The 51,712-nt window shown below is 74.1% G+C and carries 18 protein-coding genes; 13 read left to right on the plus strand and 5 right to left on the minus strand.

Annotated elements, in window-relative coordinates:
• The first annotated feature begins 1,177 nt into the window (after window positions 1-1,177).
• The 8 genes from I4Q55_RS39835 to I4Q55_RS39870 all read left to right on the plus strand — a co-directional run bounded on the left by I4Q55_RS39835 (window position 1,178) and on the right by I4Q55_RS39870 (window position 44,857).
• Entirely contained in the window at window positions 1,178-18,817 is a 17,640-nt protein-coding gene (locus I4Q55_RS39835; RefSeq protein WP_206795717.1) for a non-ribosomal peptide synthetase, read from the plus strand.
• A 25-nt stretch (window positions 18,818-18,842) separates the two neighbouring features.
• Window positions 18,843-19,043, plus strand: coding sequence for an MbtH family NRPS accessory protein (locus I4Q55_RS39840; RefSeq protein WP_013224966.1), 201 nt, complete (start codon window positions 18,843-18,845; stop codon window positions 19,041-19,043).
• 49 nt (window positions 19,044-19,092) lie between these two features.
• Window positions 19,093-20,511 carry a serine hydrolase gene (locus I4Q55_RS39845; RefSeq protein ID WP_206795718.1) on the plus strand — a complete coding sequence of 473 codons (1,419 nt, stop codon included), beginning with the start codon at window positions 19,093-19,095 and terminating at the stop codon, window positions 20,509-20,511.
• A gap of 44 nt (window positions 20,512-20,555) precedes the next feature.
• Complete coding sequence (locus tag I4Q55_RS39850) at window positions 20,556-40,301, plus strand: non-ribosomal peptide synthase/polyketide synthase (protein WP_206795720.1); 19,746 nt, start codon at window positions 20,556-20,558, stop codon at window positions 40,299-40,301.
• The gene (locus I4Q55_RS39855; protein WP_206795721.1) at window positions 40,298-41,551 is read left to right on the plus strand and encodes an MFS transporter; all 1,254 of its coding nucleotides are present in this window, start codon (window positions 40,298-40,300) and stop codon (window positions 41,549-41,551) included. Before I4Q55_RS39850 ends, I4Q55_RS39855 begins: the two co-directional genes overlap by 4 nt.
• Window positions 41,548-42,753, plus strand: coding sequence for a cytochrome P450 (locus I4Q55_RS39860; protein ID WP_206795722.1), 1,206 nt, complete (start codon window positions 41,548-41,550; stop codon window positions 42,751-42,753). The genes I4Q55_RS39855 and I4Q55_RS39860 overlap by 4 nt, the downstream gene beginning before the upstream one ends.
• A gap of 284 nt (window positions 42,754-43,037) precedes the next feature.
• The gene (locus I4Q55_RS39865; RefSeq protein WP_206795723.1) at window positions 43,038-43,904 is read left to right on the plus strand and encodes a hypothetical protein; all 867 of its coding nucleotides are present in this window, start codon (window positions 43,038-43,040) and stop codon (window positions 43,902-43,904) included.
• 170 nt (window positions 43,905-44,074) lie between these two features.
• Entirely contained in the window at window positions 44,075-44,857 is a 783-nt protein-coding gene (locus I4Q55_RS39870) for a sugar phosphate isomerase/epimerase (protein WP_206795724.1), read from the plus strand.
• Window positions 44,858-44,891: 34 nt separating this feature from the next.
• Here the strand turns inward: I4Q55_RS39870 and I4Q55_RS39875 are convergent, their stop codons facing one another.
• The gene (locus I4Q55_RS39875; protein WP_206795725.1) at window positions 44,892-45,551 is read right to left on the minus strand and encodes a lytic polysaccharide monooxygenase; all 660 of its coding nucleotides are present in this window, start codon (window positions 45,549-45,551) and stop codon (window positions 44,892-44,894) included.
• A 391-nt stretch (window positions 45,552-45,942) separates the two neighbouring features.
• Between I4Q55_RS39875 and I4Q55_RS39880 the strand changes: the two genes are divergently transcribed.
• Together I4Q55_RS39880 and I4Q55_RS39885 are read left to right on the plus strand one after the other, a co-directional pair.
• A complete protein-coding gene (locus I4Q55_RS39880; protein WP_206795726.1) occupies window positions 45,943-46,242 on the plus strand; it encodes a hypothetical protein in 300 nt (99 codons plus the stop codon).
• Window positions 46,243-46,484: 242 nt separating this feature from the next.
• The gene (locus tag I4Q55_RS39885) at window positions 46,485-46,658 is read left to right on the plus strand and encodes a hypothetical protein (RefSeq protein WP_206795727.1); all 174 of its coding nucleotides are present in this window, start codon (window positions 46,485-46,487) and stop codon (window positions 46,656-46,658) included.
• 7 nt (window positions 46,659-46,665) lie between these two features.
• On the opposite strand, the gene I4Q55_RS39890 is transcribed toward I4Q55_RS39885, so the two are convergent.
• The 4 genes from I4Q55_RS39890 to I4Q55_RS39905 are packed head-to-tail and all read right to left on the minus strand — an operon-like array spanning window position 46,666 to window position 49,488.
• Window positions 46,666-47,472, minus strand: a complete 807-nt coding sequence (locus I4Q55_RS39890; protein WP_206795728.1) for an MBL fold metallo-hydrolase — start codon at window positions 47,470-47,472, stop codon at window positions 46,666-46,668.
• A gap of 53 nt (window positions 47,473-47,525) precedes the next feature.
• Window positions 47,526-48,137: a DUF3618 domain-containing protein gene (locus I4Q55_RS39895; RefSeq protein WP_206795730.1), complete on the minus strand. Its 612-nt coding sequence runs from the start codon at window positions 48,135-48,137 to the stop codon at window positions 47,526-47,528.
• A complete protein-coding gene (locus tag I4Q55_RS39900; protein WP_206795731.1) occupies window positions 48,134-48,562 on the minus strand; it encodes a phage holin family protein in 429 nt (142 codons plus the stop codon). Before I4Q55_RS39900 ends, I4Q55_RS39895 begins: the two co-directional genes overlap by 4 nt.
• Window positions 48,562-49,488, minus strand: coding sequence for a hypothetical protein (locus I4Q55_RS39905; RefSeq protein ID WP_242547616.1), 927 nt, complete (start codon window positions 49,486-49,488; stop codon window positions 48,562-48,564). The genes I4Q55_RS39900 and I4Q55_RS39905 overlap by 1 nt, the downstream gene beginning before the upstream one ends.
• Before the next feature lie 224 nt (window positions 49,489-49,712).
• Between I4Q55_RS39905 and I4Q55_RS39910 the strand changes: the two genes are divergently transcribed.
• The 3 genes from I4Q55_RS39910 to I4Q55_RS39920 form a co-directional block, all read left to right on the plus strand.
• A complete protein-coding gene (locus I4Q55_RS39910) occupies window positions 49,713-50,093 on the plus strand; it encodes an STAS domain-containing protein (RefSeq protein ID WP_206795734.1) in 381 nt (126 codons plus the stop codon).
• Between the two features lie 30 nt (window positions 50,094-50,123).
• Entirely contained in the window at window positions 50,124-50,933 is an 810-nt protein-coding gene (locus I4Q55_RS39915; protein WP_206795736.1) for a nucleotidyltransferase family protein, read from the plus strand.
• Window positions 50,930-51,712, plus strand: a 783-nt coding sequence (locus I4Q55_RS39920; RefSeq protein WP_242547617.1) for a metallophosphoesterase, incomplete at its 3' end; no start/stop codon positions are given. The genes I4Q55_RS39915 and I4Q55_RS39920, both read left to right, overlap by 4 nt.

Here is a 51,712-nt window from a genome sequence, read left to right on the forward strand (position 1 = left end):
CGGCCGCCCTGCCGCGCCTGCCCGCCGCTGCCGCTCGCCACCCGGCCGCCCTGCTGCTCGCCGCCCCCGCCGCCCCGCCGCCCCGCCGGCTGCCGCTCCGTGGTTCCTCACCCCGCGGGGCAGGGCTTCGCCGAAGTCGATCGTCTGGGGGCCCTTCATGGGTGGCCGAGGGGGCGGCGGCGCTGTCACCAGCCATGCGGCTCGGAGGCGCGGCCGGGCGGGCGCCCTCCGGACGCACACCGGCACCGGTCGGCTCGAAGCCGGCATGTGCCCGCTCCCGAACGTCCCCCGCCCCAAGGTTCCCCACCTCGGCAGCCGGGACTGCTCGGCCCGCCGATGAACGCCCGTTCATTCACCGCGCGGTGAATGAACGGGCCCGACCGGCTGATCGCCGCCCGCCGGCCGGGCTCCTCGCATTCCGCTTCCCATTGCCCGGTTGCCGGTGGTGTCTCTTCGATCGATCATTTCACCTCGGCACCCCTGACTTCCGCGTTACCCGCCAATCGGGTGATGTGCCGATAGGTGAAGCGCGACTTGCGATACTTGCGTACTTCGGGTTCTGCTGATCGCTCGGCTGTGGTGTCACCCGAGTGGCGACGAGTCTTCCCAGGTGAGCGCTCTGACGTAAAGTCAAACCTCCCAATCGAGGTAACATTTTCCGGCAGAAGAGTGAACAATAATCGACGGTCTACTACTCGCTGTCTGGGCAAACCTGTGTGATTTTTGGACATTTTTGCCAATGCTCCGTTCGGCGGTACGAGCAGGGCGTTCTGTAGGTAGCGTGATGCCCGATCCGGCTGGTCTTGGGGGTTCTCGGCTACCGGATGACCGACCTGTTGCACGAAGAACGCCGGTTGTCGCGCGCGTTCGGCGGTCGTTGGGGCCTAATCGGCGCCGCGGGGGTGCCGTCGAAATCGGAACTGTTTCCGGGGGTTGCCGCGCGGCTGTCACGGTGGAAAGGATCAATGTGTCTCGCGCTCGTTCCTGCGGGTTCGCCCGGTCTGTGGCACGCTGGGGCGATTTGTTGAACGAGTGGCAAAAAGCCGGTGGGTGGAAAGCCCCGCTCCGGCCCGAACCTGCGCCGTTTCTCCTGAATTCCCTGGTCGCAGGCCTGTTCTCGCCCAGCGCCCGGACGGCCCCGCGCTGACTTCACCCCCGTGCTCGAAAGGTTCTCGCAATGCCGCGATACGACGTCTCGGTTCCCGCCGCCGACGACGAGCCGCGTACCCTCGCCGGGCTGTTCCAGGCGCAGGTCGCTCGCACCCCCGCCGCCCCGGCGCTGACCGGCGACGGTGGCACGCTGACCTACGCGGCGGTGAACGCGCGGGCGAACCGGCTCGCGCGGCTGCTGATCCGGCGCGGGGCCGGCCCCGAGGACGTCGTCGCGCTGGTCCTGCCGCGGTCGGCCGACCTCGTCGTCGCGCAGCTCGCGGCCGCCAAGGCCGGGGCCGCCTTCCTGCCCGTCGACCCCGACCAGCCCGCCGAACGCCTCGCCTTCGTGCTCGACGACGCGCGGCCCGTGCTGGTCGTGACCCGCGGGAAAACGCCCCAGACCACCCTCGACCTCGACGACGTGACCGACACAGACACAGACACCGACGCCGACCCCACCGATGCCGACCGCACCCGCCCCCTGCACCTCGACCACCCGGCGTACCTCATCTACACGTCCGGCTCGACCGGCGTCCCCAAGGGCGTCCTCGTCACCCACCGCGGCCTGGCCGGCTTCTTCGCCGCCATGCGCGAGCAGTACGACGTACGGCCCGGCGACCGCGTCCTCGAGTTCTCCTCGCCCAGCTTCGACGCGTCGATCCTCGAACTCGGCATGGCCCTGCCGCACGGGGCGGCGCTGGTCGTGCCCCCGCCCGGCCCGCTGCTGGGCGACCGGCTCGCCGACGTCCTGGCCGAACACCAGGTCACCCACGCGCTCATCCCGCCCGTCGCGCTGGCCACGCTGCCGGCAAAGCAGCTGCCCGGCTTCCGCACGGTGATCGTCGGCGGGGACGCCTGCCCGCCCGAACTGGTCCGGACCTGGGCCCCCGGCCGGCGGATGATCAACTCCTACGGCCCCACGGAGTTCACCGTCGTCGCGACCTGGAGCGATCCGCTGGTCCCCGGGGGCATCCCCCCGATCGGCCGCCCGCTGCCGGACGCCACCGCCTACGTCCTCGACGACGCGCTGCGCCCGGCCACCACCGGGGAGCTCTACGTCACCGGCCCCGGCCTGGCCCGCGGCTACCTCGACCGGCCCGGCCTGACCGCGAGCCGGTTCGTGGCCGACCCCTTCGGCGCGCCCGGCGCGCGGATGTACCGCACCGGCGACGTCGTGCGCCGAAGCGCCACCGGCGAGCTGGAGTTCGTCGGGCGGGCCGACCACCAGGTCAAGATCCGCGGCTTCCGGATCGAACCGGGCGAAATCGAAGCGCTGCTGCTCGGCCAGGACGGCGTCCGCGAAGCGGTCGTCGTGGCCCGTGAGGACCGCGTCAAGCGCCTGGTCGCCTACTTCGCCGGCGACGCCGACCCGGCCGGGCTGCGCGCCGCCGCGGCCGACCGGCTGCCGCCCTACATGGTCCCGGCCGCGTTCGTGGCCCTCGACGCGATGCCGCTGACCCACCACGGCAAGCTCGACCGCGACGCGCTGCCCGAACCCGACTGGCAGGCGCAGGTCCAGGCCGCCCACACCCCGCCCCGGACCCCGGCCGAGCACGCGCTCGCCGAAATCTGGGCCGACGTCCTCGGCGTGCCGGACGTCGGTGTCGACGCGGACTTCTTCGAGCTCGGCGGCGACTCCATCCTCGGGGCCCGCGCGCTCGCCCGGATCCGCGCCCGCTTCGGCGCCGACCTGTCCCCGCGGGTGGTGTTCGACGCGCGCACCATCGCCAAGCTCGCCCGGCTGCTGCCCGACGGCGGCACCCCGGCCGGCCGCATCGAGCCCGTGGTCCACGACGCCGTGGTGCCGCTCTCGCCCGTCCAGCGCCGGCTCTGGGTCCTCGACCGGCAGCACCCCGGCAGCACCGAGTACAACGCCGGCGTCGGCCTCACCCTCGACGGCCCGCTGGACCGCGACGCCCTGCGCGCCGCACTGGACGGGCTGGCCGCGCGGCACGAGTCGCTGCGGACGACGTTCCGGACCGTCGACGGCGAGGGCGTCCAGGTCGTCGCCGACGAGGGCACCATCCCGCTGCGGGAAGCCGACGCGGAGCCGGACCTCGACGCCCAGCTCGCCGCCGAACTCGACCGCCCCTTCGACCTGACGACCGGGCCGCTCACCCGGGCCACCCTGCTCCGCCGCGGCCCGGACGACCACCTGCTCCTGCTGTGCCAGCACCACATCATCACCGACGGCTGGTCGGTCGGCCTGCTCGTCGACGAGTTCGCCGCGCTCTACGCGGGGGAGAAGCCCCCGCCGCTCGAGATCGGCTACCGCGACTACGCGAAGTGGCACCGCGAGCGGCTGGCCGGGCTGCGCGAGCGGCAGCTGGCGTACTGGCGCACCCAGCTCGCCGGCCTCGAACCCCTCGACCTGCCCACCGACCGGCCCCGTCCGCCCGTCCGCGCCACCGAAGGCGCGATCCGCCGGTACGAGCTGCCCGCGGGCCTCGCCGAACTGGGCCACGACACCGGTGCGACCCTGTTCACGACGCTGACCGCGCTCGTCCAGGTGCTGCTGGCCCGCTACACCGGCCAAGACGACATCGCCGTCGGTACTGCGGTGTCCGGCCGCGACCACGACCAGCTCGAACGGCTCGCCGGGTTCTTCGTCAACACCCTCGTCCTGCGGTCCGCGGTCGACCCGGCGCAGCCGTTCGACAGTTTCCTCGACCGCGTGAAGGAGACGACGCTGGCGGCCTTCGCCGCGGCCGAAGTGCCCTTCGACCAGGTCGTCGACGACCTGCGGCCGGCCCGTGACCCGAGCCGGACCCCGCTGGTGCAGGTCCTGCTGGTGCTGCAGCAGGACCTCGTCCGGCCCCGGGAGGCGGGCGCCCTCCGCCTGGGCGAGCACGATCTGCCCCGCCCCCGGGCCCGGTTCGACCTGGTGCTGGAGTTCCAGCCGCAGGGCCGCGGCGTCGCGATCGAGTACGACACCGCGCTCTTCGACGCCGCCACGATCGACCGCTTCGCCGGGCACCTGCGGACGCTGGCCGGGGCCGTGGTCGCCGAGCCGCACCGGCCGGTGGCCGAACTGCCGATCATGGGCGACGCCGAGCTGGCCCACCTCGACGACCTCGCGAGCGGTCCCGTGCTCGCGGCGCCGGCAGCCACGCTGCCGCAGCTGTTCGAGGCCCAGGCCGCCCGCACCCCGGACGCGGTCGCCGTCGTCTGCGAGGACCGCCGCCTCACCTACCGCGAACTCGACGAGCAGGCCAACCGGCTGGCTCGCGTCCTCGCGGACCGCGGTGCCGGGCCCGAGCGGTTCGTCGCCGTCTCCCTGCCCCGTACGGAACGGATCCTCGTGGCGCTGCTCGGCGTCCTCAAGTCCGGCGCCGCCTACCTCCCGGTCGACCCCGCCTACCCGGCCGAGCGGAAGGAACTGATCCTCGCCGACGCCGCCCCGGCCCTGCTGCTCACCCCGGACGGCCGCGGCCCCGGAGCCGTCCCCGCGCTCGCTTTCGACGACCCCGCCCTGCTCGACGGCCGGGAGAGCGGGCCCCTCACCCGCGCGGCCAACCCGGACCACCCCGCCTACGTGATCCACACGTCCGGCTCGACCGGCCGCCCCAAGGGCGTCGTGGTCGCCCACCGCAGCGCCGCGAACCTGATGGCCTGGGCGGAAACCGACTTCCGGGACGTCTTCCGCCCCGGGGCCACTGTGGTCGCTTCGACGTCGCTCAACTTCGACGTCTCGGTCTTCGAGATCTTCGCGCCGCTGATGACCGGCGCCACCGTCGAGATCGTCCGGGACGTGCTCGCCCTCGGCGAGGGCGAGCACACCGGCCGGCCGGTCGGCCTGGTCAGCGGCGTGCCGTCGGCGTTCGCCCAGCTGCTGGCCCAGGGCGCGGTGTCGGTGCGGCCGTCCACTGTGGTCCTGGCCGGCGAGGCGCTGACGCTGCACGCACTGCACGACATCCGGAAAGCGTTGCCGGACAGCCGGATCGCGAACATCTACGGCCCGACCGAGTCCACTGTGTACGCCACCGCGTGGTACCACGACACCGACCGCACACCCCCGATCGGCCGCCCGATCGCCGGTGTTCGCGCCTACGTCCTGGACCGCGGAATGCGGCCCGTGCCCGTCGGCGTGCCCGGCGAGCTGCACCTCGGCGGCGCCGGGGTGGCCCGCGGCTACCTGAACCGGCCCGGGCTGACGGCGAGCCGGTTCGTGGCCGACCCCGCGGGCGCGCCCGGCGACCGGATGTACCGGACCGGTGACGTCGTCCGCTGGACCACCCGCGGCGAGCTGGAGTACCTCGGCCGCGCCGACGACCAGGTGAAGATCCGCGGCTTCCGGATCGAACCCGGCGAGGTCGAGGCCGCGTTGCGGAAGCACAGCGGCGTCACCGAGGCGGTGGTCGTCGCCCGCACCGACGGCGGGCACCAGCGGCTGGTCGCCTACGTCGTGCCCGAAGCCCCCGAAGTCCCCACAGACCTGCGGGACTTCCTCGGCGCCGCACTGCCCGCCCACCTCGTGCCCGCGGCATTCGTGCCGCTCGACCGGCTGCCGCTCAACGCAAACGGCAAGCTCGACCGGCGCGCCCTGCCCGCCCCGGACTGGACCGGCGGCACCACCCGCGTCGCGCCGCGCACCGAAACCGAACGGCTGCTCGCGGACATCTGGGCCGACGCCCTCGGCCTGCCCGAGGTCGGCGTCGAGGACAACTTCTTCGAGCTGGGCGGCGACTCGATCCTCGGCATCCGGCTGGTCTCCGAGGCGGCCAAGGCCGGCCTGCGGATCACCACCAGGGACGTCTTCCGGCACCAGACGATCGCCGCGCTCGCCGCGGCGGCCGGCACCGTCGCCCCGGCCACCGCGGAGGGGCGGCCGGCGGCGACGGGCGCGGTGATCGTCACCCCGATCCAGCACTGGTTCCTCGACACCGACCCCGCCGACCCGGACCACTTCGTCCAGCAGCTGAGCGTCCGCCTCGCCGAAGACGTCGACGAAGCCCGCCTGCGCGCGGCCGTGAACACGGTCGTCGCCCATCACGACGCCTTCCGGCTGCGCTTCCGCAGGACACCGGACGGCTGGATGCAGGAGCACGCCGAGCCCGCTGACACCGACGTCTTCGGCGCGGAGATCGACATCGAACACGGCCCCCTCGTCAGCGCGGAACTCACCGGCACGACGCTGCGCCTGGCCGTGCACCACCTCGTCGTGGACGGCGTCTCGTGGCGGATCCTCCTGGAGGACCTCGGCCACGCCTACCACGGCCGGGAACTGAGCGCCCGCACGACGTCCTTCCAGGAGTGGGCGGCCCGGCTCGCCGAGCACTCCTTCGCCGAAGACCTCCCGTACTGGCAGGCGGTCGAGGGCGCGCAAGTTCCGTTGGACACCGACGGCGCCGGCACGGTGGCGAGCACCCGCACGGTCACCACCCGGCTCGACGCCGAGCTGACCCGCGCGCTGCTGCAGGACGTCCCCGGCGTCTACCGCACCCAGGTCAACGACGTGCTGCTGACCGCGCTCGGCGGAGCCCTGCGCCGGTGGACCGGCGCCGACCGGGTGCTCGTCGACCTCGAGGGCCACGGCCGCGAGGACCTGTTCGACGACGTCGACCTCTCCCGCACGGTCGGCTGGTTCACGTCGCTGTTCCCCGTCGCGCTCGACGTCCCCGAGCGCGACCTCGCGACCCAGCTCAAGTCCGTCAAGGAGCAGCTGCGCGCGATCCCGGCCCGCGGCCTGTCCTACGGCGTGCTGCGGCACCTTGCCGGGACCGCGCCCGCGGTGACGCCCCGGCTCAGCTTCAACTACCTCGGCCGCTTCGAAGCCGAAGGCGAGCTGTACCGGGGCCTCGACCGGGAACTGGAACTCGAGCAGCACCCGGCCGACGTCCGCGCGCACGCCGTCGACGTCGTCGCCCGGGTCACCGACGGCCGCCTGGAGATCACCTGGTTCTACTCGGACCAGCTCCACGCGGAAGCCACGATCCGGACCGTCGCCGACGACCTCGTCCACGGCCTCGCCGGGATCGTCGCGCACTGCACCGGACCGGACGCCGGCGGCCGCACGCCGTCGGACTTCCCCCTCGCCGCCCTCGACCAGGCCGCGGTAGACCGGCTCGCCGGCGACGGCCGCGACGTCGAGGACATCTACCCGCTCACCCCGGCCCAGGCCGGCATGCTCTTCCACCGGCTCGCCGGCGGCGGCCGCCAGGCCTACCTCCAGCAGGTGACGTTCGTGATGAGCGACGTCCCCGACGCGAAAGCACTCGGCCGCGCGTGGCAGCGGGTCGTCGACCGGACCCCGGTCCTGCGCAGCCAGGTGGTCTGGGACGGCGTCGACGCGCCGGTGCAGGTGGTCCACCGGCAGGTCACCCTGCCGATCGAGTACCGCGACTGGACGACCGGACCGGAAGACCTCGACGCGGTGCTGACGGCCGACCGGGAAGCCGGCCTGGACCTCGGCGAGCTGCCGCTGATGCGGCTGCTGCTCGCGCGCGTCTCGGCGGCCGAGGTCCGCGTGGTCTGGACGTTCCACCACCTGCTGCTCGACGGCTGGAGCCTCTTCCAGGTGCTCTCCGACGTCGCGGCGGCGCACGCCGGGCGCCCGCTGCCCAGCCGCCGCCCGTTCCGCGACCACCTCCGCTGGCTGTCCGAACAGGACACCCCGGCCGCGGAACGGTATTGGCGGGAAAGGCTTTCCGGACGCCCGGAGCCGATGCGGCTGCACACCGACCGCCCTCGGTCCCCAGCCCACCCGGTCGAGTCGACGGCCGCGCTGCGGGTCGCGCTGCCCGCCGGGCCGCTGCGCAGCGCCGCGCAACGCCACGGGCTGACCCTCAACACGCTCGTCCAGGGCGCCTGGGCGGTGCTGCTGGCCCGCCACACCGGACGGCCGGAGGTCTGCTTCGGCACCACGGTCGCCGGGCGGCCCGCCGAACTGCCCGGTGCCGACGAGATCACCGGCATGTTCATCACCACGCTGCCGGTCGTCACCGACGTCGACGAGCGGGCGGCGGCGGTGGACTGGCTGCGCGGCCTCCAGGAAGCCCAGGCCGAGGCCCGGCGGTTCGACCACCTGTCCCTGGCGCGCCTCCAGAGCTGGGGCGGGGAGTTCGACACCCTCCTCGTCTTCGAGAACTATCCCGTCACCACGGAGCTGGGGCTGCACGACCTGCGGGGCGTGGAGGCGACCAACTACCCGCTGAGCGTCGTCGCCTACCCGGGCGAGGAGCGGCTGGAGTTCCTGTTCGGCTACGACCCCGCGTTGTTCGACGCCGAGACGGTCGCCGGCTTCGCCGGGCACCTGGAGACCCTGCTCACCGAGCTGGCGACCCGGCCGCACGAGCCGCTCGCCCGCCTGCGCATGCTCACCGACGCCGAGCAGCGGGACGTCCTGGACCAGGGGATCGGGCGCGCCCGGGACCACCGGGACACGACCGTGCCGGCCCTTTTCGCCGAGCAGGTCCGCCGCACGCCCGACGCGATCGCCGTCACCGGCGAAGTGACCCTGACCTACGCGGAATTGGACGCCCGCGCGAACCGGCTGGCCCACCGGCTGATCGCCCTCGGGGCGCAGCGGGACGGCCTGGTGGGGCTGCTGCTCGGCCGCTCGGCCGACGTCGTCGTCGCCGAGCTCGCGGTGCTCAAGGCCGGCGGCGCGTACCTGCCGCTGGACACGCGCGCGCCGCGGAGCCGGCTCAGGGCGCTGCTCGACGGCGTTCGGGTGCTGGTGACCGGCGACGCCGGCCGGCCGCTCGCCGAAGACGTCCACAGTGGACCCATCGTGTCGGTCGACGAGGTCGACGAGACCGGTGTCGCACCGGCCGAGCCGCCGCAGGTACCGATCCGGCCCGGGAACCTGGCCTACGTCATGTACACGTCGGGATCGACGGGGACGCCGAAGGGCGTGGCGATCAGCCACCGCGACATCGTCGGCCTCGCGCGGGAACGGGCCTTCGCCGGCCCCGGCCACCGGAGCGTGCTCATGCACGCCGCGCTGGCGTTCGACGCGTCGACGTACGAGCTGTGGGTGCCGCTGCTGAGCGGCGGCCGCGTGGTCGTCGCCCCGCCGGGTGACCTCGACGCCGACGTGCTGCGCCGGGTCGTCACCGAGCACGGGGTGACCGGGCTGTTCATCACCGCGGGACTGTTCCGCGTGCTGGCCCAGGAGGATCCCGGCTGCCTGCGCGGCGTCCGCGAGGTGTGGACCGGCGGCGAGGTGGTGCGCCCGGCCGCGGTGCACCAGGTGTCGGCCGCGTGCCCGGGCCTCACCGTGGTCGACGTCTACGGCCCCACCGAGACCACGACGTTCGCCACCCGCTTCCCGCTGCCGCCGGGCGAGCGGGTGCCGGACGTGCTGCCGATCGGCCGTCCGCTGGACGACATGGCGGCCTACGTCCTCGACCACGGGCTGCGGCCGGTGCCGCCGGGCGCGGTCGGCGAGCTGTACCTGGCCGGCACCGGGCTGGCCCGCGGCTACTTCCGGCAGCCGGGGCTGACGGCGGAACGGTTCCTCGCCAACCCCTTCGGGACGCCCGGCGGGCGGATGTACCGCACCGGCGACCTCGTCCGGTGGACGCGTGCCGGCGTGCTGGAGTTCGTCGGCCGCGCCGACGACCAGGTGAAGATCCGCGGCTTCCGCGTCGAGCTCGGCGAGATCGAGACCGCGCTGACCGCCCACCCCGAGGTGTCCGAAGCCGTCGTCGTCGCGGCCGAGCACGGCGGGTCCAAGCGGCTCGTCGCCTACGTCGTCGCGACCGGGACGCCGGACCTTCGCGAGTTCCTGCTGCGGACGCTGCCGGACTACCTCGTCCCCGCGGGGTTCGTGCCCCTCGAAGCGTTGCCGCTCAACCAGAACGGGAAGGTCGACCGCCGAGCCTTGCCCGCACCCGACTTCGTCTCCGGGCTCGGGTACCGGGAGCCGGCCACGGACGCCGAGCGGCTGCTCGCCGGCATCTGGGCCGAGGTGCTGCGGGTGGAGCGGGTCGGCGCCGACGACAACTTCTTCGAGCTCGGCGGCGACTCGATCCTCAGCATCCAGGTCGTTTCCCGGGCCCGCCGGGCCGGTCTCGACCTGATGCCCGGCCAGGTGTTCGACCACCCGACCGTCGCCGCGCTCGCCCGCGCCGCCACCCCGGCGGCCCCTGCCGTGGCCGACGCCGGCCCGGTGACCGGCGAGCTGCCGCTGACGCCGGTGCAGCACTGGTACCTCGACCCGCGGCCGGTCCACCCGGAGCAGTTCGTCCAGTCCGTTTCGGTGGACCTGCCGGACTCCGCCGGGCTGCCTCGCGCGCTGCGTGAACTCCAGCTGCACCACGACATCCTGCGGCTGCGGTTCACCGCCGACGGGCCGCGTCACGCGCCCGACGCGCAAGACGTCCTCGGCGCGACCATCGACCTCGAGCACGGGCCGCTGCTGAGCGCCGAGCTGTCCGGCACGACGCTGACGCTCACCGCGCACCACCTGGTCGTCGACGGCGTCTCGTGGCGGGTGCTCCTGGAGGACCTGGAAACCCTCCTGGCCGGTGGCGAGCTCCCGGCCAAGACGACGTCCTTCCGCGACTGGGCGCGCACCCTGGCCCGCCAGGCGGCCGACGGCTTCTTCGACGACGAACTCGCGCACTGGGCGGCGCTCGACGCCGACCCGGCCCTGCCGGTCGACGCGGCGGGTGAGAACACCTACGGCTCGGCGCGTTCGGTGGTCGTGCGGCTGCCCGCGGCGGCGACCCGGGCGGTGCTGCACGACGTGCCGGGCGCGTACCGGACGCAGGTCAACGACGTCCTGCTGACCGCGCTCGGCCGTGTCCTGCGGGACTGGACGGGCCGCGACCGCGTCCTGGTCGACCTCGAAGGCCACGGCCGGGAAGACCTGTTCGACGGCATCGACCTCTCCCGCACGGTCGGCTGGTTCACGTCGATCTTCCCGGTCGAGCTGACGTCGTCCGGCGAGGACTGGGGCGAAGCCCTGAAGGCCACGAAGGAGCAGCTCCGCGCGATTCCGCGCCGGGGCATCGGGTACGGCGCCCTGCGCTACCTCACCGGCACCGCGCCGCGCCTCGAACCGCGGATCAGCTTCAACTACCTGGGCCGCTTCGACCACGGCGGCGGCCTCGGTGGCGCGGCCCACCCCGAGCAGACGCGGGCGCACCAGCTCGACGTCGTCGGCGCGGTCGTCGGCGACGAGCTGGAACTCACCTGGCACTACTCCGGAAACGTGCACACCGAAGCCACCGTGCGCGGGCTGGCCGAGGCGCTCCTCGCGGCGCTCGGCGGGATCGTCGGGCACTGTGCCCGGCCGGACGCCGGCGGCCGCACGCCGTCGGACTTCCCCCTGGCCCGGCTCGACCAGGCGGGCGTGGACAGGCTGGTGGGCGACGGCCGCGACGTCGAGGACATCTACCCGCTCACCCCGATGCAGGCGGGCATGGTCTTCCACAGCCTCGTCGACGGCGCGGCCGGGACCTACCTCAACCAGGTGCGGCTGCGGCTGACCGGCATCGCCGACCCCGAGCGGTTCGCCCGGGCGTGGCAGCACGTCGTCGCGGACACGCCGGTGCTGCGCAGCCGGGTCGTCTGGGACGGCCTCGACGAGCCCGTGCAGGTCGTCGAACGGGCCGTCACGGTCCCCGTCGTCCACCTCGACTGGACCGCGCTGGACGACGCCGGACGCGCCCGCGAGCAGGAAAACTTCCTCCAGGCCGATCGCGCGCGGGGCTTCGACCTGACGGCCGCCCCGCTGCTGCGGCTGGCGTTCGCCCGGCTGCCCGGCGGCGACGTCCTGCTGATCTGGACGTTCCACCACGTCCTGCTCGACGGCTGGAGCGCCGCGCAGGTGTTCGGTGAGGTGTGCGCCCGGTACGCGGGCGCCGCCGTTCCGGGCCGGCGCCCGCCGTTCCGCGAATACCTGCGCTGGCTCGGCGAACAGGACACCGCGGCCGCCGAAACGCACTGGCGCGAACAGCTCGCCGGGCTGCGGACGCCGACGCCGCTGCCCTACGACCGCCGTCCGGTCGAAGCGCACCGCGCCCGCTCCGCCGCGTCGGTCCGGGTGTCGGCACCCGCCGCCGGGCTGCGGGAGCTGGCGCGCCGCGCCGGACTGACGCTCAACACGATCGTCCAGGGCGCGTGGGGACTCGTGCTGTCCCGCTCCAGCGGGGAATCCGACGTCGTCTTCGGCACCACCGTGTCGGGGCGGCCGGCCGAGCTGCCGGGTGTCGAGGCGATGGCCGGGCTGTTCATCAACACCCTGCCCGCGCCGATCACCGTCCACAACGGACTCACCGTGGTGGAGTGGCTGCGCGAGCTGCAGACGGCCCAGGCGCGCTCGCGCCGGTTCGACTTCGTGTCACTGGCCCAGCTGCAGACGTGGGCGGGCGGCAGCACGCTGTTCGACAGCATCCTCGTGTTCGAGAACTACCCGTTCGACCCCGCAGCGGTCGCCGCGCACGGGATCGGCCTGCACGAGGAAGGCGAGCTGCAGCCGACCAACTACCCGCTGAGCGTGGTCGTCACGCCGGGGGAGCGCCTCTCGGTGTCGTTCGACCACGACCCGGACCTGTTCGACCGGGCCACGATCGACCGGCTGGCCGGGCAGCTGCTCCTCGTCCTGGAGCGCATGGCCGCCGAGCCGGGCCGGCGGGTCGGCGAACTCGACCTGCTGACCGACGACGACCGCGAAAAGGTGCTGCGGACGTTCAACACGACCGCGCACCCGGTGGCCGAGGCCACCGTCGTGAGCCGGTTCGCCGGCCAGGTTCGCCGGACCCCGGACGCCCCGGCGGTCGACGACCTGACGTACGCGGAGCTGGCCGCCCGTGCCGACGGGCTCGCGTCCCGGCTGATCGAGCTGGGTGTCGGCGGGGAAGACCGGGTCGGGCTGCTGCTGGAGCGGTCGGCCGACCTCGTCGTGGCCGAACTGGCGGTGCTCAAGGCGGGTGCGGCGTACGTGCCGGTGGATCTGCGGGCGCCGGCGGCTCGGGTGCGTCTGGTGCTGGCGGAGGCGGGTGTCTCCGTGGTGATCGCCGACCGGTCCTGTTCGGACGTCCACGGCGGACTCTCGGTGCGGGTGGGCGAGACCGGCTCGGCCGACGTCGCGGATGTGGTGGTGCGGCCGGGAAACCTGGCGTATGTGATGTACACGTCCGGGTCGACGGGGACGCCGAAGGGCGTGGCGGTGACCCACCGCGACATCGTGGCCCTGGCTTCGGACCGCTCGTTCGCGGGCGACGCGCACCGGACCGTGCTGCTGCACTCGCCGCAGGCGTTCGACGCCTCGACCTACGAGGTGTGGGTGCCGTTGCTGAACGGCGGCCGGGTCGTCGTCGCGCCGCCGGGGGACGTGGACGCCGAGGTCTTGCGTGCTGTCGTCACCCAGGGCGTGCGTGCGCTGTGGCTCACCGCCGGGCTGTTCCGGCTGGTCGCGCAGGAGGATCCCGGGTGCCTGCGGGGCGTCGGTGAAGTCTGGACCGGCGGTGATGTCGTGCCCGCGGCGGCCGTTCGCCAGGTGCGGGACGCCTGTCCGGGCCTGACCGTCGTCGACGGCTACGGCCCCACCGAGACGACGACGTTCGCGAGCCGGTTCGTCCTGGCGCCCGAAGACGTGGTCCCGGACGCGATGCCGATCGGGCGGCCTCTGGACAACATGGCCGCCTACGTCCTGGACGAGGGGCTGCGGCCGGTGCCGCCGGGCGTGACGGGCGAGCTGTTCATCGCCGGTGCCGGGGTGTCCCGCGGCTACCTCGGCCGCCCCGGGCTGACCGCGGAACGCTTTGTCGCCAACCCCTTCGGGGTGCCGGGGGAGCGGATGTACCGCACCGGGGACGTCGTCCGGTGGACCGGCGACGGCGTGCTGGAGTTCGTCGGCCGCGCCGACGACCAGGTGAAGATCCGCGGCTTCCGGATCGAGCTGGGCGAGATCGAGACGGCCTTGGCCGCCCACCCGGACGTCACCGAGGCTGTCGTCGTCGCGCGGGACCGGCGGCTGGTCGCCTACGTCGTCACGACCGGGAAGCCGGACCTGCGCGGGTGGCTGCAGCGGGACCTGCCCGACTACATGGTGCCCTCGGCGTTCGTGACCCTCGACGCGCTTCCCTTGAGCGCCAACGGAAAGGTCGATCGCCGGGCGCTTCCGGAACCGGCCGCGGAACCGCTGGCCGGGTACGTGCCGCCGCGCACGGAGACCGAGCGCGTGCTCGCCGAAGTGTGGGCCGAAGTGCTCGGCGTGCCCGGCGTCGGTGTCGAGGACAACTTCTTCGAACTCGGCGGCGATTCGATCCTGAGCATCCAGGTCGTCTCCCGCGCCCGGCGCCACGGCCTCGCGCTCACCCCGCGGGACCTGTTCGCCCACCAGACCGTCGCCGCGCTGGCCGTCGCGGCGGGCTCGGCCGCGGTCACCGTGGCCGAGCAGGGGCCGGTCACCGGCGCTGCCGCGCTGACCCCGATCCAGCTCTGGTTCTTCGCCGGCCACCACGGCGATCCGAACGGGTTCACGCAGTCGGTGCGGATCGAGCGGCCCGAGCCGTTCGACGTCGAGACGCTGCGCGCGGCGCTGGCCACCCTGATGCGGCACCACGACGCCCTGCGGATGCGGTTCACCGTCGCCGGCCAGAAGAACGCCCCGCCCGAACCGGTCGAGCTCCTCGGCGCCGAGATCGACGTGACCCGCGGGCCGCTGCTCACCGCCGAACTCCTGGAGCCCGCGGTCCTGCGGCTGACGGTCAACCACCTCGTCGTCGACGGCGTCTCGTGGCGGATCCTCCTGGAGGACCTGGAAACCGCCTACTGCGGCGGGCCGCTGCCGCCGAAGACGACGGCGTTCCGCGACTGGGCCAACCGGCTCGCCGCGCACGCCGAGGCCGGCGGCTTCGACGACGAACTGCCGTACTGGCGCACCGCGCTCGCCGTCGACCCGGCCCTGCCGATCGACCACGCTCCGGCCGAGACGGGCACCGGCACGGTCACCACCCGCCTGGACGCCGAGCTGACCCGCGCGCTGCTGCAGGACGTCCCGGGTGTCTACCGGACGCAGGTCAACGACGTGCTGCTCGCCGCGCTGGGCCGGGTGCTGGCCCGCTGGACCGGCCGCGACGGCGTGCTGATCGACCTGGAGGGCCACGGCCGCGAGGACCTGTTCGACGACGTCGACCTGTCCCGCACGGTCGGCTGGTTCACCTCGCTGTACCCGGTCGCGCTGCGGATCGACGACGAGTGGGGTGCCCTGCTCAAGTCCGTGAAGGAGCAGCTGCGGGCCGTGCCGCGCCGCGGCGTCGGCTTCGGCGCGCTGCGGTACCTGACCGGGACCGCGCCCGCGTTGCGGCCCGAGATCAGCTTCAACTACCTGGGCCGGCTCGACGGCGCGGCGGGCAGCCTCGACTCCGCTGTCGGCGACGGCGCGGGCCGGGCGCACCTGCTCGACGTCGTCGGCCGCGTGGACCGGGAGTCCCTGGAACTGACCTGGTACTACTCCCGCGACACGCACACCGCCGCCACGGTCGAGAAGCTGGCCGCGGAGCTGGTGGCCGCCCTGGCCGAAGCCGTCGCGCACTGCGCCGGGCCCGGCGCGGGCGGCCGCACGCCGAACGACTTCCCGCTGTCCACATTGGACCAGCGGCAGGTGGACCGGATCGCCGGCGACGGCCGCGGCGTGGCCGACCTCCACCCGCTCACGCCGATGCAGGCCGGCATGGTCTTCCACGGGCTTTCCCAGGAATCCCAGGGCGTCTACTTCGAGCAGGTCACCGCCGTCCTCGACGGCGTGGCCGAGCCGCGGTTCCTCGCCGAGGCGTGGCAGCACGTCGTCGACCGGACGCCGGTGCTGCGGGGCAGCGTCGTCTGGGAGGACGTCCCCGAGCCACTCCTCGTCGTCCACCGCGAAGCCCGGGTGCCGGTCACCGAGCTGGACTGGCGGGACCGCGACCGCGAGGAAGCCCTGCGTGAGCTGCTCGCGCAGGACCGGGCCCGGCCGTTCGACCTGGCGACGGCCCCGCTGCTGCGGGTCGCCCTGGCCCGGCTGCCGGACGACGCCGTCCAGCTCGTCTGGACCTTCCACCACGTCCTGCTGGACGGCTGGAGCGTCTTCCAGGTGCTCTCCGACGTCTGCACGGCCTACGCGGCCCTGCGCGACGGCACGCCGCCCGCCCTGCCGCACCGCAGGCCGTTCGGGGACTACGTCACCTGGCTGAAGGACCAGACCGCCGACGGTGCCGAGGAGTACTGGCGGCGCGAACTCGCCGACGTCACCGAGCCGACACCGCTGCCGTACGACCGGATGCCGTCGTCCACGCACGAAACAAGCTCCTCGACGTGGGTCGGCCGCGACCTCGACGAGGCGGCGACCGCCCGGCTGGCGGCGTTCGCCCGGCGCGAGCGGCTCACCGTCAACGCCGTCGTGCAGGGTGCCTGGGCGCTCCTGCTGGCGCGGCACAGCGGCGAGGACGACGTCTGCTTCGGAGCCACCGTGTCCGGCCGCCCGGCCGGGCTGGCCGGCGTCGACGACATCACCGGCATCTTCATCAACACGCTGCCCGTGCGGGTCACCGCCGACCCGGCGGCCCCGGTCGCCGGCTGGCTGCGCGGCCTGCAGACCGCGCAGGCGGACTCGCGCCGGTTCGAGCACGTGCCGCTGACCGCGGTGCAGGCCTGGAGCGGTGTCGAGGGCGGCCGCAACCTGTTCGACAGCCTCGTGGTGTTCGAGAACTACCCGGTCACCGCGGACGATGTCGCCGCGCACGGCGTGCGGCTGCGCGAACTGCAGGCGATGGAGACGACCAACTACCCGCTCAGCGTCGTCGCCGCGCCCGGCCCGCGCCTGTCGCTCGGCCTCGGCTACGACAAGGCGCTGTTCGACGAGGCGACGATCGAGCGGCTGGCCCGGCAGCTCGAACACCTCCTGACCGCGATCGCCGAAGACCCGGCCCGGCCGCTACGGGACCTGGAGGTGGTCGACGCGGCCGAACGCGACCAGGTTCTCGTGGCGTTCAACGACACGCACCACGACGTCCCGCCGGTCACCCTCACCGAGCTGATCGAGGCCCAGGCGGCCCGCACACCCGACGCGCTCGCGGTGGTGTCGCGCGACGAACGGCTCACCTTCGCCGAACTCGACGCGCGCGCCGACCGGCTGGCCCGGCTGCTGGCCACCCGCGGGGCCGGACCGGAGCGGATCGTCGCGCTCGCTCTGCCGCGTTCGGTGGAGATCGTCGTCGCGCAGCTGGCCGTGCTGAAGACCGGCGCCGCCTACCTGCCGGTCGACCCGGACTACCCGCCCGAGCGGATCGCGTTCATGCTCGCCGACGCGAACCCGGTCGTCGTGGTGACCTTGCCGGGAACACCGGTGCCGGCGGAGAACGTGCTGGTCCTCGACGGCTCGGAAGCCCAAGGCTCGGCCGGCTCGCTCGCCCGGTCGGTACCGCTGACCGCACCCGCGTACGTCATCTACACCTCGGGCTCGACGGGCACGCCCAAGGGCGTCGTCGTCACCCACGCCGGCCTGGCGAGCTTCGCGAGCGCCGAGATCGCCCACTTCGACGTCCGGCCCGGCGACCGCGTGCTGCAGTTCTCCTCGCCGAGCTTCGACGCTTCGGTCCTGGAGCTGTGCATGGCGCTGCCCGCGGGGGCCGCGCTGGTCGTGCCGCCACCCGGGCCGCTGCTCGGCGACCACCTGGCCGCCGTGCTGCGCGAGGAAGGCGTCACCCACGCGCTGATCCCGCCGGTGGCCATGGCGAGCGTGCCGGACGTCGAGCTGCCCGCGTTCCGCACGCTGGTGGTCGGCGGCGAGGCGTGCCCGGCCGACCTGGTGGCCCGCTGGGCGCCGGGCCGCCGGATGATCAACGCCTACGGGCCCACCGAAACCACGGTGGTGGCGACCTGGAGCGACCCCCTGGAACCGGGCGCGGCCCCGCCGATCGGCCGGCCGATCCGCAACACCCGCGTCCGCGTCCTCGACAGCGCGCTGCGACCGGTGCCGATCGGCGTCGCGGGGGAGCTGTACGTCTCCGGGGCCGGGCTCGCCCGCGGCTACCTCGACCGGCCGGGGCTCACCGCGTCGCGGTTCCTCGCCGACCCGTTCGGGGCGCCGGGGGCGCGGATGTACCGCACCGGCGACCTGGTCCGGTGGCGCGCCGACGGCACCCTGGACTTCCTCGGCCGGGCCGACGACCAGGTCAAGATCCGCGGCTTCCGGATCGAGCCCGGCGAGATCGTCGCGGTGCTGCGCAGGCACCCGGGCGTCCGGGACGCGGCCGTCGTCGCGGACGGCCAGCGGCTGATCGCCTACGTCGTGGGCGACGCGGGTCCCGGGCTGCGGGAGCACGTGGCCGCGACCCTGCCGGCCCACTTCGTGCCCGCCGCGTTCGTCCCGCTCGACGCCCTTCCGCTGACGGCCAACGGAAAGCTGGACCGGCGGGCGCTGCCCGCGCCGGAAGCGCCGTCGGACGACGCGGGGTACGCGGCCCCGGAAACCGAGACCGAAGAGGTCCTCGCGGCCATCTGGGCCGAGGCACTGGACCTCGACCGGGTCGGCGTCGAGGACAACTTCTTCGCCCTCGGTGGCGATTCGCTGCGCAGCCTGCGGATCACGTCGATGACGAAGTCCGCCTTCGACGTCGAGATCACCCCCAAGGACGTGCTCACCGCGGGCACCGTGCTGGCACTGGCGGAGCTCGTCGAAGAACGGGTCCTGCAGGACCTCGAACGGCTCGCCGCCGGCCAAGACCACTGAAACCCTTAACAAGGAAGGAAATCCCATGCAGGACGACGCCGAGTTCCAGGTGCTGGTCAACGACGAGGGCCAGTACTCGCTGTGGCCGGTGGCGAACGAGGTACCGGCGGGCTGGCGCGCCGACGGCTTCCGCGGCGGCCGCCAGGAGTGCATGGACCACGTCGACGAGGTGTGGACCGACATGCGGCCGCTGAGCCTGCAGCGGCAGATGGCCGCCGACGGCTGAGCCGCCGCCGCTGCCCGCCCCCACCGAACCGACGCGGAAGGTCCCCCTCATGCCCTCTCCTTCGACGCTTTCCCGCACGACCCCCGGGGTTCCGGTCCGCGACCCGCGGGCGACGGCCGACGGGCGGCTGCAGCGGCTGCTCGCCGGCCTCGCCCACCAGCACGGCGTGCCGGCCGCCCAGCTGGTCGTCATCGACGGCGGCCGGGCGGTCTCCGCCGTGGCCGGCCCGGTCACCGCCGACACGAAGTTCCCGGTCGGCTCCATCACCAAGGCGTTCACCGCGGCACTGGCGATGCTGCTCGTCGCCGACGGCGACCTGGACCCGGACGACCCGCTCGGCGAGCACCTGGACGGCCTCGGCCCGCAGGTCGGCAGGCCGACCATCGGGCAGGTGCTGAGCCACACCGGCGGGCTGCCCGCCGCGCTCGGCGCCGCCGCCGACGGGGCCGGCTCGGCCCGCCGGTACCTGCGCGCCTGCCGCGACGCCGGGCTGGTCCAGCCACCCGGACAAGGCTTCTCCTACTCCAACGTCGGGTACGTGCTGGCCGGCTACGTGGTCGAGGCCGTCACCGGGATGAGCTGGTGGGAGGCGATGGACACGCTGCTGCTCGCGGAGCTCGGCATCGACGGCGCGTTCGTCGTCGAGCCGGGCGCGCGGCGCCGGACCGGAGCCCACGTCAGCGGGCACGCCGTGCACGCGGCGACCGGCCGGGCCCGGCCGGTCGCGCAGACCCTGACCCCGGCCGAAGCCGCGGCCGGCGCGCTCGCGTTGAGTGCCGAGGACCTCGCCGCCTTCGGCCGCGTGTGCTGCGGCGGCGACGGTCCGCTGCCGGCGGACCTGGTGGAGCTGATGCGCCGCCCGGTGCCCGGGGCGGAACCGTTCGGCCTGGCCGACACGTGGGGCCTCGGCCTGGCGGGCTACCGCGGCGCCGACGCGGACTGCCGTTCTCCGGGGGCTCCGGGTGGCGAAGCCCCCGGCCCGAGGCGGAGCCTCGGCTGTCACTGGACCGGCCACGACGGCACCGCGGACGGCACGTCGTGCCACCTGCGGATCGACGCCGCGCACGGCCGGGTCGTCGCGCTGACCACCAACGGCAGCACCGGCTCGGCACTGTGGACGGACCTGGTCGCGGCCCTGCGCCTCGAAGGCATCCCGGTCGGCGACTACGAGCTGCCCGGCGACCTCGGCCGCGCGGCCCGCCCGCCGGCGGACCTGAGCGGCCACTACACCAACGGCGACCTGGAGTACCAGGTGGACGTCCGCGCGGACGGCGGCGCGGTCCTCGTCGTCGACGGCGAGGTGTACCCGGAACTGGCGGTGTCGCGCGACGGGTCGTTCTCGGTCCGCGAGCCGGCGACGGGCCGCCGCATCATCGGCGGCCGTTTCCTGACGGACCCGGCCACCGGCACGGTCAGCGCGATGCAGGCCGGGGGCCGCGTCGCCCGGCGGCGCCGCCGCGCCTCCTGAGTACCCCGGTCCACCCCGACTTGTGTTGTGAGGAAACGGAAGCGATGACCACCTCGAGGAAGAGCCGCATCGACGCGTTGCCAGCGGAGCTGCGGGAGACGCTCAAGCGCCGGCTGGCCGGGCGGGCGGAGCGGTCCGACGTCATCGGCCGGGCGCCGCGGGAGCACGCCCTGCCGTTGTCGTTCGCCCAGCAGCGGCTGTGGTTCCTCGACGAGTTCCGGCCGGGGGACGCCGAGTACAACAGCGCCGTCGCACTGCGGCTGACCGGGCCGCTCGACGCGAGCGCGCTCACCGGTGCGCTGAACCAGCTGGTGGCGCGCCACGAATCCCTGCGCACGACGATCGACGACGCCGGCGGCACCCCGGTGCAGGTCGTCCACGAAGCTCCGGAAATCTCGGTGCGGACGGTCGACCTGACCACCGATCCCGCGCTGCGGCCGGCCGACCTCGACGAGGTCCTGGAGACCGAGTACGGCCGGGCGTTCGACCTCCGCCGCGGGCCACTGGTCCGCCTGCTGCTGGTGCGGGTCGCCGACGACCACCACGTGCTGCTGATCACCGCCCACCACATCGTCACCGACGGCGAGTCGATGGGCATCCTGGTCGGCGAACTGGGCGCGCTGTACGCGGCCGCCGTCCGCGGGGAGGCCGCGGAGCTGCCCGAACCGGCCGTCCAATACGCCGATTTCGCCGTGTGGCAGCGGAACCGGCTCGCCGGGCCCGCCCTCGACCGGCACCTCGCCTACTGGACGACGCAGCTCGCCGGCGTCGAACCGCTCGACCTGCCCACCGATCGCCCGCGACCCGCCGTGCGCACGACCGCCGGCGCCGTGCACCACTTCCGCGTCCCGGCCGACGTCGCCGCCGGGCTGGCCGAGCTGGCCCGCGTCCACGACACCACGCTGTACACCGTGCTGGTCGCGGCCTGCCAGGTGCTCTTCGCCCGCTACACCGGCCGCGCCGACATCGCCGTGGGCACCGTCGTCTCCGGGCGGAACCGGCCCGAGCTGCAGCGGACCGTCGGCTTCTTCGTCGACACCGTCGTCATCCGGTCCACTGTGGACCGCACGGCCCCGTTCGGGACGTTCCTCGACGCCGTCCGCACGACCGTGCTGGAGTCCTTCGAGCACGCCGAAGCCCCGTTCGAAAAGCTCGTCGAAGCGCTGCGCCTCGACCGCGACGCCAGCCGCAACCCGCTGTTCGACGCCATGGTCCTGGTGCACGGCAGCCAGGCCGGTCAGGCGGACTTCGCCGGCTTGGCGGCCGAACCGGTCGAGGTGGCGCGCCGCGCGGCCAACTTCGACCTGACCGTCGAGTTCCAGCCGGTCGGGGACGCGCTCGAAGGCTCGCTGGAGTACAACACCGACCTGTTCGACACGCGGACCGCCGTCGCGCTGGGCGAGCACCTCACCGTGCTGCTGACCGCGATCGCCACGGACGCACAGCGGACGGTCGGCGAACTTCCGCTGCTGGCCGGGGACGAGAAGCACCGGCTGCTCACCGAGTGGAACGCCACCGCGCTGGACGTCCCCGAGACCACGATCACCGAGCTGTTCGAGTCCCAGGCCCAGCGCGGCCCGGACGAGACCGCGCTCGTCGCCGGGGACATCGCGCTGAGCTTCGCCGAGCTCAACGCGATGGCGAACCGGCTGGCCCGCCACCTCGTCACGCTGGGCGCCGGCCCCGAGCGGGTGGTGGCCCTCGCCCTCCCGCGCACCGCCGACGCGATCGTGGCCTTCCTCGCCGTGCTCAAGGCCGGCGCGGTGTACCTGCCGATCGACCCGGCGCTGCCCGCCGAGCGGAAAGAGCTGCTGCTGCGCGACGCCGGGGCGCACCTGGTCCTCGGCCCGGCGGACATCGCCGCCGCGAAACCGGATCACTCCGCCGCCGACCTCACCGACGCCGACCGGATCGCGCCGCTGCGGCCGGACAACACGGCCTACGTCATCTACACCTCCGGGTCGACCGGCCGGCCGAAGGGCGTGGCCGTCCCGCACCGCAACCTGACGAACCTGCTCTTCAACCACCGCGGCGACTTCGCCGCGCCCGGGCGGCGGCTGCGGGTCGCGCTGACCGCCACGCTGTCGTTCGACACCTCCCTGGAAGGCCCGCTGCTCATGGCCGACGGCCACGAGCTGCACCTGATCGGCGAGGACCTCCGGCTCGACGCCCACGCGCTCGTCGACCACATCGCCGAGCGCCGGATCGACTTCCTCGACCTCACCCCGACGTACCTGCGCCGGCTGATCCCCGCCGGGCTGCTGACCGATCCGCGGCACCGGCCGAAGATCCTCATGCTCGGCGGCGAAGCCCTCGACGACACGCTCTGGCGCGACCTCGCCGGCGCCGAAGTCACCGTGGCGCACAACTTCTACGGCCCCACCGAGTACACAGTGGACGCGGTGTCGTGCCGCGTCGGCGAAACGGCCCGGCCGGTGCTGGGCCGCCCCCTGGCCAACACCCGCGCCTACGTCGTCGACCAGGACCTGCGGCCGGTGCCCGTCGGCGTCCCCGGCGAGCTGTGCCTCGCCGGGGCCCAGCTCGCCCGCGGCTACCTCGGCCGGCCGGGCCGGACGGCCGGCAGCTTCGTCGCGAACCCCTTCGGCGCGCCGGGCGAGCGGATGTACCGCACCGGCGACTCCGTCCGCTGGACCGCGGACGGGCAGCTGGAGTACCTGGGCCGGCTCGACGACCAGGTGAAGATCCGCGGCTTCCGCGTCGAGCCGGGCGAGGTCGAGGCCGCGCTGGTGCGCCTGCCCGGCGTCGCCGCGGCCGTCGTCGTCGCCACCCGGCCGGAAGCCGGGCACGCGCGGCTGGTCGCTTACTTCGCCGGCTCCGGCGAGGTCACCCCGGACGGGCTGCGGGCCGCCCTGCGCACGACGCTGCCCGACTACCTGGTGCCCTCGGCGTTCGTGCCCATCGACGCCATTCCGCTGACGCCGCAGGGCAAAGTCGACCGCCGGGCGCTGCCCGCCCCCGACGCGCCGGCCGAGGGCGGCCCGGCCTACGTGCCCGCACGGACCGCCGTCGAGCACCAGCTGGTGGCGATCTGGTCCGAGGTGCTCGGCAACGACCGCGTCGGCGTCGAGGACAACTTCTTCGGCTTGGGCGGCGACTCGATCCTCAGCATCCAGGTGGTCGCCCAGGCCCGGCAGGCGGGCCTGCGGCTCACTTCCCGGGACATCTTCCTGCACCAGACCATCGCCGGCCTCGCGACCGCGGTGCAGCCGGCGGCGGCCGAAACCCCGGCGGCCGCACCGGTCGCCGGCCCGGCACCGCTCACCCCGATCCAGCACTGGTTCTTCGCCACCCACGGGCCACTGGCCCACTTCACGATGTCGCAGCTGCTGGAACTGCCCGCCGACGTCGACCAGCAGGCGCTGCGGACCGCCCTCGACGCCGTCGTCGCCCACCACGACGCCCTGCGGACCCGGTTCTTCACCGTCGACGGGCAGTGGCGGCAGGAGGTCACGCCGGTCCCGCGGACCGGGCTCCTGCGGATCCGGGACCTCTCCTCGCTCGGCGACGCCGGGCAGCGCGCCGGCATCGAGGCCGCGGCCGCGCAGGTGCGGGCCGGCCTCGACCTCACCACCGGCACCCTCGCCGGCGCGGCGCTGCTGCTGCGCGGCACCCGGCCGCCGCTGCTGTTCCTGGCCGTGCACCACGTGGTGACCGACGGCGTGTCGCTGCGGCTGCTGCTCGGCGACCTCGAAACCGCCTACGGCCAGGTCGTCGCCGGGGTTCCGGTCCGGCTCGCGGCCACGGCCACCCCGTTCACCCGGTGGGCGCACCTGCTGGAGCAGCACGTCCGCGGCGGCGGGTTCGACGACGACCTCGACCACTGGACGCGGGTGGCCCGCCGGGTCCCGGCGGCGCTGGCCGCCGACCACGCGGGCGCGGGCACCACCGGCTCCACCCGCACGCTGACGGTGACCCTCGGCGCCGAGGACACCGACGCGCTGCTGCACCGCGTCCCCGCGCTCTACCGGACCCAGGTCAACGACGTGCTGCTGAGCGCGCTCGGGCGCGCTCTCGCCGACCGCACCGGCGACGAGGGGGTCCTGATCGCCCTGGAGGGACACGGCCGCGAGGACGTCCTCGACGGCGTCGACCTCTCCCGCACGGTCGGCTGGTTCACCACGCAGTTCCCGGTGGCGCTCGACCTGCCGCCGTCGGGGGACTGGGGTGCCACGCTCAAGGCCGTCAAGGAGCAGCTGCGGGCCGTCCCTCGCCGCGGCTTGAGCTACGAGGCCCTGCGGTACCTCGGCGAGCCCGGCGCGCCGGGGCACGCGCTGCAGGCGTTCCCGCTGCCGCAGATCTGCTTCAACTACCACGGCCGCTGGGACGCCCAGGCCGGCGCGGACGGGCTGTTCCGCGGCCGGCACGACAGCCCGGGCGCCGACATCGCCCCGGGCGAGGCGAGCACCTACCAGCTGGACGTCACCGGCGTCGTCGAGTCCGGCGCGCTGGCGTTGACGTGGTCCTACTCCGACCAGGTCAACGACTCCGGCACCGTCCGGGAGCTGGCCGAGGCGATGCTGACCGGGCTGCGCGAGATCGTCGCGCACTGCGCCGGCCCGGACGCCGGCGGCCGCACCCCGTCGGACTTCCCGCTGGCCCGCCTGAACCAGGCAGGAGTGGACCGGCTGGCCGGCGACGGCCGCGACGTCGACGACATCTACCCGCTCACCCCGCTCCAAGCCGGCATGCTGTTCCACAGCCTCCTGGATCCCACGGCCGACGCGTATGTCGACCAGGCCCGGATGCTCCTCGACGGTGTCCGCGACCCCGACGCGTTCGCCCTGGCCTGGCAGCAGGTCGCCGACCGCACCCCGGTCCTGCGGACCGAACTGGTCTGGGACGGCGTCGAGGAACCCCTGCAGGTCGTGCGGCACCGGGCCGTCGTCCCGATCACCCGCCACGACTGGCGCGGCCTGTCCGAGGCCGAGCAGAACGCCCAGCTGGACCGGCTGTCGGCCGAAGACGCCGCGGCCGGCCTCGATCTCACCACCGCGCCGCTGATGCGGCTGGCCGTCGTCGCGCTCACCCACGACCGCGTACTGCTGATGTGGACCTCCCACCACATCGTCCTCGACGGCTGGAGCCTCGCCCAGATCTTCACCGAGGTGTGCGAGCAGTACGCCGCGATCACCGAGCACCGGGTCCCGCGCGTGCCGGCCCACCGGCCGTTCCGCGACTACCTCGGCTGGCTCGCCGCCCAGGACGTCACCGCGGCCGAAGACCATTGGCGGGACGTGCTTTCCGGCTTCGCCGCCCCGACCCCGCTGCCCTGGGACCGGTCCCCGGCCCAGGCGCACCGGACGCGCTCGTCGCGGACGACCCGGGTGTCTTTGTCCACAGCGGACACCGATCGGCTGCGCGCGGTCGCCCGGCGCCACGGCCTCACCGTCAACACGCTCGTGCAGGGTGCCTGGGCGCTGCTGCTGGCCCACCACAGCGGCGAATCCGACGTCGTGTTCGGCACCACCGTCTCCGGCCGCCCCGACGACCTGCCGGGCGTGGAGAACATGATCGGGATGTTCATCAACACCGTCCCGACCCGGACCCACATCGACCGCGGCGAGCAGGTGCTGAGCTGGCTGCGGCGGTTGCAGGACGAGCAGAACCAGGCCCGCCGCTACGACTTCCTCGCACTCGGGAAGCTGCGTGCCCTCAGCGACGCCGCCTCGGGACAGAGCCTGTTCGACAGCATGGTCGCGTTCGAGAACTACCCCTTCGACGAGCACGCCGCCGCGCGGGCGGGCGTCACCCTGCGCGAGGTGACCGCGCTCGACGCCACGACGTTCCCGGTCACCCTGCGCGCCTACGCCGACCGGCGGCTGGGCTTCGAGCTGGGCACCGACCCGGCGTTGTTCGACGAGGAAACCGCCACCGCGCTGGCCGCCCGGCTGGAGACCCTGCTCCTGGCCCTCGCCGAAGACCCGGACCGGCCGATCGCCCGGCTGCCGTGGCTGTCGGCCGCCGACCGCGCGCAGCTCGTCGTGGCCGAGCCCGTGTCGCTGCCCGCGCCGACCATCACCGAGCTGTTCGCCGCCCAGGTCGCGGCGCACCCGGACGCGGTCGCGCTCACCGCCGGCGGCACCCACCTCACCTACGCCGAGCTGAACGCGCGGGCGAACCGCCTGGCGCACCGGCTGATCGCGCTCGGCGCCGGGCCCGAACGGTTCGTCGCGCTGCGCCTGCCGCGCTCGCCGGAGCAGGTCGTCGCGATCCTCGCCGTGCTCAAGGCCGGGGCCGCCTACCTGCCGATCGACCCCGCCACCCCGGCCGAACGCGTCGAGCGGATGGTCGCCGACACCGATCCTGTCGCCGTCCTCCAGCAGGAAGACGTTGACGTAGAAACCGGCCCGGAGACCGACCCGCCGCCGCGCTGCACGCCGGACCACCCCGCCTACGTCATCTACACCTCCGGCTCGACCGGGCTGCCCAAGGGCGTGGTGATCCCGCACCGCAACGTCACCCGCCTGTTCGCCGCGACCGCTCGCTTCGGCTTCGGCTCCGGCGACGTCTGGACGTTGTTCCACTCCTACGCGTTCGACTTCTCCGTGTGGGAGATCTGGGGGCCACTGCTGCACGGCGGCCGGCTCGTCGTCGTGCCGCACGCGGTGTCGCGCTCGCCGCGGGAGTTCCTGCGCCTGCTGGCCGACGAAGGCGTCACCGTGCTCAACCAGACGCCGTCGGCGTTCTACCAGCTCGTCCGGGCCGACGAAGACGATCCCGGCACCCGGCTTTCCCTGCGGTACGTGATCTTCGGCGGCGAGGCCCTGGACACGCGCCGGCTGGCCGGCTGGTTCGCCCGCCACGGCGACCGCGCGCCGCGGCTGGTGAACATGTACGGCATCACCGAGACCACCGTGCACGTCACCCACCACGACCTCGCGTCCGATGTGGACACACCCGGCGTGATCGGCACCGCGCTGCCCGACCTGCGCGGGTACGTTCTCGACGCCGACCTCGACCCGGTCCCGGCCGGGGTGCCCGGCGAGCTGTACGTGGCCGGCGACGGCCTGGCCCGCGGCTACCTCGGCCGCCCCGGGCTGACCGCCGCCCGGTTCGTCGCCGACCCGTTCGGCGCGCCCGGGTCCCGGATGTACCGGTCCGGCGACCGCGTGTCCCGCACCCGTGCCGGCGCCCTGCGCTACCACGGCCGTGCCGACCAGCAGGTGAAGATCCGCGGCTTCCGCATCGAGCCGGGCGAGATCGAGGCGGCCCTCCTCGCCCTGCCGGACGTCGGCTCGGCGGCGGTGCTGGCCCGCGAGGACGAGCCCGGCCGCAAGCGGCTGGTCGCCTACGTCGTCGCCGCGACACCGGACACCCCGCCGAGCGCGGCGCGGCTGCGCGAGCACCTGGGCCGGTCGCTGCCGGACTACATGGTGCCCTCGGCGTTCGTGACGCTGGACGAACTCCCGTTGACCCGCAACGGAAAGCTCGACCACCGGGCGCTGCCGGCGCCTGCCGGGGCGAGCACCGAGAGCTTCGCCGAACCCCGCACCGAGACCGAACGCACGGTCGCGGCGGTCCTGGCCGCCACGCTCGGCCTGGAGCGCGTCGGGGCCGGCGGCCACTTCTTCGAGCTGGGCGGGGATTCCATCCTCAGCATCCGGTTCACCTCCGCGCTGCGCGCGGCCTTCGGCGTCGACGTGTCCCCGCGGACGGTGTTCGACCACCCGACGGTGGCCGGCCTGGCCGCCGCGCTGCCCGCCGCGTCCGCCACGCCGCGCACCGCGGCCATCACGCCGGTGGACCGCGACGGCGAGCTGCCGCTCTCGTTCGCCCAGCAGCGGCTGTGGTTCCTCGACGAGTTCGCCCCGGGCAGCACCGACCACGTCACGGTGTTCGGCGTGCGGCTGCACGGCGACCTGCGGCCGGACGCGCTCGCCCGGGCGCTCACCACGCTGATCGCCCGGCACGAGTCCCTGCGCACCACGTTCCCGTCCGTCGACGGCCGCCCGCGCCAGGTCGTCGGGGAGCCGTGGCAGCTCGCGCTGCCGGTCGCCGAAGTTTCCGATGAGGACGACCTGCGGCGGCTGCTGGCCGAGGACCTCACCCGGCCGTTCGACCTCGCGCGCGGCCCGCTCCTGCGGGCCCGGCTCGTCCGCCTGGCCGCGGACGACCACGCGCTCGTGCTTTCCCTGCACCACATCATCACCGACGGCTGGTCGATGGGCGTCCTCGTCGGCGAGCTGGCCACTCTTTACGGCGACGAACGGGCCGAGCTGCCCGCGCTGCCGATCCAGTACGCGGACTTCGCCGCCTGGCAGCGCGAGCGCCTCACCGGTGACGTCCTCGACGAGCAACTCGGCTTCTGGCGGCGCGAACTCGACGGCCTGCGGCCCCTCGACCTGCCGACCGACCGCCCCCGCCCGGCCACCCGGACGTCGAACGGCGCCGAGCACGAGTTCACCCTCGGCGCCGAGGCCCTCGCCGGGCTGCGCCGGCTGAGCCGGGACCGCGACGCGACGCTGTTCACGGCGCTGGTCGCGGCCTGCCAGCTGGTGCTGCGGCGCTGGTCCGGCCAGGACGACGTCGCCGTCGGCACGGTCACCTCCGGCCGCGACCACGCGGGCGTCCAGGACCTGGTCGGCCTCTTCGTCAACACCGTCGTGCTGCGGTCCCGGGTGGACGGACGACAGGGCTTCGGCGAGCTGCTCGGCGCCGTCCGCCGGACCGTCCTGGACGCTTTCGCCCACCAGGACGTGCCGTTCGAGCGGATCGTCGACGAGCTGAGCCCCGACCGCGACCCGAGCCGCACCCCGCTGTTCGAGGTCCTCGTCACCCTGCAGAACGCCGGCACCCGCCTGCCCGCCCTCGCCGGGCTCACCGCGAGTGAGCTGGCGTTGCCGATGACGACCGCCGGGTTCGACCTGAGCGTCGAGTTCGAAGAGCGCCCGGACGGCCTGCGCGGCTCGCTGAACTACAACACCGATCTGTTCGACGCGGCGACCATGCGGCGGTTCGCCGAGCACCTCACGGTCCTGCTCACCGCCGTCGTGACCGACCCGGACCGGCCCGTCGGCACCCTGCCCCTGCCCGCGGCCGAAGAGGCCCTGGTCGTCGAGACGTGGAACGCGACCGATCGGCCGGAGCCGGACGCGGGAGTCGTCGAGCTGTTCGAAGCCCAGGCCGCCCGGACCCCGCACACGACCGCGGTGGTCTCCGGCGACACGACGCTGACCTTCGCCGAGCTGAACACCCGGGCCAACCGGGTCGCCCGTGACCTCGTCGCCCGCGGTGCCGGGCCGGAGCGCCTGGTCGCCGTCGCCCTGCCGCGCTCGGCCGAGTCGGTCGTTACCCTCCTCGCCGTCCTCAAGGCCGGCGCGGTCTACCTGCCCCTGGACCCCGAACTGCCCGCCCGGCGCCGGGAAGCGCTGCTGGCCGACGCCCGGCCGGTCCTCGTGATCACCGAACCGGTGACCGCGGCGGGAGCCGGCACGAACCTCCGCACCCCGATCAGCCCGGACCACGCGGCCTACGCGATCTACACCTCCGGCTCCACCGGAACGCCGAAGGGCGTGCTCGTCGGCCACCGCGCCCTGGCCGGCTTCGCCGTCGACCACGCGGACCAGTTCACCGCCGCGGCCGGGAAGGACCGGCTGCGGGTGGCGCTGACGGCCGCGTTCACCTTCGACGCGTCCTGGGAAGCCGTGCTGCTGGCGCTCACCGCCGGGCACGAACTGCACGTGATCGACGCCGGCACCCGGCTCGACCCGGCCGTGCTCGCCCGGTACGTCGCCGAGCACCGGATCGACCTGGTCAACTCCACGCCGTCGTTCGTCCGCCACCTCCTCGACACCGGGTTCGGCGATCACCGGCCATCGGTGCTGCTGATCGGCGGGGAAGCCGTCGGCGAAACGCTCTGGCGCGACCTGAGCGACCTCGACGGCGTCACCGCGTTCAACCTCTACGGCCCGACCGAGTGCACGGTCGACGCCACCCTGTGCCGGATCGGCGAGACCGCGCGCGAGGTCATCGGCCGCCCGCTCGGGAACGTGCGCGCCTACGTCCTCGACGACCGGCTGCGCCCGGCCCCGATCGGCGTGCCCGGCGAGCTGTACCTGGCGGGGGTCCAGCTGGCCCGCGGGTACCTCAACCGCCCCGGTCTCACCGCGGATCGCTTCCGTGCCAACCCGTTCGGGCCGCCCGGCAGCCGGATGTACGCCACCGGCGACCGCGCCCGCTGGACCGCCGACGGGTACCTGGAGTACCTCGGCCGCGTCGACGACCAGGTCAAGATCCGCGGCTTCCGCATCGAGCCCGGCGAGGTCGAGGCGGCCCTGCGCGCCCTGCCCGAGGTCGCCGACACGGTGGTCGCCGCCCGCCACGACGACGGCCACGCCCGGCTGGTCGCCTACGTCGTCCCGGGTTCCGCGGTGGACCCGGCGCGGCTGCGGACGGCGCTGAAGGAAACCCTGCCCGACCACCTCGTGCCGTCGGTGTTCGTCCCGCTCGACCGGCTGCCGCTGGCCACCAGCGGCAAGGTCGACCGGCGCGCCCTGCCCGCGCCCGCCGTCCACCCGGCCCCGGCCGAGGGCCGGACGGCCCCGCGCACGGACACCGAGCGGCGGCTGGCCGAGATCTGGGCCGACGTCCTCGGCGTCCCGTCGCCGGGGGTGGACGACAACTTCTTCGCCCTCGGCGGGGATTCCATCCTCAGCATCCAGGTCGTCTCCCGGGCCCGGCGGCACGGCCTGCGCCTGACCTCGCGGGACGTCTTCCGGCACCAGACCATCGCCGAACTCGCGCTCGTCGCCGCCGCCGACGCGGCCGCCGAACCCGAAGCCGGGTTCACCGGCACGGCGCCCCTCACCCCGATCCAGCGGTGGTTCTTCGAGACCGGTCACCACGACCACTTCACGATGTCCACGCTCGCCGAACTCGACCCGGACGTGGACGTTCCCGCGCTCGAAACCGCGGTGGGCGCGGTGCTGGCCCGCCACGACGCCCTGCGCACCCGGTTCACCCGCACCGATTCCGGGTGGCGGCAGGAGTTCCGGCCCGAGGCGCAAATCCCGGCCTTGCGGCATGTGTCCGATGTGGACACCAGCGCGGTTGCGGCCGAAGCGCGCGCCACCCTGCGGGTCGAGGGCGGCCCGCTCGTCGCACCCGTGCTGATCACCTCTCCCGGGCAGCCGCCGCGGCTGCTGCTCGTCGTCCACCACCTGGTGATCGACGGCGTGTCCTGGCGGATCCTGTTCGACGACCTGGAAACCGCCTACCGCCAGGTGGTTTCCGGCCGGCCGGTCGACCTCGGCCCGGCCCCGCTCAGCTACCTCCGCTGGGCCGATCGCCTGGCCTCGCACGCGTTCGACGCCGAACTGCCGTACTGGACCGAAACGCTCGACGGCGTCGTCCCGGACCTGCCGGTGGACGCGGCGGGGGACAACACCGCCGGAACCGCCCGCACGATCAGCGTCCGCCTGGACACCGGCACCACCGGCGCCCTGCTGCACCAGGTGCCCGAGGTCTACCGGACGCAGATCAACGACGTCCTGCTCAGCGCGCTCGGCCGGGTGCTGGCCCGCTGGACCGGCCGCGACCGCGTCCTGGTCTCCCTGGAAGGGCACGGCCGCGAGGAGATCTTCGACGACCTCGACCTCTCCCGCACGGTCGGCTGGTTCACCGCCGAGTACCCGGTCGCCCTCACCCTCCCCGCGGCCGAAGACTGGGGTCCGACCCTGAAGGCCGTCAAGGAGCAGCTGCGAGCCGTCCCCGGCAAGGGTCTCGGCTACGGCGCGCTGCGGGGGCACGCCGACCCGGTGCCGCAGATCTCCCTGAACTACCACGGACAGTGGACCGCCGGCGGCGACGAAACCGGGCTCTACCGGGGCTGGGGTGGCGACCTCGGCGACGACATCGACCCCGAGCGGCCCCGCACGGCGCTGCTCGACGTCGTCGGCATCGTCAACGGCGGTGCGCTCGAACTCGCCTGGACGTACGCGCCCGGCATCCACCGCGAAGACACCGTGCGCGGGCTCGCCGACCAGGTTCTCGCGGCGCTGCGCGAGATCGTCGCGCACTGCGCCGGCCCGGACGCCGGCGGCCGCACGCCGTCGGACTTCCCACTGGCCCGGCTCGATCAGTCCACAGTAGACGCGCTGGCCGGCGACGGCCGCGCAGCCGAGGACATCTACCCGCTCACGCCGCTGCAGGCCGGGATGGTGTTCCACACCCTGCTCGACGCCGGCTCCCCGGCCTACTTCGAGCAGGTCCGCGTCCGGCTCGCCGGCGTCACCGACCCGGCCGCGCTCGCCGCGGCCTGGCAGCGCGTCGTCGACCGCACCCCGGTGCTGCGTACCCGGCTCGTCTGGACGGGTGTCGAGGAGCCCGTGCAGGTGGTGGACCGTGCCGCGACCTTGCCGGTCACCCACCACGACTGGCGCGACCTCGGCCCGGCGGACCGCGAAACCGCGCTGGCCGGGGCCCTGGCGGCCGACCGGGCCGTCCCGTTCGACCTGACCCGGGCGCCGCTGACCCGGCTGACGATCGCCGCCCTGCCCGGCGACGAGGCCGACCTGATCTGGACGTCCCACCACGTGCTGTTCGACGGCTGGAGCTCCGCGCAGGTCTTCGCCGAGGCCTGCGAGCAGTACGCCGCCGCGACCGCCGGCGTCCGGCCCGCCCTCGTCACCCGGCGCCCGTACCGCGACTACCTCGGCTGGCTCGCCGGCCGCGACCAGGCCGCCGCCGACGCGTTCTGGCGGGACACTTTGGCCGGCTTCGGCGCGCCGACCGCGTTGCCCTACGACCGCCCGCCGGCCGAAGCCCACCAGGCCCGCTCCACCGATTCGGTCCGCATCGAGCTGCCGCCGGCCGCGACGCTGCGGCTGCGCGAGTTCGCCAAGGCCCACGGCCTGACCGTCAACACCGTCGTGCAAGGCGGCTGGGCACTGCTGCTGGCGATGCTCTCCGGCGATCGCGACGTCGTCTTCGGCACCACGGTTTCCGGCCGCCCGGCCGACCTGGCCGGCGTCGAGACCATGATCGGGCTGTTCATCAACACCATCCCCACCCGCGTCCGCGTGGACGCCGCGCTGCCGGTCGCGCGGTGGCTCGGGCAGCTGCAGACGGCCCAGAGCGAGGCCCGCGACCACGACTTCGTGTCACTGGCCCGGCTGCGCCCGCTCAGCGACGTCCCCGCGGGGCAGAACCTGTTCGACAGCATGGTCGTCTTCGAGAACTACCCGATCAGCGAACCCGCCACCGCGGGCGCGCCCCGGGTCGTCGAGGTCGCCTCGGCCGACGCCACGAACTTCCCGCTGTGCCTGCGCGCGTCCCTCGACGAAGGCCTCGCCCTCGACCTCGCCTACGACCCGGCGCTGTTCGACGCCGCCACCGTCACGGCGCTGACCGACCGCCTGGTGCTCCTGCTCGACTCCGTCACCGCGGACCCGGACCGGCCCCTCGCCCGCGTCCCGTGGGTCGACGCGGCCGAACGCGCCCGGGTGCTCGCCGACGCCCACGGCCCGGGTGCCGCCGGGACGCCGGCCACGGTGCCCGCGCTGTTCGCCGACCAGGTCGCTCGTCACCCGGACGACCCCGCCGTGCTCGCCGACCGGACTCTGACGTATCTGGAGCTGGACGAGCGCGCGAACCACCTGGCCGGACGGCTGACCGGCCTCGGGGTCGCCGTCGAGGACCGGATCGGGCTGCTGCTCGAGCCGTCGGTCGAGCACGTCGTCGCCGAACTCGCCGTGCTCAAGGCGGGCGCGGCCTACGTGCCGCTGGACACCCGGGCGCCACACGAGCGGCTGCGGGCCGTGCTCGCCGAGGCCGGGGTGTCGGTCGTGGTGGCCGGCGACACCTGGGTGCCGACGGCCGAAGCCGTCCACGGCGGACCGGTGCTGACGGTCGGCGAGCAGCGGTCGTCCGCCGCGCCGCAATCGTTTGCGGGGCCCGACAACCTCGCCTACGTCATGTACACCTCCGGCTCCACCGGCGTCCCCAAGGGCGTCGCCGTGCGCCATCGCGACATCACCGCGCTGGCCCAGGACGGCCGGTTCCGCGGCGGCGCCCACACACGGGTCCTTTCCCACTCGCCGCTGGCCTTCGACGCCTCCACCTACGAGCTGTGGGTTCCGCTGCTCACCGGCGGCGCGACGGTCCTGCCCGAGGGGCCGGACCTGACGCCCGAGTCGTTGCGGCGTGCGGTGTCCGCCCACGACGTGACGTCGGCGTGGCTGACCGCCGGGCTCTTCCGGCTGCTCGCCCAGGACGCCCCGGACTGCCTGCGCGGCCTGCGCGAGGTGTGGACCGGCGGCGACGTCGTCCCGCCCGCCGTGGTGCGGGCGGTCCAGGCGGCGTGCCCCGGCCTCGTCGTGGTCGACGGCTACGGCCCCACCGAGACGACCACCTTCGCCACGTCGTTCCGGATGGCCGGGGAGGCGGTGCCCGAGCCGGTGCCGATCGGCCGCCCGCTCGACGGCATGCGCGCGTACGTGCTGGACGCCGAGCTGCGCCCGCTGCCCGCCGGCGCCCCCGGCGAGCTGTGCCTGGCCGGCGCGGGCCTGGCGCGCGGCTACCTCGGCCGGCCCGGCCTGACCGCCGAGCGGTTCGTCCCCGACCCGTTCGGCGCGCCGGGGGAGCGGATGTACCGCACCGGCGACGTCGTCCGGCGCGGCGCGGGCGGCGAGCTGGTGTTCCTCGGCCGGTCGGACGACCAGGTGAAGCTGCGCGGGTTCCGCATCGAGCTCGCCGAGGTCGAGGCGGTGCTGGCCGCGCACCCGGCGGTCGCGCAGGCGGTGGCGAGCATTCACGCGGACGCCGCCGGCACCCGGCGGCTCATCGGGTATGTCGTCCTCGACCGCGCAGCGGATCCTGCCGAGCTGCGCGCGCACGCCGCCGCGACGCTGCCCGAGTACATGGTGCCCGCCGTCGTGCTGGTGCTGCCCGCGCTTCCGTTGAACCGCAACGGAAAGGTCGACCGCCGGGCGCTGCCCGCCCCGGACGGGCCGGTGCCGTCGCAGCGTCCGTACGTCGAGCCGTCGACCGCGACCGAGCGTGCCGTCGCGGAGATCTGGCAGCGGCTGCTCGGCGTCGAGCGGGTCGGCGCGAAGGACAACTTCTTCGAGCTCGGCGGCGACTCGATCCTCAGCATCCGGCTGGTGTCCCGGCTGCTGGCCGAATGCGGCGTGTCGCTGTCGCCGCGGGCGGTGTTCGCGCACCCGACGGTGTCCCGGCTCGCCGCCGCGATCGAGACCGTCGGCGCCACGGTGGCCGACCCGATCCCGGCGGTGTCCCGCGACGGCGAACTGCCGCAGTCCTTCGCCCAGCAGCGGCTGTGGTTCCTCGACGAGTTCGAGCCGGGCGGCACCGAGTACGTCACGACTTCGGCCGTGCGCCTGCGCGGCGAACTCGACGTCGACGCGCTCGCCGGGGCGTTCACCGCGCTGGTCGCCCGGCACGAGCCGCTGCGCACGACGTTCGGCTCGGCCGACGGCCACGGCGTCCAGATCGTGCACCCGCCGTCGCCGGTGCCGCTGCCGGTGATCGACGCGCGCGAGGAGGAGCTGGCGGAGATCCTGCGCGCCGACGGTGCGCAGCCCTTCGATCTCGCCGAAGGGCCCCTGCTGCGAGCCAAGCTGATCCGGCTCGCGCCGCGGGAGCACGTGCTCACGGTGGCGGTGCACCACATCGTCACCGACGGCTGGTCGAACGGCCTGATCGCCGAAGAGGTCGGCGCGTTCTACGCGGCCGCGTTGCGCGGCGAGCCGGCGGACCTGCCGCCGCTGCCGGTGCAGTACGCGGACTTCGCGGCCTGGCAACGCGGCCGGCTCGCCGAGCGCGTGCTGGCCGGCCAGACGGAGTACTGGACCGAGCGCCTGCGCGACCTCACGCCCCTGGAGCTGCCGACCGACCGGCCCCGCCCGCCGGTGCGCACCACCCGCGGCGCGACGCGCGAGATCGTCGTCCCGGCGGCGGTGACCGCCCGGCTCGAGCAGGTCGGCAGGCAGCGCGAGACGACGTTGTTCACCACGCTCGTGGCCGCGTGCCAGGTGCTGCTGGGCCGCTGGGCCGGCCAGGACGACGTCGCGGTCGGCACGGTGACCTCGGGCCGCGAGCGGCCCGAGCTGGAAGGGCTCGTCGGGTTCTTCGTCAACACGCTGGTGCTGCGCTCGCAGGTCCGCCCTTCGCTGGCTTTCCCGGCGTTCCTCGACGAGGTGGCGGCCGGCGTGCGGGCGGCGTTCGACCACCAGGACCTGCCGTTCGACCGGGTCGTCGACGCGGTCCAGCCGGGCCGCGACCCGAGCCGGACGCCGTTGTTCCAGGTGATGGTGGTGCTGCAGAACAGCCCCCGCGAAGCGACCCGCTTGCCCGGCTTGGAGACCGAGGAGATAGCCCAGCCCGCGACGGCGGCGAACTTCGACCTCACCCTGGAGTTCCAGCCGGACGGCGGCGAGCTGCGGGCGGCGCTGACGTACAACACGGACCTGTTCGACGCCGCGACGATCGACCGCCTGGCCTCGCACCTGGGCGTGCTGCTGGCGGGAGTGGCGGCCGACCCGGACCGGCCGCTGTCCCGGCTGCCGCTGATCGGCCCGGCGGAGCGCGCGCTGGTGCTGGAGAAGTGGAACGACACCGCGCGTTCCGCCGGGCCGGCGACTGTGCCGCAGCTGATCGCGGCCCGCGTACGGCGGACGCCGGACGCGGTGGCGGTGATCGCGGGTTCGTCGCTGACGTACGCGGAGCTGGATGCCCGAGCTTCGCGGTTGGCGTCGGTGCTGGCCGGGTACGGCATCGGGCCGGAGCGGATCGTGGCGCTGGCGCTGCCGCGTTCGGTGGAGATCGTGGTGGCGCAGCTGGCGGTGTGGCGGGCGGGCGGAGCGTTCGTCCCGGTGGACCCGACGTACCCGATCGAGCGCATCACGTTCATGCTGGCCGACGCCCGGCCGGCGCTGGTGCTGACGCTGGAGGGCTTGGCCCCGCCGGTGCCCGAGGGCGTGGCGGTGCTGGCACTCGACGACCCGGCACTGTTCGAGGCCGCCTCGGTCGCTCCGGCGGCTTCGGCCGGGCTGGGTGCGCCGGCGGCTTCGGCCGAGCTGGCCGAGCCGGCGACTTCGGCCGCGTCGGCCGAGCCCGCCGCCGCTACTCCCGTCCGGCCCGAGCACCCCGCCTACGTCATCTACACCTCCGGTTCCACCGGTCGCCCCAAGGGGGTGGTCGTCACCCACGCCGGGCTTGCCTCCTTCGCCGCCGCCGAAGCCGAGCACTTCCGGGTCCGCGAAGGCGACCGTGTCCTCGCCTACTCCTCGCCGAGCTTCGATGCCTCCCTCCTCGAACTCTGCCTCGCCCTGCCCTTCGGGGCCGCGCTCGTCGTCGTCCCGCCCGAGCCGCTGCTCGGCGAACCCCTCGGTGACTTCCTCGCCCACCACCGGATCACCCACACCCTGATCCCGCCCGCCGCGCTGGCCACCGTGCCGGCGACCGACCTGCCCGGCCTGCGCACCCTCGTCGTCGGCGGGGACGCGTGTCCGGCCGAGCTCGTCGACCGGTGGGCTCCCGGCCGGCGCATGATCAACGCCTACGGCCCCACCGAGTCGACCATCGTCGCCACCTGGAGCGCGCCGCTGGAACCGGGCGCGCCGCCGCCCATCGGCCGGCCCATTCCGAACACCCGCGTGTACGTGCTCGACGCCGCGCTCGAACCGGTGCCGATCGGGGTGGCCGGCGAACTGTACGTCGCCGGGCCGAGCCTCGCCCGTGGCTACCTCGACCGGCCCGGCCTGACCGCCGACCGGTTCATCGCCAACCCCTTCGGCGCGCCGGGGGAACGCATGTACCGCACCGGCGACGTCGTCCGGTGGACCGCTGCCGGGTACCTCGAATTCACCGGCCGGGCCGACGACCAGGTCAAGGTCCGCGGCTTCCGCGTCGAACTCGGCGAGGTCGAGGCCGCGCTGACCCGGCACCCCGGGGTGGCCGCCGCCGTGGCCGCCGTCCAGCAGGACGATTCGGGCCACAAACGCCTGGTCGCCTGCTTCGTCGCCGAACCCGGAACGGAACCGGTCGGTGAACTGCGCGAGTTCCTCGCCCGGTCGCTGCCCGGCCACCTGGTGCCCTCGGCCATGCTCGAACTGCCCGCGCTGCCGCTGAGCCCGAGCGGCAAGGTCGACCGCCGCGCGCTGCCGGTGGTCGCCGCCGCGGCCGAGCCGGCCGGCCGGCACGTCGAGCCGGTGACCCCGGCCGAGCGCGCGCTCTGCGAGATCTGGGCGCAGGTCCTCGGCCTGGACCGGGTCGGCACCGCCGACAACTTCTTCGAACTGGGCGGCGATTCGATCCTCAGCATGCAGGTCGTCTCCCGGGCCCGGCAGGCCGGGCTCCGGGTGTCCACAAAGGACATCTTCCTGCACCAGACCGTCGCCGCGCTCGCCCCCGAAGCCGGCGCGGTGGACGCACCCACCGAGGCGGACGGCCCGGTCGCCGGGCCGGTCCCGCTCACGCCGATCCAGGACTGGTTCTTCGCCACCCACACCGTCAACCCGCACCACTTCAACCAGTCCATGCTGGTCGAGCCGGCCGACGGCCTCGACGTCGCGGCGCTCGAGCGAGCCCTCACCGCGGTGTGGACCCACCACGACGCCCTGCGGATGCGCTTCACCCACACCGAAGACGGCTGGCAGCAGCACAACGCCGGCGTCGAGCCGGTGCCCGTGCTGCGCCGGGAGGACCTGACCGCCGTGCCCGAGGCCGAGCGGGCGGCCGCGCTGGAACGCATCGCCGACGACGTCCACGCCGGGTTCGACCTCACGAAGGGCCCGCTGCTGGCCGCCGTCCTGGTCACCGCCGATCCGGCGTGGCGGCCGCGGTTGTTCCTCGCCGCGCACCACGTCGTGGTCGACGCCGTCTCCTGGCGCATCCTGCTCGACGACCTCGACACCGCCTACCGCCAGGCCGCCCGGGACGTGCCCATCGACCTCGGCCCGCGGACGACGTCGTTCCGGGACTGGGCGCAGCGCCTGCGCGACCACGTCCGCGCCGGCGGGTTCGACGACGAACTCGGCTACTGGACCGGCCTGCCCGCCGCCGGGGAGCTGCCCGTGGACCACGACGGCGGCGGCACCGGCACGGCGGAGGTCACCGTGGCGCTCGACGCCCACGACACCGACGCCCTGCTGCGCTCGGCGCCCGCGGCCTACCGCACGCGCGTCAACGACGTCCTGCTCACCGCGCTGGCCTGGGCGCTGGCCCGGTGGACCGGCCGCCCGGACGTGGCGATCGCGCTGGAAGGCCACGGCCGGGAGGACGTCCTCGACGGCGTCGACCTCAACCGGACCGTCGGCTGGTTCACCACGCTGTTTCCGGTGGCACTGTCCATGAAGGACATAGAGGACACGGACTGGCGCACGCTCGTCAAGTCCGTCCGCAAGCAGCTGCGGGCCGTACCGGGCAACGGGTTCGGCTACGGCGCCCTCCGCCACCTCGGCGAGCCGGCCGTCCGGGAGCGGCTCGCCGGGCGCACCCCGCAGATCTCGTTCAACTACCTCGGCCAGTGGGACGGGGCCGGCGGGACGACGACGGCCGAGAGCCTCTACGCGGCCGTCCGCGGCTCGCTCGGCCGCGACCACGACCCGGCCGAGCACCACCCGCACCTGCTCGACCTGGTCGGCGCGGTGCAGGACGGCGAACTCGTGTTCTCGCTGATCTACCAGCCCGGCCGCCACGACCGGGCCACCGCCGAAGCGCTGGCCGGCGACTTCGCCGCCGCGCTGCGGCAGATCGCGGCCGACAGCGCCGGCGGCAAGGCGCCGGCCCGGCGGAAGGAGCGGCGGTGACCACGCGGCTTTCGCGGAACCGGAACTACCAGCTGCTGTGGGGCAGCCAAGCGCTGTCGGAGGCCGGGTTCAGCGCGTCGATGATCGCGTTGCCGCTGCTGGTGCTGGCGGTGACCGGCTCGCCCGCGCTGTCCGGCGTGGTGCTCGGCGTCGACGCGATGGCCCAGCTGGTCGCCGGGCTGCCCGCGGGCGCGCTCGCGGACCGGTGGGACCGCAAGAAGATCCTGCTCGGCTGCGAGGCGGTGTACGCGCTGGCGGTCGGGAGCCTGGTGGCGGCGATCTGGTGGGACCGCGTGAGCGTCCCGCACCTCATCGCGGTCGCCGCGGTGATGGGCTGCTGCCGGTCGCTGTTCGGCCCGGCCGAAGGCGCGATGCTGGCCGGCGTGGTGCCCTCGGTCCAGCTGCCGACGGCCTTGGCGATGAACTCCGCGCGCGGCGCGCTCGGCCAGCTCTCCGGCACCGCGGTCGGCGGGTTCCTCTACGGCATCGGGCGGGCCGTCCCGTTCGCCTTCGACGTGCTCGTCCACCTGATCTCGCTGGTCGCGCTGACCTTCGTCCGGGCGCCGCGCCGCGCCGCCACGCCGGTCGAACGCGGGCACCTCGGCAAGGAGATGGCCGAGGGCCTGCGCTGGGTGTGGAGCGAACGGCACGTGCGCGTCACGGTGGCGTGCGCGGTGAGCCTGAACTTCTTCTTCAGCGCCTACTACATCGTCATCATCGTGCTGGCCAAGGAGCGGGGCGTCACCTCGGGCGAGATCGGCGTGATGGCCGCGATGCTCGGCGTCGGCGGCGTGGTGGGCTCGCTGATCGCGCCCTACCTGCAGCGGCGGCTCAGCCCGTACGTGTCGATCATGAGCGTGTTCTGGGTGCTGACCCTGCTGACCCCGCTGGCCGCCGTGATCCACGACGGCTACCTGCTGGGCGCGCTGTTCGTCGCCATGGCGCTGCTCCCGCCGACGGCGAACACGACCATCGGCACCTACCAGCTGCTGCTCACCCCCGACCGCCTGCGCGGCCGGCTGACCAGCGTGATGGGCGTGATCGGCGGGGTGTCCGCGGCGACCGGGCCCGCCTTCGGCGGCGTGGTGGTGCAGGCGTTCCCCGGCAACAGCGCCGTCGTGCTCTGCGCCGCGGGGATCGCCCTGGTGACCCTGGTCGTCACGGTCAGCCCGACCCTGCGCCGCTTCCCCCGCAGCGACACCCTCGTCCCCGCAGCCCAGCCGACGACGACCGAGGAGAAAACGTCATGACCACCCAGGAATCCGGCGTCGCGTTCGCCTTCGAAGAGCTGCTCGCGCGCTCGGCCGAGCTGCGCGAGCGCGGCCCGGTGCACCACGACGAGGAGCGCGGCCTGTGGCGGGTGCTGGACCACCCGGGCGTCTCGCGGGTGCTGTCCGACCCGGCGGCGTTCTCGTCGGACTTCAGCGGGCTGACGCCGGTCCAGGAGGACTTCGAGACCTTCCGCAAGGGCAACTTCGTCGGGATGGACCCGCCGGACCACCGCAAGCTGCGCACCCTGGTCAGCCAGGCGTTCACCCCGCGCGTGGTCGCCGGGCTGGAGCCCCGCATCCGGGCCATCGCCGGCGAGCTGCTCGACGAGGTCGCCGGTGCTTCGCGCTTCGACGTCGTCGACGCGCTGGCGTACCCGTTGCCGATCATCGTGATCGCGGAGCTGCTCGGCGTCCCGGTGGCGGACCGGCCGCTGTTCACCCGCTGGGCCCAGGTGCTGTTCAGCGGCGACCAGCTCGGCGAGTCGGCCGACATGGAGGACATCCAGCGCGCGCTGGACGCGATCGCGCCGACGATCCGCGAGATGAACGCCTACATCCTCGACCACATCCGCCACCACCGCGCCCACCCGGGCCCGGGCCTGACGAGCCGGCTGGTCGAGGCGGAGTTCAACGGCGAGCGCCTGGAGGACCAGGAGATCGTCGGGTTCGTGGCGCTGCTGCTGATCGCGGGTCACATCACGACGACGGCGTTGCTGGGCAACGCGGTGGTGACGTTCGACCGCAACCCGGCCGCGGCGGCGGAGCTACGGTCGTCGCCGGGTGCCCTGCCGCCGGCGCTGGAGGAGGTGCTCCGGATGCTGCCGCCGTTCCCGGAGCTGGGTCGCCGCACGACCGGCGAGATCGAGCTGGGCGGCCACCGCATCCCGGAGAACTCGATCGTGATGGCGGACCTGGCGGCGGCCAACCGCGACCCGGCGTTCTTCGACCGGCCGGACGCGTTCTCCCCGGACCGCAACCCCAACCCGCACCTGACGTTCGGCCACGGTATCCATTTCTGCTTCGGCGCCCCGCTGGCGCGGCTGGAGGGGCGGATCGCGTTCGAGGTGCTGTTCGAGCGCTACCGGGACATGGCGGTGGCGACGGACGCTCCGGTGGTGTTCCAGAACCCTTCGGTGATCGTGAGTGTCCGGCACCTGCCGCTGGACGTGGTGCGGGCCTGAACCGACCGCTCGTCGCGCCCGCGAACGCCGCGCCGAGTCACCTTCAAGCTCGCGCGCGTCACGAACACCTGGGCCGGTCCGCGCGGCCGCCGCCGGTCCCGCACTGGACGGGCACCGCGGTCGGCGACCCCGGCCAAGCCACCTCCGCGCCGTCGTCGACCTGTGTACCCACCGGTCGGCGGGGCGCCGTCGGGTGGCCGAGGTTCCGGACGGGCCCGGACTGGGTAGCCCCCAGGTGTGAGCTGAGCAGGTGATGCCTGCTGCGACGAGTGAGAGGTGATCACATGAGCCAGGGCGACGCCCCGGTCGGGCGATCGGTGAAGACGGCGGCGGCCGGCGTTCGGGATCTCGCCGCGGAGGCCGCGCGGGTGGGGGCGGCCGCGGCCGCGCGGGCGGTCGAAATCACCGATCGGAAGCTGGCCGAAGGCAAGGACGAACTCGCGAAGGTCGGGCGGGCGGCGACCAAGGACCTCGACAAGAGCACGCGGTCGTCACGCCGCGACGTGCTGACCCACTCCGGTGCCGCGCGCGACGAGGTACTGGCCCGCGCGGCGAAGATGCGCGACCCGGGCCGCAAGGCCGCGCAGGCCGTGGCAACCGTGGTGAGCTCGGCGGGGGAGTCCGGGCGCAAGCGGCGCAAGGCCGTGGCCACGGCGAAGCGGGACTTGGCCGTGGCGCTCCAGGAAGCCAAGAGCGTGGCCCGCGGTGAGCGTACCCGGCGCGCCCGCTGGCCGTGGCTGGTGGCGCTCGGAGCGGTGGCCGCGGCGATCGCGGCGGTCGTGCAGGTCCGGCGGCCGAACCCGCTGGCCGAGGCGGAGAAGAACGCTTCGGGGCAGGCGGCCGACAAGCCCGCGACCCAGGCGACGGACAAGCCCGCGACCCAGGCGACGGACAAGCCCGCGACGCAGTCGACGGGGAACACCGCCGCGCTGCCCGCCGAAGAGCCGTCGGCCGCGAAGCCGGCGTCGCCGGCCGCCAAGACCGCTCCGGCGACCACCAAGCCGGCTGAGCCCGCTCCGGCCAAGCCGGCGCCGGCGGCGGCCAAGCCGGCCGAGCCCGGTCCCGCCAAGCCTGCCGAGCAGGCGGCCAAGGCCACCGACGGCGCGAACGGCCGCGCCCCGGCAGGCCGCGGGCAGAACAAGGCCCACTAGCCCCGGCTCCCGGTGCCCGCACCCGAGGTGATCACGGGTGCGGGTTCCGGTGTGCCCGCATTCGTGGGGTGGTCACCGGTGTGGGTGCCGATGCGCCCGCATTCGGGGTGCTGGCTCCGAACCCAGCTGAAAGCGCTTACACTCGGCGCAGAAGAGCGGGGAGGTCGGCCATGGGATGGCGGTTCGCGGTAAGCACGCTGGGCATGCCGGGGATTCCGGTGCGGGAAGCCGCGCGCACCGCGCTCGCACACGGCTGCACCGGCCTCGAACTGCGCGTCCACCCCGACGAGGAAGTCCACTTGGGACTGTCCGGTTCCGCCGCCGACGGTGTCCGGTCCCTCCTGGACGGTGCGGGGCTGGCAATCGCCTGCCTGGCCGGCTATGCGAAGGTCGCCGCGGCTGGGGACGACCGGCCGGTCGTCGACGAACTGAAAGCCCTGATCGGCCTGGCGCACCGGGTCGGCGCTCCCGCGGTGCGCGTCTTCCCCGGTGGCGACCCCGGTCGTGCCGGGGACGCCCGGCAGCGCATCGGCGCCGTCCTCGACGATCTGCGGGCTGCCGGTGTCCGGCTCCTGGTCGAGACGCACGACTCGCATCCCACCGGCGCCGCCGCGCTCGACCTGGTCGCCGGCTTCGAGGAACCGGACCTGGTCGCCGTGCTGTGGGACGCCGTCCACCCGTGGCGTGCCGGCGAGGAGCCCGCCGCCACCCGGGAAGTGCTCGGCCCGTACCTCGGCTACTTCCAGGTCAAGGACGCGGTGAGCAGGCAGGACCCGACCCCGCGGCCGCCGGGGGAAGGCGCTGTCCCGCTCGGCCGGTGCGGCGAACTGCTGCGTTCGTGGTCCGGGTGGGTGTCTCTCGAATGGGAAAAAGCCTGGTACCCCGGCATCCCGGAGGTCGACGTCCCGCTGCGCGCGGCCGCGGCCTGGTTCGACCGGTACGCACCCGGGTGAGCCGGGCCGCGAACCAAGCGCGGCCCGGCACCCGTCAGCGGCCGGAGAAGTTCACGTCACTGCAGAAGTAGTACGACTGGTCGAGGTGACTCGCCTGCCAGATCGTGTAGACGATGTGCCGCCCCGTCCGGGCACCCGCGTTCACCGCGAGCTGGTACTGCCCGGCCTGCGCGTAGCGGCCCGTCTGGGCGACCAGTTCGAGGTTGCCCCAGCCCAGCCGCTGGGTCGCCGGGTCGAAGCCCTGCTTGGTGATGTACACCAGCAGGTAGTCGGCGCCGTGCCGGGCCTGGTCGGTGATGGTGAGGGTGAACCGGTTGTCCTTGTTCGCCATCTGCCACGCGCCCACCGTGTCGAGGGCGTTGTACCGGGGCGCCTGCGTGCGGCCGCCGCTGCACAGCGTCCCGTCCGGGATCGCGGCCTGGTGGTTGCCCTTGACGCCTTCGCGGTAGAGCCCGTTCCAGTTCCACATCGCGTTCGGGTCGGCCTGCCAGGCCTGCCAGCACATCGGGTCCCGCGTCGCCATCGTCGGGTTCTGGAAGTCGCTGCCCCAGCGGTTCCAGCAGCCGTAGTTGCGCGACGGCGGGTCGGTGGCGGACCCGTGCGCCTCGGCGACGCCGGTGAGCACGCCGCCCAGCAGCACAGCGGCCACGGCCGTCACCACCAGGGAGAGCAAGGTCTTGCGTCGGGGAACCACGCTGTCCTCCTTCGTCGGGGCCGTGGGGGGGGGGGGGCCCCCCCCCCCCCCCCGCCCCCCCGCCGCGGCCCCCGGGGACACCCCCCCCCCCACTAGGGGAACCGTTGCGAGACAGCGCTTTCCGGCACGGAGGCGAACTGAACGGTCACTGAACGGCGGAAGGCGCCGACCCCGGACCGCCTGATCGGCCGCCTCCCGGAGGACGCCCGGTGCCCACGCGGCCGGCCGGCTGCTCCGCACGGGTGTATCCGGAAAAATTGTCACCGGAGGACGGGAGGGGCGGCGCCGGCCGGTCCTTTGAGGACTTGAACCGATCACGGGGGAGTGCTATAGAAAATAGTGCAGGACATGACCTGGTGACATCGCGAGACGATCCGGGGAGTGAACGACGATGCCGGACGAGATCACCCGCACGGCCGACGGGTTCGCCGAGCTGGTGCTGGCCGACCCCGCGTGGGTCCAGGCGGAGTTCGACGCCATCGTGGCTGCGAACTTCGGCCCGCCACCACCACCGGTTCCCGCCGCCCGCCGCCGTCGTGGGGTGCCGCGGCCGCCCGCGGTCGACGGTGTGCCCCGACGACGACCGGGTGTTCGCCTGCTCGCCGCGAAGTGCCCGCGGCGGGAGCGGGCTCCTCCGTGTCCCGGAGGGCGAATGACAACGGACACCGAGGAAAGGGGAGTGATGCCGTGACGGCTCCCGGGTTTCCCTCGGCGCCGGTGGGCGCTGCCTGCCCCGACAGCGGCCGGTAGGACCTGTTCAGGCCCGGCCACCGCGCCTCCAGGCGCACACCCGCGGCAGCGACGCCGGCGTGCCGGGAGCCGTCGGGTTCGCAGGTACGGACAAACGGTTTCGACACGCTGGTTCCTCCGCTGGTCCCGGTGCCGCGCGCCGGCACCGGGACCGGGCGGGGACGAGCGAAGGGAGGGACCACGATGCCCGGGGACTTCGTCCCGCCGAACGACCTGGCCGACCAGCAGGTGCCGGTCCGGCCCGAGCGCGAAGACACCGAGGACGTCACCGGTGTCCCGGCCGACGCCGATCCGGCGGATTTCGCCGACCAGCACCGCGACGCGCCCGTCCTCGGCGACGGCGAACCGTGGCCGTGAGCGGGAGTCACAACGACAGGAATTCGCCCCGCAGCAGCAGCTTCACCCGCGTGGGCGGGCGGCGGTGCCGGACCTCCACCAGGAATTCGGACACCGGTGAGTGGAACAGGCCGTAGTCGTCGAAGTGCACCGGGACCGCGCGCCGGGCCTCCAGCAGGTTCAGCAGCTCGACCCCGCCGCGGTGGTCGAGCGTGACGAGCACGCCGAACGCGCGCGTGCCGCCCAGGTGCACGACCGCGAGGTCGAGGTCGGGGAAGTGCTCCCGGATGCTCCGGAGTTCCTGGTGCAGCACCGTGTCCCCGCTGACGTAGATCCGCAGCGGATCGGCTTCCGGCGTCGCGCGGTACTCCAGCACGCTGCCCATGACCGGCGGGAGCAGCCGCCGCATCGGACCGGGGGCGTGCCGCGCGGGGACGGACGTCACCGTCAGCCGCGCGTCGCCGTCGGTGAAGGTCTCCGACGTCCACGTCGGCAGCGGGAGCGGCGCGTGGAAACCCCGCCGCAGCAAGCGGGTGGCCGCGTGCCCGGTGGTGAGGATCGGGGTGTCGCGGGGGAGTTCACGCGCGGCGATCCGGTCGAAGTGGTCGCCGTGCAGGTGGGAAAGGACGACCGCGGTCAGCGGCGGCAGGTCCGCCGGCTGCAGCGCGGGTTCGGTGCGCCGCCGGGAAAGCAGGCCCTGCCCGAAGTACGACCACTGGCCGCGGTGCAGGAAGTTCGGGTCGGTGAGCAGGGTGAACGGGCCCAGCCGGAGCACGGTGGTCGCGGTCCCGACGAACATCAGGGAGTTGCCGTCGGGTGGCTCGTACGGGGACATCGCGGTCCTTTCGCGGGGATGGGGCGCGGCCGGGGGCGGCCGCGCCCCACGGCTCAGCTCCGGGACCGCACGTTCTGCTGGGCCTCCTGGGCGCGATCGGTGACGTCGCCGGTCGCCGACCGCGCTTCGTCCTTGACGGTGGACGCCGCGCCGGCGGCTTCCGACTTCACCGATTCGGCCGCCTGCTGCGCGGGTTCGCGCAGGTTCTCCTTCAGTTCCCCGGCCGCCTGCTGGGCCACCGGAGCCACGTGCTCGCGGGCCAGGTCGGTGGCCTGCCCGGCGAGCCGGCGCTCCGGCTCGCTCGCGGGCAGCAGGGACGACACGAGCCAGCCGGCGCCGAAGGCGATCAGGCCGGCGGCCAGCGGATTACCCTGGGTACCGCGCTTGATCGACTCCGGGGCCTCGCTGACGGCGTCGGCGGCGGAGCTCACCTTGTCCTGGGCAGCCGAAGCGACGGAGCCGACCTTGTCGCCCGCCGTCGACGCGTGGTCGGACGCCGTGCCCATGACGCGGTCCCGCGCGTGGCTCACCGCCGACCGCATCCGGCCGATGCGGCGTTCGACGATCCGGCCCGGCGTCACCTTTTCGGTGAGGGCGTTCACGTCGGTGCTGAGCGCGCGTTGCGTGCCTTCGATTTCGCGGCGGATCCGCTCCGGTTCCGTCATGGTCGTTCGCCTTTCAGTGCGTCCGGGACCTGTTGCAGGGTCTCGACGGTGCGTTCGGGTTTCGGGTTGATCCGGCGGACTTCGCGGCGCCCGGTCGCGTAGAGCACGGCGCCGGCGATCGCCCACACGACCGCGACGATCAGCGCGGCCCAGCCGGCGTCCATGACGTTCGCCAGGCCCTGCCAGAGGGCGAGGGAGAGGAACAGCAGGACCATGTAACCGGCGAACCCGGCGCCGCCGAGCATGCCCGCGCCCTTCGCGGCCTTGCCCGCCTCGGTCTTCACTTCGGCCTTCGCCAGCTCCACTTCCTGGCGCACCAGGGTGGAGAGGTCCTGCATGACGTTGGACATCAGCTCACCGACGGAGGCATCGGCCACGTCGACGGGCTCGCCGGCGCGGCGAGCGGAACCGGGTGCCTCGGTCATCACGGCACCTGCCCCGGCGCGGAGAAGCGGGGGCTCGGCTGCGGCAGGTCGTCGGCGGGCCGGGATGTGGTGGGTCCGCCGGGTGCTGCGGCCGGCCGGCTCGGTTGCGGCAGGCCTTCGGCGGGTTGCGGTGCGTTGGGTCCGCCGGTAGCCGGGCGGCCCTCCATGGGGTGCGGTGCGTTGGCCCCACCGGGAGCCGCAGTGCCCGGCTGCGGGAGGCCTTCGCTCGGCTGGGGTGCGTTGTACCCACCAGGCGCCGCGGCCGGCCGGCTCGGTTGCGGCAGTCCCTCCGTGGGCTGCGGCGCGTTGTACCCACCCGGAGCCGCATATCCCGGCTGCGGGCGATCCGGCCGGGCCCCACCAGGCTGCGGAACGGCCGGGCCGGCGTGCGGCTGCGGGGCATCAGCCCCGCCGTTCGGCGAACTCTCCTTCTGCTGCGCCACCACACCGCGCGTGAGCCGTCCGGCGAGTGCGCCGGCGACGGCCGCGCCGATCAGGAACGTGCCGGGGCGGCGGCGGGCGAAGCGCCTCACCTCGTCCAGGAGGTCGCCCGGTTCGCGGTGCTCGAGCCAGTCGGCGACCGACCGCGTCCGGTCCGACACCTGGCGTGCGACGTCGCCGGCGAGGCCGGGGGACTCCGTCTGCTCCGCCATCCGCTCCAGCTGGCCGGCCAGCTGGTGGAGGCTCTCCGCCGCCTTTCGCTGACCGTCCCTGGCCTGGGCCTGCAGCTGCTCCCGGCCTTCGCGGACCAGGTCGCGTGCTTCCCGCTGGGCGTGCGCGGCCACGTGCTTCGCTTGGTCCGCGGCCGTTTGCGCGACTTCGCCACCCCGGTCGGCGGCGGTGGCCGCCACTTCGCGGGCTTCGTCCGACGGCGATCCGTTGCCGTGCTGCTGCGGCGGCGACTGACCGCCGGGTCCCTGGGTCATCTCGACCTCCTGCGGGAGGGGCACTTTCGCGCCTTCGTGGGTGCCGGCGGCGGACCACCGGCCTGGTAGGGCGGCTGGCTACCCGGGCGGTCCGGGGATAAACCGGACACCGCCGCGGCGCCGAGCGTCCGTTCCTCGGTGAAGGTCTTGAACCGGCCGCCCGGCAAATCGATGACAAACCGATGCAAGCCATCTAAGGTCGGCAGCGACGGAAGGGAGCACCCGTGACCGACGACGGGACGCCCGCGCTGACGGTGCGCGTCCGCACCGTGCCCGAAGCCGTCGTCGTCGCGGCCGCCGGCGACCTCGACCTCGCCACCGCGCCGGTGCTGCGGACGCGGGCGCGCGCCGCGCTGGCCGGCCGGCCCGGGGCGCTCATCGTCGACCTGGGCGCCGTCACCTACTGCGGCTCGGCCGGACTGCAGGTCATCGCCGAGCTGGTCGCCTCTTCCTCGGCCGCCGGCCTGCCGCTGGCGGTCGTCGCCGACCGGCGGCCGGTGCTGCGTTCCCTGCAGGTCACGCGCCTCGACGCCGCCGTCGCGCTGCACCCCACGGTGGCCCGCGCCCGCGCGTGGCTCCGGCGGCGACGCACAAGCGGCGGTTAGGCCCGGCCCGGTCGCGGGTAGTCCTCAGCCATGGAAGCGGAGGCGCTGCTGCAGAGCCTGACCCGTGTCGTGACCGCGCTCGACGGCACGGGCATCCGGTTCGCCGTCGCCGGCGGACTGGCCGTGTACGCCCGCGGCGGGCCGCCGTCGGACCACGACGTCGACCTGTTCCTCAAACCCGGTGACGCGGACCGGGCCGCGGAAGTGCTCACCGCGGCGGGCCTGCGCCGCGTGCACCCGCCGGAGGACTGGCTGACGAAGGTCTACGACGGCGACATCCTGGTGGACCTCATCCACGGCCCCAACCACCGGCCGGTGACCGACGAGCTGCTCGACCGCGCCTCGCTGATGCGGATCGGGTCCACCGCGGCGCCGGTCGTCTGCGGCACCGACCTGCTGGTGGACAAGCTGCTCGTGCTGAGCGCGCACCGGTGCGACTTCGCGCCGCTGCTGCGGATCGCCCGCGACCTGCGCGAGCAGGTCGACTGGACCGACGTCGCCGTGCAGGTGTCGGCGTCCCCGTACGCCCGGGCGTTCCTGGCCCTGCTCGGCGACCTGGCCGTGATCGACCCGAAGGAGGCACTCGTGCCCGAACCACCGCAGTACCTCGTCGCCCGGCTCAGCCGGGCCCTCGCCGAAGACCCCCGCACCGCCGAGCTCGGCGTGCACGTGACCGTGCGGGGCGAGCACGTCCACCTGACCGGCGAAGTCACCTGCCCCGCGCGCAAGGCGGAGGTGGACGCCGTCGTCGGCGAATACCTGACCGGAGAGCTGGTGCACAACGACATCCGGGTCGCCGACGTCCGCGAACCGGCGAGCGCGGAGGAGATCGGCCGATGAGGATCGCCGCGGTCGGGGACGTGCACCTGGGCGAGGATTCCCGCGGCCTGCTCCGGCCGGCCCTGGAACACCTCGCGGGCACCGCCGACGTCCTGCTGCTGGCCGGGGACCTCACCCGGCACGGCACCGTCGAGGAGGCCCGCGTGGTGGCCGACGAGCTCGCCGGGCTCGGCGTGCCGATCGCCGCGGTCCTCGGCAACCACGACCACCACAGCGACTACGCCGAGGTGATCGCGAACCTGCTGCGGGAGACCGGGGTCGAGGTCCTGGAGGGTGACGCGGTCCGCTTCGACCTGCCGGACGGCTCCCTGGGCGTCGCCGGCGTCAAGGGCTTCGGCGGCGGGTTCGCCGGCAAGTGCGCCAGCCGGTTCGGCGAGCGGGAGATGAAGGACTTCGTCGAGCACACGATGGCCTCGGCGAATTCGTTGCGGCAAGCGTTGCAGACGCTCGACACGGACGTCGTCGTCGCGCTGACGCACTACGCGCCGATCCCCGGCACCCTGCACGGCGAGCCCCCCGAGATCCACCCGTTCCTCGGTTCGTACCTGCTGTGCGAGCCGATCGACGAGGTGGGGGCCGACCTGGCGCTGCACGGCCACGCCCACTTCGGCTGCGAGCAGGGCGTGACACCCGGCGGCGTGCGCGTGCGGAACGTGGCGCAGCCGGTGATCCGGAAGGCGTACGCGCTCTACGAGCTGCACCCGGCCGAGCTGGCCGCGCGGTCGTGGGTGGGTAATATGGGTAGAAACCCCCATACCACACCCCACCCACCCCGGCCG

The sequence above is a fragment of the Amycolatopsis sp. MtRt-6 genome, assembly GCF_017308975.1.
Lineage (GTDB): Bacteria > Actinomycetota > Actinomycetes > Mycobacteriales > Pseudonocardiaceae > Amycolatopsis.

Bases quoted from the DNA above. Each gene is read 5' to 3' on its own strand.
- I4Q55_RS39835 (WP_206795717.1), top strand. From the start codon at position 1,178: ATGCCGCGATACGACGTCTCGGTTCCCGCCGCCGACGACGAGCCGCGT.
- I4Q55_RS39840 (WP_013224966.1), top strand. From the start codon at position 18,843: ATGCAGGACGACGCCGAGTTCCAGGTGCTGGTCAACGACGAGGGCCAG.
- I4Q55_RS39845 (WP_206795718.1), top strand. From the start codon at position 19,093: ATGCCCTCTCCTTCGACGCTTTCCCGCACGACCCCCGGGGTTCCGGTC.
- I4Q55_RS39850 (WP_206795720.1), top strand. From the start codon at position 20,556: ATGACCACCTCGAGGAAGAGCCGCATCGACGCGTTGCCAGCGGAGCTG.
- I4Q55_RS39860 (WP_206795722.1), top strand. From the start codon at position 41,548: ATGACCACCCAGGAATCCGGCGTCGCGTTCGCCTTCGAAGAGCTGCTC.
- I4Q55_RS39865 (WP_206795723.1), top strand. From the start codon at position 43,038: ATGAGCCAGGGCGACGCCCCGGTCGGGCGATCGGTGAAGACGGCGGCG.
- I4Q55_RS39870 (WP_206795724.1), top strand. From the start codon at position 44,075: ATGGGATGGCGGTTCGCGGTAAGCACGCTGGGCATGCCGGGGATTCCG.
- I4Q55_RS39880 (WP_206795726.1), top strand. From the start codon at position 45,943: ATGCCGGACGAGATCACCCGCACGGCCGACGGGTTCGCCGAGCTGGTG.
- I4Q55_RS39885 (WP_206795727.1), top strand. From the start codon at position 46,485: ATGCCCGGGGACTTCGTCCCGCCGAACGACCTGGCCGACCAGCAGGTG.
- I4Q55_RS39890 (WP_206795728.1), bottom strand. From the start codon at position 47,472: ATGTCCCCGTACGAGCCACCCGACGGCAACTCCCTGATGTTCGTCGGG.
- I4Q55_RS39895 (WP_206795730.1), bottom strand. From the start codon at position 48,137: ATGACGGAACCGGAGCGGATCCGCCGCGAAATCGAAGGCACGCAACGC.
- I4Q55_RS39900 (WP_206795731.1), bottom strand. From the start codon at position 48,562: ATGACCGAGGCACCCGGTTCCGCTCGCCGCGCCGGCGAGCCCGTCGAC.
- I4Q55_RS39905 (WP_242547616.1), bottom strand. From the start codon at position 49,488: ATGACCCAGGGACCCGGCGGTCAGTCGCCGCCGCAGCAGCACGGCAAC.
- I4Q55_RS39915 (WP_206795736.1), top strand. From the start codon at position 50,124: ATGGAAGCGGAGGCGCTGCTGCAGAGCCTGACCCGTGTCGTGACCGCG.